The organism is Spirochaetota bacterium (assembly GCA_034190085.1).
Lineage (GTDB): Bacteria > Spirochaetota > UBA4802 > UBA4802 > JAFGDQ01 > JAXHTS01.
Genome location: JAXHTS010000049.1, coordinates 1 through 57,671 on the forward strand (window position 1 = coordinate 1; position 57,671 = coordinate 57,671).

Annotated in this window: 43 protein-coding genes, 1 tRNA gene and 1 pseudogene (1 of these 45 running past the window's edge); 25 read left to right on the forward strand and 20 right to left on the reverse strand. The window is 37.5% G+C overall.

Features of this window, described 5'->3' with window-relative positions; all coding sequences use genetic code 11:
* Positions 1–27: 27 nt before the first annotated feature.
* The gene (locus SVZ03_08710; GenBank protein MDY6934286.1) at positions 28–330 is read right to left on the reverse strand and encodes a transposase; all 303 of its coding nucleotides are present in this window, start codon (positions 328–330) and stop codon (positions 28–30) included.
* A 112-nt stretch (positions 331–442) separates the two neighbouring features.
* Between SVZ03_08710 and SVZ03_08715 the strand changes: the two genes are divergently transcribed.
* Entirely contained in the window at positions 443–604 is a 162-nt protein-coding gene (locus SVZ03_08715; GenBank protein ID MDY6934287.1) for a hypothetical protein, read from the forward strand.
* A gap of 592 nt (positions 605–1,196) precedes the next feature.
* Positions 1,197–2,594 carry a sialidase family protein gene (locus tag SVZ03_08720; GenBank protein MDY6934288.1) on the forward strand — a complete coding sequence of 466 codons (1,398 nt, stop codon included), beginning with the start codon at positions 1,197–1,199 and terminating at the stop codon, positions 2,592–2,594.
* A 274-nt stretch (positions 2,595–2,868) separates the two neighbouring features.
* On the opposite strand, the gene SVZ03_08725 is transcribed toward SVZ03_08720, so the two are convergent.
* On the reverse strand, positions 2,869–6,384 hold the full coding sequence (locus tag SVZ03_08725; GenBank protein MDY6934289.1) for an Ig-like domain-containing protein: 3,516 nt from the start codon (positions 6,382–6,384) through the stop codon (positions 2,869–2,871).
* Between the two features lie 804 nt (positions 6,385–7,188).
* Here SVZ03_08725 and SVZ03_08730 point away from each other — a divergent pair.
* Entirely contained in the window at positions 7,189–9,207 is a 2,019-nt protein-coding gene (locus SVZ03_08730) for a cyclic nucleotide-binding domain-containing protein (protein MDY6934290.1), read from the forward strand.
* 193 nt (positions 9,208–9,400) lie between these two features.
* On the opposite strand, the gene SVZ03_08735 is transcribed toward SVZ03_08730, so the two are convergent.
* Positions 9,401–11,020 (reverse strand): hypothetical protein, encoded by a 1,620-nt coding sequence (locus SVZ03_08735; GenBank protein ID MDY6934291.1) that lies wholly within the window; start codon positions 11,018–11,020, stop codon positions 9,401–9,403.
* A gap of 398 nt (positions 11,021–11,418) precedes the next feature.
* Between SVZ03_08735 and SVZ03_08740 the strand changes: the two genes are divergently transcribed.
* The 4 genes from SVZ03_08740 to SVZ03_08755 all read left to right on the forward strand — a co-directional run bounded on the left by SVZ03_08740 (position 11,419) and on the right by SVZ03_08755 (position 16,961).
* The gene (locus SVZ03_08740; protein ID MDY6934292.1) at positions 11,419–13,428 is read left to right on the forward strand and encodes an FAD-dependent oxidoreductase; all 2,010 of its coding nucleotides are present in this window, start codon (positions 11,419–11,421) and stop codon (positions 13,426–13,428) included.
* 395 nt (positions 13,429–13,823) lie between these two features.
* Complete coding sequence (locus SVZ03_08745; protein ID MDY6934293.1) at positions 13,824–14,963, forward strand: acyl-CoA dehydrogenase family protein; 1,140 nt, start codon at positions 13,824–13,826, stop codon at positions 14,961–14,963.
* A gap of 15 nt (positions 14,964–14,978) precedes the next feature.
* Entirely contained in the window at positions 14,979–15,779 is an 801-nt protein-coding gene (locus tag SVZ03_08750; GenBank protein ID MDY6934294.1) for an electron transfer flavoprotein subunit beta/FixA family protein, read from the forward strand.
* A gap of 9 nt (positions 15,780–15,788) precedes the next feature.
* Entirely contained in the window at positions 15,789–16,961 is a 1,173-nt protein-coding gene (locus SVZ03_08755) for an electron transfer flavoprotein subunit alpha (protein ID MDY6934295.1), read from the forward strand.
* 195 nt (positions 16,962–17,156) lie between these two features.
* Here the strand turns inward: SVZ03_08755 and SVZ03_08760 are convergent, their stop codons facing one another.
* The gene (locus SVZ03_08760; protein MDY6934296.1) at positions 17,157–17,798 is read right to left on the reverse strand and encodes a histidine phosphatase family protein; all 642 of its coding nucleotides are present in this window, start codon (positions 17,796–17,798) and stop codon (positions 17,157–17,159) included.
* Between the two features lie 286 nt (positions 17,799–18,084).
* Between SVZ03_08760 and SVZ03_08765 the strand changes: the two genes are divergently transcribed.
* A complete protein-coding gene (locus SVZ03_08765) occupies positions 18,085–18,312 on the forward strand; it encodes a hypothetical protein (GenBank protein MDY6934297.1) in 228 nt (75 codons plus the stop codon).
* 477 nt (positions 18,313–18,789) lie between these two features.
* Here the strand turns inward: SVZ03_08765 and SVZ03_08770 are convergent, their stop codons facing one another.
* Positions 18,790–19,782: a sulfite exporter TauE/SafE family protein gene (locus tag SVZ03_08770; GenBank protein MDY6934298.1), complete on the reverse strand. Its 993-nt coding sequence runs from the start codon at positions 19,780–19,782 to the stop codon at positions 18,790–18,792.
* Positions 19,783–20,277: 495 nt separating this feature from the next.
* Here SVZ03_08770 and SVZ03_08775 point away from each other — a divergent pair, with 495 nt between their 5' ends.
* On the forward strand, positions 20,278–24,006 hold the full coding sequence (locus tag SVZ03_08775; protein MDY6934299.1) for an Ig-like domain-containing protein: 3,729 nt from the start codon (positions 20,278–20,280) through the stop codon (positions 24,004–24,006).
* Between the two features lie 208 nt (positions 24,007–24,214).
* Here the strand turns inward: SVZ03_08775 and SVZ03_08780 are convergent, their stop codons facing one another.
* Together SVZ03_08780 and SVZ03_08785 are read right to left on the reverse strand one after the other, a co-directional pair.
* Complete coding sequence (locus SVZ03_08780; protein ID MDY6934300.1) at positions 24,215–25,066, reverse strand: DnaJ domain-containing protein; 852 nt, start codon at positions 25,064–25,066, stop codon at positions 24,215–24,217.
* 88 nt (positions 25,067–25,154) lie between these two features.
* Positions 25,155–25,832 (reverse strand): tetratricopeptide repeat protein, encoded by a 678-nt coding sequence (locus SVZ03_08785; protein MDY6934301.1) that lies wholly within the window; start codon positions 25,830–25,832, stop codon positions 25,155–25,157.
* Between the two features lie 583 nt (positions 25,833–26,415).
* On the opposite strand from SVZ03_08785, the gene SVZ03_08790 reads away from it, so the two are divergent.
* Both SVZ03_08790 and pabB read left to right on the forward strand, forming a co-directional pair.
* Positions 26,416–27,174: a Mut7-C RNAse domain-containing protein gene (locus SVZ03_08790; protein MDY6934302.1), complete on the forward strand. Its 759-nt coding sequence runs from the start codon at positions 26,416–26,418 to the stop codon at positions 27,172–27,174.
* A gap of 350 nt (positions 27,175–27,524) precedes the next feature.
* The gene (gene pabB, locus SVZ03_08795; protein ID MDY6934303.1) at positions 27,525–29,336 is read left to right on the forward strand and encodes an aminodeoxychorismate synthase component I; all 1,812 of its coding nucleotides are present in this window, start codon (positions 27,525–27,527) and stop codon (positions 29,334–29,336) included.
* On the opposite strand, the gene SVZ03_08800 is transcribed toward pabB, so the two are convergent.
* The 3 genes from SVZ03_08800 to SVZ03_08810 all read right to left on the reverse strand — a co-directional run bounded on the left by SVZ03_08800 (position 29,326) and on the right by SVZ03_08810 (position 32,661).
* Complete coding sequence (locus SVZ03_08800) at positions 29,326–31,425, reverse strand: methyl-accepting chemotaxis protein (protein ID MDY6934304.1); 2,100 nt, start codon at positions 31,423–31,425, stop codon at positions 29,326–29,328. The genes pabB and SVZ03_08800 overlap by 11 nt on opposite strands.
* Before the next feature lie 205 nt (positions 31,426–31,630).
* A complete protein-coding gene (locus SVZ03_08805) occupies positions 31,631–31,993 on the reverse strand; it encodes a cytochrome c3 family protein (GenBank protein MDY6934305.1) in 363 nt (120 codons plus the stop codon).
* Positions 31,994–32,298: 305 nt separating this feature from the next.
* Positions 32,299–32,661: a YkgJ family cysteine cluster protein gene (locus SVZ03_08810; GenBank protein MDY6934306.1), complete on the reverse strand. Its 363-nt coding sequence runs from the start codon at positions 32,659–32,661 to the stop codon at positions 32,299–32,301.
* 411 nt (positions 32,662–33,072) lie between these two features.
* Between SVZ03_08810 and SVZ03_08815 the strand changes: the two genes are divergently transcribed.
* From SVZ03_08815 to SVZ03_08830, 4 genes are all read left to right on the forward strand, one after another.
* Positions 33,073–34,137, forward strand: a complete 1,065-nt coding sequence (locus SVZ03_08815) for a glutamine amidotransferase family protein (protein ID MDY6934307.1) — start codon at positions 33,073–33,075, stop codon at positions 34,135–34,137.
* 8 nt (positions 34,138–34,145) lie between these two features.
* Positions 34,146–35,660, forward strand: coding sequence for a glutamate synthase-related protein (locus SVZ03_08820; GenBank protein MDY6934308.1), 1,515 nt, complete (start codon positions 34,146–34,148; stop codon positions 35,658–35,660).
* A gap of 13 nt (positions 35,661–35,673) precedes the next feature.
* Positions 35,674–37,842, forward strand: coding sequence for an FAD-dependent oxidoreductase (locus SVZ03_08825; GenBank protein MDY6934309.1), 2,169 nt, complete (start codon positions 35,674–35,676; stop codon positions 37,840–37,842).
* Between the two features lie 355 nt (positions 37,843–38,197).
* Positions 38,198–38,270, forward strand: a tRNA-Thr gene (locus SVZ03_08830).
* Positions 38,271–38,342: 72 nt separating this feature from the next.
* On the opposite strand, the pseudogene SVZ03_08835 reads toward SVZ03_08830, so the two are convergent.
* From SVZ03_08835 to flgG, 5 genes and pseudogenes are all read right to left on the reverse strand, one after another.
* A pseudogene (locus tag SVZ03_08835) lies at positions 38,343–38,561 on the reverse strand (rod-binding protein).
* A 280-nt stretch (positions 38,562–38,841) separates the two neighbouring features.
* Positions 38,842–39,849: a flagellar basal body P-ring protein FlgI gene (locus SVZ03_08840; GenBank protein ID MDY6934310.1), complete on the reverse strand. Its 1,008-nt coding sequence runs from the start codon at positions 39,847–39,849 to the stop codon at positions 38,842–38,844.
* A 5-nt stretch (positions 39,850–39,854) separates the two neighbouring features.
* Positions 39,855–40,496, reverse strand: coding sequence for a flagellar basal body L-ring protein FlgH (locus SVZ03_08845; protein ID MDY6934311.1), 642 nt, complete (start codon positions 40,494–40,496; stop codon positions 39,855–39,857).
* On the reverse strand, positions 40,493–41,026 hold the full coding sequence (locus tag SVZ03_08850; protein ID MDY6934312.1) for a flagella basal body P-ring formation protein FlgA: 534 nt from the start codon (positions 41,024–41,026) through the stop codon (positions 40,493–40,495). The genes SVZ03_08845 and SVZ03_08850 overlap by 4 nt, the downstream gene beginning before the upstream one ends.
* Positions 41,027–41,062: 36 nt before the next feature.
* Positions 41,063–41,857, reverse strand: a complete 795-nt coding sequence (gene flgG, locus SVZ03_08855; GenBank protein MDY6934313.1) for a flagellar basal-body rod protein FlgG — start codon at positions 41,855–41,857, stop codon at positions 41,063–41,065.
* Between the two features lie 669 nt (positions 41,858–42,526).
* Here flgG and SVZ03_08860 point away from each other — a divergent pair.
* Together SVZ03_08860 and SVZ03_08865 are read left to right on the forward strand one after the other, a co-directional pair.
* On the forward strand, positions 42,527–42,877 hold the full coding sequence (locus tag SVZ03_08860; GenBank protein ID MDY6934314.1) for a hypothetical protein: 351 nt from the start codon (positions 42,527–42,529) through the stop codon (positions 42,875–42,877).
* A gap of 486 nt (positions 42,878–43,363) precedes the next feature.
* A complete protein-coding gene (locus tag SVZ03_08865; protein MDY6934315.1) occupies positions 43,364–44,530 on the forward strand; it encodes a hypothetical protein in 1,167 nt (388 codons plus the stop codon).
* A gap of 115 nt (positions 44,531–44,645) precedes the next feature.
* Here SVZ03_08865 and SVZ03_08870 read toward each other — a convergent pair whose 3' ends face one another.
* On the reverse strand, positions 44,646–45,584 hold the full coding sequence (locus tag SVZ03_08870; protein ID MDY6934316.1) for an aldo/keto reductase: 939 nt from the start codon (positions 45,582–45,584) through the stop codon (positions 44,646–44,648).
* A gap of 376 nt (positions 45,585–45,960) precedes the next feature.
* Here SVZ03_08870 and umuD point away from each other — a divergent pair, with 376 nt between their 5' ends.
* The 5 genes from umuD to tsaD all read left to right on the forward strand — a co-directional run bounded on the left by umuD (position 45,961) and on the right by tsaD (position 50,434).
* Positions 45,961–46,407, forward strand: coding sequence for a translesion error-prone DNA polymerase V autoproteolytic subunit (gene umuD, locus SVZ03_08875; GenBank protein MDY6934317.1), 447 nt, complete (start codon positions 45,961–45,963; stop codon positions 46,405–46,407).
* Positions 46,408–46,414: 7 nt separating this feature from the next.
* Positions 46,415–47,698 (forward strand): Y-family DNA polymerase, encoded by a 1,284-nt coding sequence (locus tag SVZ03_08880; GenBank protein MDY6934318.1) that lies wholly within the window; start codon positions 46,415–46,417, stop codon positions 47,696–47,698.
* A gap of 105 nt (positions 47,699–47,803) precedes the next feature.
* The gene (locus tag SVZ03_08885) at positions 47,804–48,067 is read left to right on the forward strand and encodes a hypothetical protein (GenBank protein ID MDY6934319.1); all 264 of its coding nucleotides are present in this window, start codon (positions 47,804–47,806) and stop codon (positions 48,065–48,067) included.
* Positions 48,068–48,075: 8 nt separating this feature from the next.
* Positions 48,076–49,443, forward strand: a complete 1,368-nt coding sequence (locus SVZ03_08890) for a S41 family peptidase (GenBank protein ID MDY6934320.1) — start codon at positions 48,076–48,078, stop codon at positions 49,441–49,443.
* Positions 49,433–50,434 carry a tRNA (adenosine(37)-N6)-threonylcarbamoyltransferase complex transferase subunit TsaD gene (gene tsaD / locus SVZ03_08895; GenBank protein MDY6934321.1) on the forward strand — a complete coding sequence of 334 codons (1,002 nt, stop codon included), beginning with the start codon at positions 49,433–49,435 and terminating at the stop codon, positions 50,432–50,434. Before SVZ03_08890 ends, tsaD begins: the two co-directional genes overlap by 11 nt.
* Positions 50,435–50,558: 124 nt before the next feature.
* On the opposite strand, the gene SVZ03_08900 is transcribed toward tsaD, so the two are convergent.
* Positions 50,559–52,598: a TonB-dependent receptor gene (locus tag SVZ03_08900; protein MDY6934322.1), complete on the reverse strand. Its 2,040-nt coding sequence runs from the start codon at positions 52,596–52,598 to the stop codon at positions 50,559–50,561.
* Positions 52,585–53,289, reverse strand: coding sequence for a YIP1 family protein (locus SVZ03_08905; protein ID MDY6934323.1), 705 nt, complete (start codon positions 53,287–53,289; stop codon positions 52,585–52,587). The genes SVZ03_08900 and SVZ03_08905 overlap by 14 nt, the downstream gene beginning before the upstream one ends.
* Before the next feature lie 730 nt (positions 53,290–54,019).
* On the opposite strand from SVZ03_08905, the gene SVZ03_08910 reads away from it, so the two are divergent.
* Genes SVZ03_08910 through SVZ03_08920 form a run of 3 tightly spaced genes read left to right on the forward strand, consistent with a single transcriptional unit; the run spans position 54,020 to position 56,494 of the window.
* Positions 54,020–54,718, forward strand: coding sequence for a YggS family pyridoxal phosphate-dependent enzyme (locus SVZ03_08910; GenBank protein MDY6934324.1), 699 nt, complete (start codon positions 54,020–54,022; stop codon positions 54,716–54,718).
* A complete protein-coding gene (proC, locus tag SVZ03_08915) occupies positions 54,711–55,517 on the forward strand; it encodes a pyrroline-5-carboxylate reductase (GenBank protein MDY6934325.1) in 807 nt (268 codons plus the stop codon). The genes SVZ03_08910 and proC overlap by 8 nt, the downstream gene beginning before the upstream one ends.
* Complete coding sequence (locus SVZ03_08920; protein MDY6934326.1) at positions 55,514–56,494, forward strand: M23 family metallopeptidase; 981 nt, start codon at positions 55,514–55,516, stop codon at positions 56,492–56,494. The genes proC and SVZ03_08920 overlap by 4 nt, the downstream gene beginning before the upstream one ends.
* Here the strand turns inward: SVZ03_08920 and SVZ03_08925 are convergent.
* Both SVZ03_08925 and SVZ03_08930 read right to left on the reverse strand, forming a co-directional pair.
* Positions 56,484–57,233 (reverse strand): NTP transferase domain-containing protein, encoded by a 750-nt coding sequence (locus SVZ03_08925; protein ID MDY6934327.1) that lies wholly within the window; start codon positions 57,231–57,233, stop codon positions 56,484–56,486. The two genes, SVZ03_08920 and SVZ03_08925, sit on opposite strands and share 11 nt — an antisense overlap.
* Positions 57,230–57,671, reverse strand: the 3' portion of a protein-coding gene (locus tag SVZ03_08930) for an HAD hydrolase-like protein (protein MDY6934328.1). The gene runs 191 nt beyond the window's last position; only the last 442 of its 633 coding nucleotides appear in the window; its start codon lies off the right edge, out of view — the gene reads right to left on this strand; the stop codon is at positions 57,230–57,232. Before SVZ03_08930 ends, SVZ03_08925 begins: the two co-directional genes overlap by 4 nt.

Consider the following 57,671-nt stretch of genomic DNA (forward strand, 5'->3'; position numbering starts at 1 on the left):
TCACCGGAAACTTGCCGCTATGTTTTCTCATGAATTTGTACCTCGCTTCTCGGTCTTTGAGAAAATGGCCACTGCTTTTTTTAATATATCACGCTCCAGTTTTACATCTGCTAATTCCTTCTTCAGCCTATATAATTCCTCATCCCGAGGAATACCTCTACCAGGAAATGCTTTCCCATTATTATCCCTTAATTCTCTTCTCCATCTTGATAAAAGATCAGGCCTTATCCCTAAATCTTTAGATATCTCACTAATTGTTTTACCGCTTCTCTCCAGTAACTCTACTGAATCGATCTTAAATTGTTTGTCAAATTTTCTTCTTGATTTCATTGACTCCTCCGTTAAGCTTATTATCGTTTCTTTTGCTTAACTTCATGTCCTCTTTTTCGGGCAAGGCCAGCTCTTGCAAAAGAGTTAAAACATTAGTAAGAGCCTTACTTATATGAACAAAATAAAAATATGTGTAAATATCAATACATCAATAGGAATTAGTCAACCAAAACTTGACAAAGCAATTAAAGAGATTCGTGAAGCATTGCTCGAAATAGGTCAAAAATTATTCCAGGCGTTAATAGCTGAACTAAATAAAACCGTAGTTGAATAGATGAGATCGAAAACGATCATGATATACTGCAAGAGACGCAAAACCAAGAACGGATTCACGAAACGCAGATTTCGCAAACGGGTGTTTGTACCCGATTAGCAGACTGTTTTCTCATAGTATTGCGTGAGATGACTTGATTGACCTTTTGTAAATGTCAGATATTATTTAAACTATTAAAGCGAAGGCTTCTTCTTGCCCATATTTTACAGCGTCACATGAGACGCTGTAAATGTGGAATGTTAACTGTATAGTCTAAATATATACTTTTACAGGAAGCCTTATTTAATTGTTGATTATTCTTAAGAATATGATATCGTTACTCTTATAAATGAGTGTTTTTTGCATGGCTATTTTCAAAAAGGTGATCGGACTAATAGATTATATGTTAATGGAAAATTATGAGATAGCAGTGCAGCAAACCTTTTATGAGAAGGTAACAAATAAATTCAGGTGAAGTAAATAGACCTAGCACTCGTTTAAACGTTAGACGTAGATTTATTTATAATATCTGATCTTATGTCTGTTACAAGTATTTAAAAAATAATTTTTGTTGCATATAGGTTGTTATGAATAAGAACTCTACTCTAAAACTGTGGACGCTTCTTTTCACATTTTTTTTGTTAGTTCCGGATGCCAATCCAATAATAATAACGAAATAATCCCACCAGTTGATACAATAAAACCGATACTTAGTTCTGGAACTATCAAAGTCTCAACAATATCTGAAACCAATGTAAAATTGGAATGGGTCCCTGCTGCAGATGATCAAGCAACAGTTTTGCAATATTTAGCTTATTATTCCTATGCGAACAATATCAATTCAGTAACAGAAATTGAGCAGAATGGTATTCCTGTTGGAGAGTTTGAATCAGATATTACCAGCAAATCTATCAATATCTCTTTGGAGAGAACCTATTATTACAATGTGATAGTTAAAGATTCAGCAGGAAACAAAGCGTCCTATAATATGTCGGCTGATCAATGGACTACTTTCAAAGATTCTATAAGACTGGAAGTTGCTAATTTTGAAGAATACCACACACCTCAAAGACAGCAGTTAGCTATAATGGGATGGGAAGATGGGGTGCATATCAGCCGCGATGGTCTTCATCTTTATTGTACTTATATACCACTCGATTTTTTATCGGTAATATTAGCTGATCCGCCACTTATGCCGGAGGAGTTTGCTCCCTATAGGAGGGGTCCGTCATTTGGAATGGACTTTCAAACGAATCCACTTAGTGACTATGAATGGATACATTCCGACATTTTATACACAAATCGAGGTTCAACATCAGAACCATTTGAAAAATGGACATTATCAAATATGGCAAGGGCCTTTTACTCCGAGGAGGCTCCTTTTGCTCTATTCGATGGTAGTGGGATTGAAATAATGACCTTCACTTCAAATGACACACCAGATCCTTATAAGCAGGATATCAGAATAATCGAAGACACTGAATATAATCCGACAGGACTTGGCAGCAGCATCTCAGATTATGTGAATAGTGTAGCCTCTCATGAAGATAATCCTCACATCGAAAGGCTAAACTCATCGAACCTTGTTCTTTTTTTTGACAGCGAAGATAGACCAGGTGGTTACGGTTATCATGACATCTGGTATTCAACAAGCAGTGATAACGGTGATACATGGGCAGTGCCCGAAAATCTATCGTCTTTAAATACCGATGTGACAGATCATCAGCCTCATCTCTATAAGGATAATGCAGGGGATTGGTATCTCTATTTTAGCTTTTACCATACCGATGGAAAACTTGCGATATTCCGCGCAAAATTAATGGATAATAATAATTGGGACAGCTTTGGTCCAAGAGATTTAGTTATCAGCTCTGGCAACGCCGCTGGAATCGGTGATCCAACATTGACCAGCAATGGTGATATTTCCTTTGTAGTGGTATATGACAATCCTGAAGGCTCCTCAACGAATCGTTATGATGCAGATCCCTGGATACTTTTGAAAAAAATGTAAGCCTAATGTTAAATGTTAGAATAGTTTTATAATAGAGTTGTTGCAACACTCTCATTTTGTCCTTTGATAATAATTTTATAATTCACAAGCTACAAGAAATGTTTGATCTAAAAAATCATCACGTTTTATTCATGAAACATCCTACACTCTCCTCAAGTGTTTCATTCCGGCAAAAGCATTTTCAATTTTGACTCTAGTACGGCATATTCTTCGATTCTTCTCCTTCTGTTTCATAGTTAAATCTTTGTCCTTAGGCTTATTATTTGGTACATAATTATAAATTACCATTATTATCAACTTTGAGTATTAATATATCTTGGATTGTTGTACTACTGCTTTGGTCTACAGATCCACATACAATATACCCGCCTTCTATAGTCTGCTGAACTGATCGACCAAATGCACTACATTCTGGAATGCTATAGGTCGTTTGCCAATTCTGACTGCCATCGTCATTGAGTTTCAGCATCAAATACTCAAATTCTCCACTCAATGTTGAGTTTGTCTCTCCAACAGTTATATATCCTCCATCTGATGTCTGTTGAATCGAGTATGCTTTATCATAATTACTGTCTCCATAGATTCCTGTCCATTCATCAATCCCATCTCCATCAAGTTTTATTATCCAAACATCAAAATTAACGGCAGTAAAAGAATTTGTTCTTCCTGCAACGATGTATCCGTTATCAGGGGAGGTTTGTGCTATTGATTCAGCAAAGTCATTTGCATTACCACCATACACCTGACTCCATTGTTGAATGCCGATATCATTAAGTTTTATTATATAGAATTCAGCACCTCCACCTCCACTAGCCATAAAAGAAAAGGTATATCCAGCAACGATATATCCTTCATCAGAGGTCTGTTGAATTGAATTTGCATAATCACTGGTGTTGCCGCCATAGGTCTCTTCCCAGTTTTGACTACCATCAGAGTTGAGTTTTATTACCCACATATCATAATAAGTGGCACTAACATCATATTTTGAACCAGATACAACAAAACCTCCGTCAGAGGTTTGCTGAACTGATTTTGCATAGTCATTGCCAGTATCACCAAATGTTGGTGACCATTCAATAATACCATTTTCATTAAGTTTGATCACCCAGGAGTCCTGTCCTCCAGCGCCATAGGATTCAGTATATCCAGCAACAATGTAACCTCCATCAGAGGTTTGCTGAATAGATTCTGCAACGTCATCAGACGCTCCTCCATAGGTATAATCCCATTCAACAATACCATAAGGATCAAGCTTAAGTACCCAAAAGTCTTTTCCTCCAGCTCCATAAGATTCCGAATATCCAGCAACAATGTATCCACCATCAGAAGTTTGTTGAATTGAGTTTGCTACATCCCCATAGGTGCCACCATATGTAAGTTGCCATTTTATTATATCCGCAAGAAAATCCTGGGCGCTTACATCATCATTATCAACAATAACTATAATTTCTACAGGTAAAAAATCATAACCAGTTTTAGATGGAATTACTTGGTATGTTCCATTCATAATATCTCTGAAGGAATACTCGCCTGATGAGTTAGTTATTGTTTCCATTGTCACAGGGCCAGTAAGGGTTATTTCAACACCCTCCAATCCCGTTCCTTCAATTGAAACAGTGCCTGAAATTGATAGGGAATTTACATCATAAATCAAGTTCAGTGTCCCTACTGGATAACCAACTAGATCCTCACAGTCTATTGTTAATGTCTTCCCGATTCCCTCTGACCATTCAGTGGTTGGGTTTATGGTTAGCGTATCATTCATATAAATTTCAGTTGACCATACACCGCTATCGCATTCAGATGTCATCGTACCCCCGATTGTAAGACTATCTGAGTCCATGGATTCACTGAAGGAAATCACAATAGCTTGTGATGTATCAATAATAAGTGAACCACTAACAGGTGACACTGTAGCAGTCGGATTTCCTCCATCCACATCATAGGTCAAGTTTATTGTGGCGACTCCATTGCCAACTAGATCCTCACAGTCTATTGTTAATGTTCTTCCTAGCCCTTTTGACCATTCAGTAGTTGGGCTTATGGTTAGCGTTTGATCAATATCTGTCCATATACCAACACCCTCAGGTGCCATCGTGCCCCCAATTGAAAGAGAATCTACATCCATCGACTCGCTAAAGGTGATTATAATCGCATCAGATAGATTTATGATAGAACCACTATCTGGAGATGCTATTGCAGTCGGTGCGCCTGCATCAACATTATAGATTAAGTTTAAGGCTGCAACAGGATATCCTACCAGATCGTCACAGGATACTGTTAATGTCCTGCCTATCCCCTCTGTCCATACCGTACTTGGGTTAATGGTTAGGATTTTGTCATTATTTGTCCATACACTATTACACTCAGATGCCATCGTACCCCCAATTGAGAGAGAACCAATGTCCATTGATTCACTAAATGTGACCTCAATAACATCCGATACATCTATAATCGAACCACTCGGTGGCGAGCTCGTCGCAGTCGGTGCGCCTGCATCTACATTATATGTCAAATTTAAGGTTGCGACAGGCCTGCCAACAAGATCATCACAGGATATCATTAATGTCCTTCCCAACGCTTCTGCCCATTCAGTATCTGGGCTTATGGTTAGCGTATCGTTTATGTGGACCACAGATGACCATACTCCACCATCACTTTCAGATACTATAGTCCCTCCAATTGAGAGGGAATCTGTGTTCATCGATTCACTGAAGGTAATCACAACAGGTTGTAATATATCTATAATTGATCCACTTAAAGGCGACTCTGTTGCAGTTGGCGCACCTGCATCTACATCATAGGTCAAATTTAAATGTGGAAGTGAATACCCAACAAGATCATCACAGTCAATTATTAGCGTCCTGCCTATTCCCTCTGTCCATTTAACATTAGGTGTAATTATAAGCCGGTCGTTATCAAATATTCCATTTGACCATGTAATTAGATAATCATCCGATGATATATCTCCACTGATCAATAGAGATTTAGTGTCCATAGATTCGCTAAAGGTAATTATTATAACCTCCGATACATCAACAATAGAGCCCGTTGCAGGAGTTTCTGTCGCGCTTGGTACGCCAGCATCTATATCATATGTCAAATTAAATTGAGTAAGTGGGAACCCAACTAGATCATCACAGTCTATTATTAGTGTTTTCCCAAGTCCCTGTGTCCATTCAGGATCAGGCGTGATCGTTAACCTATCATTAGTGGATGATCTGTTTGACCATGAGACTAAATAATCATCTGCTGACATATCTCCGCTGATTGAAAGAGAACTATTGCTCATCGATTCGCTAAAGTTAATCTCAATAGTTTGTGTTGTCCCAATTAGTAGATCTGCCGGCATCACATCAATTACAGTCGGTGAGCCTGCATCAACATTATAGGTAAGATTTAATGTTTCATTTAATGGATTTGCGGCGAGATCGGAACACCTGATGATTAAAGTCCTTCCTATCCCCTCTGACCATGCGCTATTTGGGCTTATGGTTAAGGTATCGTTCTCATAAGTCGCAGATGACCATGTTCCACCATCGCTCTCTGATGCCAAATCTCCGTCTAATTCGAGTTTGTTTATATCCGCTGATTCATTGAGTGTAATAATAATTTTTTGGTTGCAACCAATAGTTGTTCCACTCTCAGGTGAAATGGAAACAGTTGGTGGAATAGTGTCTAGTGGTGGAATAAATTGAAAGCTGCCGTTATCATCGCTACATTTTATTACACACCCAATCATAATAAAAATAACAAAATAAAACAATGGTATTTTATGGTATTTAATCATTTAAGCACTCCTTGAGACAATTTTTATTGTACTTAAACTAAAAATGAAAGCCAGAGTTAATTCCCATTGAATAGCGTGCTTTGCAAAACATTAATTGTATAGATTTTAGAGGATATATTATCCTTGCCTCAAATAAATATATACTACTCGATATTTGTTGCACAGGTTAAGGATTGTATATAGTTGGTAAAACATCAGTTCAGCAAAGATATCGTTATATCCTTTCCCGTGATGTATCAAACTAATTAAAAATTTTGTTCTATTAAACTAGGATAATAATTAATAAAATAAAATATTAACCAATTATCTTATAACAATGGTATGTCATCCCTTGAATATGTGTTTTCCCCTTTAATAGGATTTGATTTATGTATGTTATTGAATACATAATTATGCTATTAGCAATAGTATTAGTAATAGTAATAGTAATAGTAATAGTAATAGTAATAGTAATAGTAATAGTAATAGTATAATATAATATAAGAGGTGCAGCATGTAAAAATCTAAACACTTTAAAGTGTAAATGGTGTGTTTGTCAATAAAAATTTTTATATTATATAGTAACAAAAAGGATATATTTAGCAAGTAATAATTTTTGAAGTATGTGAATTGTCTAATAATCAATAGGTAAAATATATTTGCTTTTTACAGAAAAAAGATGATTATAATATATTGAAATATGTAATAATGATTATTAGATATAGTCTTTACTTTACAATTGTTTGATGTAATAATAAGAGCAAAGAGTTTAAATATATCTATGTTTCACGTAAAACACTATATTCAGTTATCAGGTAATTTTTTATGTTAATGAGCAAAATCCTTTTAGCGTTAATTCCTATACCATTATTCTATCTGATCTACCTTCGCTATTTTATTTATAAACCGGAATATGTTAAACATCTTGAATCATTCCTCTATGGTGTAGCGCTTGCTCTTCTATTAAAATTAGGTACACCATTTATATACTCACTGTTCCCCTTTACGGATTTGGCTTTGGATGGATTTCTTAAAGCAGCCTTAATTGAAAAAATCGGAGCCTTCTGTCTTATATATCTTGTACATCGGTATTATCCAAATTTTAGTATTATGGAATCTGTAGTTTCTGCTATGATGTTAGGAATCGGATTTTCATTGGTTGAGAATGTATTTTATGCAATTAATTTCGGTTCTTCTATAATAATATTGAGATTGATTGTATCAGTTCCTGTACATCTTACAACTTGCGGATTTATCGGCTATTATCTTGGTCTTAGACGATTGAGTGAGACGCCTGTATATAGAAAACAGTATATTGCTAAAGCGTTATTGATACCAATTCTCCTACATGGCATTTTTGATACGAGTCTAATCGTTGGTGGCAAAATGATCTATTTTGTCTGTCCCTTTTTGATCATCTTTGTCCTGATATTGGAGGTTATGATAGCTCGTATACATACGATTTTTCCAATGGATGTGCTGGATGCTATGAACCTCCGTTTTGAGGATTGGCTAACAATTGATAGACAACCACATTTTGAAAGATGGATACTGAATTCCATGGGTACTCAGAATACAATAAGTATCCCTTTTTTTAGATGGAAACGAGAAGCATTCACATGGGTAATGATGTTCTTCTTTATAACTGTTGCAGTAGTTATGCTATTATTTCAGGATAGTATTATGCAATTTTTGAGCTTATCGCTAAAACAAGATGAGCAATTTATTATCATGGGATTATTCCCCACTTCCATCGGTTTAATTCTGCTGCTTGTTGGAGCAATTAATCCACAATTTTTTGAGGAGAGTGTTATACGCATACCAGTTATCTCTGATGTTGTTCTTTATAATGATACAAATCATCATATGGAAGAGACCTTTGTTACCTTTGATATTACAGCCGCGAACTGTTTCCTGAGAACCTCTGAGCCACTTGGACTTGGAACTGAGTTTAATCTATTATTTGAATGCGCCTCCTTTGTATCACCAGAGGCAAGAGGCACAGTTGTCTGGGAGAACTTTACAAATGATCAGGCTCCAAAGGGCTCATTAATAAGGCTTACATGCCTCCCGAAGGGTTTTATTACTTTTTTAGCAAGATACTATATATTCAGGTTTACAAAAGGTATCGCATTCAATCTGAAGATGCCAGGATTTGAGGTGATACGCAAATTTTTTATGAGACCCATTACAACAATGCAAAATGAAAAATCATTAAAATCGAATACTATAATATATAAAGAAGAAGAAAAGGGGAATAAATTCTATTTGATTAAAAAGGGTAGAGTGCTATTCTATAAAAAAAAGAAATCTGGAGATATAATAGTAATGGATACAGCAGAGGTAGGTGAGATTTTTGGCGAAATGTCAGTGCTTGGGAATTATCCTAGGTCAGAAACCGCAGTCTGTGGAACAGATTGCCTTTTAGCAGTAGCAGAAAGGGATAATTTAGATGCCCTTATTAGGAATAATCCGGATTTTGCTCTCTCATTAATAAAAAAATTAGCGGATCGTGTAAACATGTCTGAAAAGGTTTTATCTGAAAACATATTTACTCTGGAAAGACAGAGGAGGGAGAGTCAACAGTTGTTTCATGTTGCCATGTTATTTATACTCACTGGGCTTGGTTACAACCCTGAAGGTGATAATATTAACTTAAAACTAGACCTTGCTAAAATAGCAGGGATTATTAGAAATATTGATGATGAGGTTGCTTCCGAAATTATCAACCTTGTAATGAGAAAACAGAGTAGTCTATTTGATGGAATGAATGATATTAGTGATGAAATATTTCAAGAACTTGAGATAATTTCTTCAAGATTTGATGTTGATATAAATTTTTAAATAATATGCATATCGAACCTAATACTAATATGTAGAGCACATCAGTCATGTGTCAAAATATCGACATCAATAACATCCCTTAGATGATAAAAGGCATTAGTATAGTAAAGCAATAACCCGCTTATCTTAGCGGGTTATTGCTTTACTGCCTTTATATAAAGATTGAGATTAGTCTTCAGTAATCGAGAAAATTCTACTCCTTCACTCTCTTCTTATTCCACATGAATATACTGCCGAGTGTAATGAGTACTATCAACAATATCCCAGTTATGAGACCTCTGTTCCCCTTAACAGTTGCAATAAGGTATGCCGCTAGCGCTGATCTCTCTGAATCATCTATACGTTTTAGCTTTATCTTCTTAATCTGAATGTTGGTATCATATTTATTAGGTACCCACATATCATTAGTCCATATCAGAGAAACATCAATATCCCCTCCTGTGAGATCAAGAATAGCATTGCCTTTCTTAAATTTCTTCTCATTAGCTGGGATTGAGATTGTGGCTCCAACTCCATCCGCCTCCACATCAACCTTAAAATCAGTATAATCAGGAGAAAGTTTGCCATAGTTCTTCGCAGTTAGTATTATTCTATATTTCCCTGATTTCATGTCGCTAAAGGAGAATCCGATGAGTTGGTTAGCCCAATAGGTGCGCACTGTATTTTTATCCCAGAACCATCTTCCCTCGATAAAGCTATACTGATTTGCATTTCTCACTAGACTCTTTCGTGACTTATTGTATGCCTTTGCATATTTTATCCTCACCTTTTTAATCTGAATATTAGCATCATATTTCTCCTTAACATAGTAGTCATTCGACCATAGAAGGTTCAGGTCAGTGTCGCCCTCATCCAGATATACAAACATCTTATCTCGATGATAGCGATTATCAGATGCCATGATATTCATCCCGCCAACCTGCTTGCCATTGGTTTCATTCCATACTGTTATATTAAAGTGGCTATATTTTTCGGAAAGTGGTCCTTTTATATTTTTAGCAACCATAACAATTTTATACCATCCTGCCCTTTGGTTGTCCCTGATACGCAGAAAGAGATTCTCATTGGACCAGAAGGTGTGTATACCCTTTTGATGTTTTCCATAACCAATAACAAGTCTGGATTTTTTTATTAAGCTTCTATACTTCTTTATCTCATCTTTTATTGCCGCTACATCAACTCCAGACTCCTTTTTCCGGACTTTTAGATCCTTTATTTGAGATCTATATTTTTTTATTAAAGCTATATGTTTTGTATAGGTCTCATCATCAACCAGTTTCTGTTTTGGGGATTTATACCATCTGCCTGACGATGAATCAAGTGTTACAGTAGGTTCAGCAATCTCAGGGGTTGGGGTATCTGTAGTATCATCTCCCTTTTCACTCTCATCATCTGTTTGAGCAACATCCGTGGTATCTCCTGAATCCTCGCCTTCGCCATCGTCAGTCACTTCCGTGCCTTCGCCCGAGTCCTCTTCATCAGTATCATCCTTCGTCTCATCATCACCTGATGCGCTGTCAGTGGATTCATCAGAGTCCTTAATCTCATCACCTTCGCCATCCTTCTGTTCGTCACTTATTTCAGATTCATCTGCTTCATCTTCAGTTGTGAAGAGATCTTCCTCATCCTGGTCAACCGATGAAACATCCTGTAGATCATTATTTTCAACAATTGCGTCGTCAATGGTGATGTCTTCTGAAGTATTTTCCGGTCCCCCTTTGCCAACATTAACATAATCTGAATCTTCAGAACCGCAGTATAATCCGATAAACAACACCATTGTGATAATAGAAAAAACTTTCGCAAATCTCATCTGTTGCTACCTCCTGTAACAGAAATATTTTAGGAATCATTCCCTATAACCTTAAGATTATATGGTATAATTTTCGGAAAGGCAAATAAAAATATGTATAAATGAGAATTTTTCATTTATGCTTTAAATTATTTCTTTGGTAAATAATTCATAGTCAAAACAGGTAATCGCGACTAACGATATAGTGCCTGGAGTTGTTATTTTATACACTTAGAATCTATTCCTGTTAGGAAGGGAAATGAAGATAGTATGTTGAATTTTTTACTCTACATTGTATTTAATGTATGCTGAACTCAATTTATATCTATTGATTTACAATCATTTTTGTCTTGATTTTTTAAGGTGAGTTTGTTGAGGGTATTATTGTAGATGTTACTATTAATGAATGGGGGTTTAAGATGAAATTAGACATGCTCTTTTCACCAATAAAAATAAGAAACATGGAAGTAAAGAATAGAATTGTGATGCCAGCAATGGGCACTTTTTATACTCTTGATGGAACAATAACCGAGAGATTTCAGCAGTATTACCTACGGCGTGCTAGGGGTGGCGTGGGTTTGATGATTGTCGGACCAATGGCGATGGATAAGGCAGGTGGAGGTCCCTTTATGATTGGTATTGAAGAAGATAGGTTCGTTCCTTCAATGACAAAATTTATAGAGGAATTACACCAGGTTAGCGATCTGAAGGTTGCAGCTCAGCTTTACCAAGCCGGTAGGTATGCATACTCCTTTGTTACAGGGATGCCATCATTGTCAGCTTCGGCTATACCATCAAAGCTTACAAAGGAGACTCCCCGAGAGATGACGCAGGAAGATATTAGTGATACTATCAATAATTACATAGCTTCAGCAAAAAGGGTAAAAGAATCAGGATTTGATGCAGTGGAAATATTGGCTTGTACTGGTTACCTCATCTGTCAGTTCCTATCCCCGATAACCAACAATCGTACAGATAAGTATGGCGGTTCCCTTGAAAATAGGATGCGCTTTCCACTGGAGATAATATCCGCAGTAAGAGGTGCAATTGGCAATGATTTTCCAGTGATAGCCAGGGTCGCAGGGAATGATTTTATGCCAGGATCCTTGACAAACAAGGAAGCAAGAGTTGTTTGTAAGGAATTCCAAAATGCCGGGATTGATGCAATTAATGTCACAGGCGGTTGGCATGAAACACGAGTCCCACAACTTACGAGCAATGTCCCAAGGGGAGCATTTGTCTACCTTGCTCAGGGAATAAAGGAAGCTGTATCTATACCTGTATTCGCATCCAATCGATTAGGCGATCCATTTCTAGCGGATAAAACAATCCGTCAGGGATCTGCTGATATGATCTGCTGGGGAAGACCTCTTTTGGCTGATCCTGATATCCCCAACAAATCCAGAGAAGGTCGATTTAACGAGATAATTCATTGTATAAGCTGCAATCAAGCGTGTTTTGACAATATATTCTCAGGTAAACCTGTATCATGCATGGTAAATCCATGTGTTGGTAGGGAAGGGGAGGAAGAATATAATCCCAAACCGGCTGAAAAGATTAAAAGAGTTTTAGTAATTGGTGGAGGCCCCTCTGGTATGAAGGCTGCTGTAACAGCAGCAAATAGGGGTCATAATGTACATCTTTGGGAGAGATCAACTCAATTGGGAGGACAGATTAACATCGCTTCACTACCCCTTGGGAAACGTGAGTTTGCCAATGTTGTAAAAGATTTAAGTAGTCAACTTCAGCTTTCCGGTGTTGAGACTATGTTGGAGACAGAAGCAACAGCGGAGCGGATCAAGAAAGAAAATTTTGATGTAGTAATAGTTGCAACAGGGGCAGTTCAGGTTAAACCCTCTATTCCAGGTATGGATAAGCCGCATGTCATTGGTGCCTGGGAAGCCCTGGCTGATCCGATTAGGACCAACCACCATGTTGTTGTTATTGGTGGTAATGGAACTGGGCTTGAAACAGCCCTTGAGATTGCCAAGGTAGGGACAATTGAGCCTGAAATTGTAGCTTTTCTCCTTGAGAATGAGGGTGAGGACTTGAACGCTCTTTCAGAGGCACTTACACATGGGACACGCGAGGTTACAGTCATAGAGATGCTTTCAAAAATGGGTGCAGACATTGGAAGGACATTTCGATGGTCACTTATTCAAGATTTAAGGAGACATGGGATTGCCATGATGTCCGACTCAAAGGTAATTGCAATAGAGGACGATCATGTAATGGTAGATACTGAGGAAGGACAAAAAAATATTTTAGCCAATACTGTTGTAATAGCTACTGGAGTAAAACCTCTAAACCAATTATACGATGATATCAAGGACATAGCAGAAGAAGTATATCTAATAGGAGATGCTAAATCACCGCGTAAAATCCTTGATGCTATTGTTGAAGGGTACGAGGTGGGACTGAATATTTAGTCCTTTTATGAGATTGTATATTTATGTAAAAGTGAAACATTGAAAAAAAATTAAAAAATTGCAACCTTTCAATGTTTAATTATGTCAATAAATAACGTACTGATTGTTTTTTTTTGATAAAAATATCACAATAAAGTTTTAACCAATCAATCCCCCACAATATAGATTGAGAATGCGCTCATTTCTCTTCTAAAATGTTATCTTCAATTGTGAAATTATGCTAACACACTTTTAAAGATGATACAAATGATCATATAAATGATGAATAAATACAACGTTAATATAATTATAGCTTCTTCAAGGTAGGTGGATCGTGCCTTTACTATTGATATGGTATAAATTATCGCATATGATGTATCTGCATAGCGCTTGAATTTCTTTTAGTAACAACCAATATGGATTTTGAACTTACAAAAAAGCAAAGATTGGCAAGAAAAATAGCCCGTGAATTTGCAGAAAATGAGCTTGCACCAACCGCGGAAGTCCGTGACGAAAAGATGGAATTTCCCAGGGATGCTATTAAGGAGATGGCCAAACTCGGTTTTTTAGGAATCAGTATACCTAAGGAATATGGTGGGTGTGAACTCGATAGCATAAGCTATGTGTTGATAATTGAAGAGATTGCAAAGGCCTGCGCTTCAACCGCAATTATTGTTTCTGTACATAATTCAGTGTGTGCATACCCTATATTAGTACTGGGAACGGATGAACAGAAGATGAAGTACCTTCCAGAGCTTACAAGCGGGAGGATGCTTGGAGCCTTTGCCCTTACAGAACCCAATGCTGGATCTGATGCAGCCTCAATCGAGACTACAGCGGAGTTCAAGGGTGATCACTATCTGCTTAATGGCACCAAAAACTTTATAACCAATGGAGAGTCGTCTGATATAGTTATTGTTATGGCATCAACTGATCGTTCAAAGCGAGGGAAGGGGATTACTTCCTTCATTATTGAGAAGGGCTTTAGCGGATTGAAGGTAGGGAAAAAGGAGAACAAGATTGGTCTAAGATCATCAGATACTTGTGGATTAGTCTTTGAAGACTGTATGGTGCCAGTGGAGAATGTTCTTGGTACTGTTGGAGAAGGGTTACAAACAGCGCTCAGCACATTGACCTTTGGCAGGGTTGGGGTTGCTGCACAGGCGTTAGGTGTTGCTGGATGTTCGATGAAGGAATGTATTAAGTATGCTAAATCTAGAAAGCAGTTTGGGAGACCGATTGGAGATTTTCAAGCAATCCAGTGGATGATTGCTGATATGGCTACAGAGATTGAAGCGGCAAGATATCTAATTTTTAAAGCAGCAATGCTGAAAGACCAAGGGGAATCCTTTGCATTAGAGGGACCCATGGCAAAGCTGTATGCCACAGAGGTCGCAATGCGAATCGCCACAAAAGCTATTCAGGTTCATGGCGGTTATGGATGTATAAAGGGGCATAGGGTTGAGCGTTGTTTTCGAGATGCTAAAATATTGGAAATATATGAAGGCACCTCAGAGATTCAGCGCCTGATTATAGCCAGAAATGTTATTAGATAATAGAATAGGCCATCAGTGAAGGAATTAAATATAATAGTTACGATTAAACAGGTTCAGGACGCGAGCAAGATCAAGATCGATCCTAAAACAAATTCCCTGATTAGAGAAGGTGTTCCAAGTTTTATCAATCCGGAGGACTTGAATGCTGTTGAGGCAGCGCTATGCCTCAGGGAAAAGCATGGTGCTAGGATTACTGTCTTGACAATGGGGCCTTCTCAGGCGGAGGAAGCCCTGGAAGAGGTTATAGCAATGGGAGCTGATAGAGGGATTCTCCTTACCGATAGGGCCTTCGCTGGATCAGATACACTAATTACTGCATTTGCCATATCTAGAGCAATAATGAAGATGAAGGATTTCGATCTTATCCTATGTGGACGACAGGCAATAGATGGAGATACAGCTCAGGTTGGTCCTCAAATTGCGGGTTTTCTTGATCTACCTCAGGCTACCTATGCTTCAGAAATTACACTTGATGATGATCACTTTATTGTCAAAAGAGAACTTGAAGATTGCGCTGAATTAATTAGACTAAGATATCCCGCCCTTATTACTGTCACTACAGAGATTAATCGACCAAGATATCCAGCATTAAATAATATAGGAATTGCCTGTGATGGCAGCAGAATCAGTCAATGGTCAATTGCAGATCTACAAATACCGCAGTCCATGCTAGGTTTGAACGCATCTCCTACCATTGTTAGGGATATATTTGAGCCAGACAGGAATAAAAAATGCGAATTTATCTCAGGTAATGAAACAGAGATGGTAAACGATCTTTTAGATAAATTAAGAGAGTTGAATTTTATTCAAAACTGAGGGAATGGTATGATTGTTTTTAAAACTGAAAAATGCAAGGGGTGTATGCAATGTGTTAATGCATGTCTTTTTGAAGGCATAAAAGTTGATAATAGGTTTCCTGTTTTAACAGATCGCTGTACAGGATGTGAGGCCTGTATAAATTTTTGTGATGAGGATGCTATTGTAATAACAGGGGAGAAGACTAAGAGAAAACATGATATTGATTCATATAGTGGTATTTGGGTGATTGCCGAACAGAGGGATGGAAATATTCACAATGTGACTCTCGAATTATTAGGTAAGGCTCAAGAACTTGCAAAAACCCGTAAATCAGAGGTATCGGCTGTCATAATTGGCAATGAGTTAAATGGTGCTGTGGATAAATTAATAGAGCATGGGGCTGATAGGGTCTATATTTCCAATGCGCCCTTTCTCGCTCACTACAGGACAACCCCATATGTGCGAGTAATTTCTGATCTTATAAAAAAACATAAGCCTGAGGTTGTGCTATTAGGAGCCACCTCAATTGGTCGTGATCTGGCTCCAAGACTTGCGAGCAATGTTAGAACGGGTCTTACTGCAGACTGTACCGGATTGAAAATATCTTCAGATGGTAGGCTTTTTCAGACCAAACCAGCTTTTGGCGGAAACATAATGGCTACAATTGTCACACCCGAGCATCGTCCACAGATGTCAACTGTCCGACCTGGTGTGATGCGTTCAGCCATCTTAGCGGGAAGAAGGGGAGAGGTAGTAAATGTAGAAGCTAAAAGGCATACAACAGATGATTTCGTAAGAATTATTCATACTATACGGAAAAAAAAGGGCAAGGTTGATCTCGAAAAGGCTAAGATAATTGTATCAGGGGGTCGCGGACTGGAAGCACCCTCTAATTTTTCAATGCTGAATGAATTAGCGAATATCCTTTCAGGTGAGGTCGGGGCATCAAGGGGAGCCATAGAAGAGGGTTGGGTGCCAGAATCTTATCAGATTGGTCAGACTGGGAAGACCGTTCGCCCAAAATTGTATATTGCATGTGGAATCTCAGGTGCTATCCAGCATCTTGCTGGTATGGAAAACTCTGATTTTATAATTGCAATCAACAAAGACCCCAATGCTCCAATTTTCAAGACTGCAGATCTCGCCCTTGTGGGGGACATCAAACGCATAATTCCAGAGCTTATTTCACGGCTTAGTTGAGATCTGTTACCATTAAATGGATTAACTTATTATATCCAATGAGAATGATAGTATTATTTCTAAATGATTTAATTTTGCTTTCTACATAAATATCAAATTAAAATGAAAATTACGAATAGTGATGTGTTCAATTGTCTTCAATTCATCATATTATACAAAGCCTTGGTAATAAAATCATGATTCAATTAATAATTTTCAAAAATCATCATGCAACAGATCAACCCCTTCCTTTCTTAGATGGGAGGTATTGTTGATAGCCCTTATGGTAAAGCCATTTGAGGTATATTCGATTTCATTAATACAGCAATTCCCTTGAATTATAAAAGGGAATCTTTCAAGACTAAGACCCAAAGCCCCAATAATTAGTAATTTGGTAATTACACGATGAGAGAATAGAGCCACTCTCATCCCATTATGTTGATTGCATATCTCTTCCATTGCGTCAAAGGCCCTATGGAATACTTCTTGTATAGTGGTTCCACCCGGAGGTCGAGCAATATGCGACTGGAGGTTCCATGTGGCATATTCTTCAGACCACTCTTGTGCCACCTCATCAGCTTCTTTACCCGTCCATTTCCCATAATCCATATCAAGTAAACCATTATGAGATAATGCATCAATCTCATGTGGCCTAAGTACAATTTCTGCGGTTTCAACAGCTCGGGTAAGTGGGCTAGTGTAAGCGGCATCAATTGCATATGACCTCATCGCTTCGGCTGTTAGTCTCGCTTGATGACGACCATTATCATTCAAAGGTATATCGTACAAACCCCTAAAGATCTTGTCGCGGTTCCATTTAGTCTCGCCATGTCGAATAAGAATTATTGAAGTCGACAAATAGATATCTCCTCAGTATATTATACTATATATTTTACATGAATGGTGTCATAGCGCTATAAAATATTGATCTGAAAAATATTACCCTGATGACTGGTTTCTAATCGATAAGCCTGCATCTATGTTATAACGTAACTTATAAAACAACAAATCAGTACAATAGTAAAAGACTTTTTTTGGTGAGATTGTAGGTTTTCTTGATTTATAGAAAAATGCTTCGCATTTTTATTGACTTTATCTAAAACTTCGTGTTGTTTGATTTAACATTAATTTGGGAAAAAATAGAATGCCTTTTCTACAAAAAGCATCAATAGTCATACTATTATATATAATAACTTTTTTTTCAATATTTCAATACCAGATTATTTTAGCCGAGTATAAACCTGCTGAAAAGGATCTAAACAACGAAATTCGTCAACTTAATGAAAAATTAAAAGCCAATAATGAGGAGATTAACAAGCTCAATGATATACTTGAGGATTACAAAAAAATAATTGATATAAAAATAATATAGTCGTAGATTCTGAAGAACTTTCGAATAACCAGCTTGATGATCATTTAGTATCTGATATAAATTCGATCCAGCAAATGGAAATCAAACTTTTTTATATTATGGGAAAAATTCATGGATATGTTGTTTTTGTTAATAAAAAAAATGATCATGCTGTTATAAATAACGCAAAACTTAAGTTAACCTTTTACAGTAAAATATTCATATCCGGGAGGAAGACTTTATTCATTAGTATTACAAAGGAATATTTTAAAAAGTTATTTATAGAAAGAGGTGATAATATTATAGCATTTCCTATTAATAGCATCAATTATCGAAAAGTCCTAGCATACCGAAAATCATTTACGAAAGGTACTTCGATCCAAGTTAAGGCTGAGTGTTCCCAACTCAGGGCAAGTACACTTCTTTACATATATTAGCACATATCAAGATTTGCAACTATGACACAAAAGGGATTCAAGACAGGTTCATGAATTATATTTATAAGGTTGTTTCTTTATCATTATTCGTGGTAGTATTGAAGCCGTCCTTTTTATGGTAGAGGTTTTTGATTGATGATATCTTTTTGAAGATGAGTGAAATAGGTATTATTTTTCCAAAAACTGTATAGAAGAGTATTCCAAAAATAAATATTAATACTGTAAATAATAACAGCTCTTTTTGAGGTTTAATAATAATTAAGGCGAAAATAAATTGGACTAACAGAATTATATATAAGAATCGTGCAATAAACAAACGTTTTAATATGTTGATAACATAAGCTCCAATTGGCGCACCAATAACAACCACAGGAATGCATACTAACCAATAATTAAACTCCTCTATCCCAAAATCTCTGATTATAAGTAAATGAATTAGGAATCCCATAATGGAATTGGTCGCCATTATAATAACACTTGTAGGCGTGGCTATCTTTTCCGAGAGTCTGAAGCGCAGGGTGACATATGAGAAGGTAACAATATCAATACCACTACCGAGTATTGATGTTAATATACCTCCAAAGGTGCTGGTTAAGATTAAGTAATATTTTTCTTTGCGATCCAATTTCGGTAGGCTATTCACTACTTTGCTCTTTTTTATATGGTTTAGATAAAAAAGAACAAATGCGAAACTCAACCAAAAAGAGAAAAAAAGCATTTTCATATAAGAAGGGAAGACGTAGGGAGCAATTAGCAATGTCCCGATTATAATACCGCCAAATCCACCAGCGCTTCCAAGAATTAGATAATTTTTCTCAATTGGAATATTTCTCTTTAAGATAATATAGGAGGCGGTTGTCATGCCAATACTCTGAATTGCTAAACTGAAATTTCTGGCCACCTCAGGTGATATGTTATATATGAGTGTCATTACAGGAAAAGCGACTGCCCCGCCACCCTCTGAGCTTGCTCCAGCGATAAAAGAACCCAATATCATTGTTACTGACATAAACCAACCAGAATCGAATAAATGCCACTGGTCAGCGTAAAACATATATGATAACCATATAATTATAATAGTAATAATTAAACGCATGATAATTTATATTATATTACATTCTTTATGTAGTTGCAAGGTTTCTTTATTATTGCACTGTGCCAATTATTTTGATTCCAGTTGTATTGGCACAATGAGGAAATCTGGGAATTTATTAAAAATTTACTATATACCTTTACACAAACCAATTATACAAAAAAGTGCAGATAATATTGCTTTATCTATAAGAAATGTGTATCTTATAAGAAAGATATCGGTTACTCATATAGTAAGGTAAACTAATATTCTTTCTTCAAAAAATAATAGTTATTGTATTTTTTATTTGCAAAAAAATGATAAATATACAATCTCAGCTAAGTTGTATCATTTTACATACATATTTTTGATATTTCACTGATACATTCTATAAGACTAAAATGACCAATTTTATAATGTTTGATCATTTTGTAACAATCTTGTTAAGTGTATGGTAATAGATAAGGAGGCGCCATTATGAAAAGATATAGTAGAATAATTATAACCATTTCCATTGCTTGTTCATTCGCTTTGGTTCTCAGTTGCAGTGATGACAGCGGGAGCAGTCATCCTTACTTCCCTGGGGATGTCACAGCTCCAACATCAACAGTAAATCCACCTAGTGGAGCGACAATAAACAATATACAAAAAATTGTCCTAACCTTTAGTGAGTCTATGGATACAGGCACACTCGTGCTTGGCGGATCGATGCAATCTGAGAGTGATGGTGGATCATGGCTGAATGTGACTAACGAAAACGATACACTAACAATTAGCCCGGATACAAGCTGGTCAGAGGTTGTCGGGGCAACCCTGACCATAGACTGTGACGATTTGGGCGGTAACAGCATAGACACAATTAGCTTATCCTATGACGTGGATGCGACTGCGTCTACAATTACAATTGTATCGCCGGATAATGATTCAATTATTAGGACTAGCCAAAAGATAGTGATAACCTTTAGTGAAATTATGGATACAGGCACACTCGTGCTTGGCGGATCAATGGAATCTGAGGGTGATGGCGGTGTGTGGACTGACGCTGATTCCATCTTAACAATAAGTCCAAATCCCACATGGACGGATGGGAGCGGAAGAACGTTGACAATAGATTGTGATGATCTTGTAGGGAACAGCGTTGCTACAATTAGCTTAACCTATAACGTTGATGCGGCTGTGCCAACAGTTATAAGTGTATCCCCAACTAGCGACTTAATTATTCTCACCAGTCAGACGATAGTGATTACCTTCAGTGAGTCTATGGACACAGGCACGCTCGTGCTTGGTGGATCAATGGAATCTGAGGGTGATGGCGGATCATGGTCAAACGATACCTTCGATAATGATACGCTTACTATAAGCCCAGGAAGTGAATGGACTGTAGGAGAAGGTAGAACTCTAACAATAGTTTGTCGAGACCTTGTCGGCAACCAGCTTTCTACCCTTAGCTTAAGCTATCAAGTGCTGGATGTGGAGGGTATAATCTATGTTAGTGATGCTAATGGAGACGACGGTTATCCCGGCAGCATTGCTCAACCCAAGAAGACCATACAGGCTGGCATTGATGAGGCAGACGCTCTGTACAGCATTGCCGCGGTTATGGTTGCGAAAGGCACCTATAGCAAAGATTACTATAACGATGGAGCGCCCGTTGTTACTTTGATAGAGGGAGTGTCAATATATGGAGGTTATTCCAATGACTTTACTGAAAGGGATACTGATCTTCATAAGACAATTCTGGAGGATACAAGCGCTGCCGGCGGTATATCTAATATCCCCAATAGAGCTGTATATGGAGATGGGAGCATATCTAATGCCACGGTAGTTGACGGATTTACCATAAATGGCGGGGGGGGAAATCACTCATCTGCTGTATTCAATAATAATGGCGCTTCGCCTACAATTACAAACAATAGAATAAATGGTGGAGTGATTAATAACACATCTGCCATAATAAATAATAATGGCGCTTCTCCAATTATTACAAACAATATAATAGATGGCGGAAGCGGTAATTATAGTTTTGGTATTAGAAATTTTAACTCTTCCTCGCCAGTTATATATTACAATGCTTTGATCACTGGTGGAATTGGAAATACATCTCACGGTATAAACAATACTTCCTCGTCACCAGAGATCTTGAACAACACAATCGAAGGTGGTGACGGCGTTGGTGGATATTCCTACGGTATATATAATCAATCATCCTCTTCGCCTACTATTCGGAACAATATGATTGACGGAGGGAACGGAAGTGTCCTTGCTTTCGGCATACGAAATCTATCATCATCACCAACGATACAGAATAATACAATATATGGCGGAAACTCAACCAATTCATTCGGCATTGAAAATTCCTCCCTATCTTCCCCTGATATACAAAATAATACCATAGATGGAGGAGATGGAGGTACTTCTATTGGCATCAATATTGAATCTTTAGCATCAGATCATCCTTCACCAAGGATTGAGAATAACATCATCTTTACATCAGGGGGGTCAAATAGACGTGGTATTAATGAGCAGGATGCAGATGCAGATCCCGCAACCCTTCGTAACAATGACATCTTCGATTGCCCAACTGCGCTCTATTATGATGAACATACAACTGCTGTGAATGATCTTGATAGTACTATAGTCTCTACTGATGAGGGAAGTGGGACATTGGGCTCCTGGAGTAATGTCAGTGTTGATCCAGAATTTGCAGACAGGGCAGGGGGTGACCTGCATTTAACCGCATCATCACCTGTTTCTGTGACAGCGGGAGGTTTAGATCTGTCTGGAGAGTTCGTCACTGACAAGGATGGAAATAATAGGACTGCCCCCTGGTCAATCGGCGCATACGAGTATGGGGCAACCATATATGTAAGTCAAAGCCTTGGCAATGATGCTTATCCAGGAACCATGGCTCAACCGAAAAAGACGATACAGGCGGGAATTGATGAAGCGTACACTCTATACAGCATTGCCGCGGTTGTGGTTGCGGAAGGTACCTATAGCAAAGATTACAACGATGAAGGAACGCCCGTTGTAACTCTGCAGGAGGGGGTGTCAATATATGGAGGTTATTCCAATGACTTTACTGAAAGGGATATTGCTCTTTATGAGACTATCATTGAGGATACTAGCATAAGCGGCGGTCCAGAATATAACAATCCTAACAGAGCAGTATTTGGAGATGCAGGCATATCGAATGGTACTGTTGTTGATGGTTTTACCATAATCGGTGGTAGCGGAGATTACACATCAGCCATATTCAATGATGCTGGTTCTTCACCAACTATTCGAAATAATAATATAACAGGAGGCACTGGCAGCATCCGTTCTTATGGTATTTGCAATGATTATGGCAATTCCTCAACAGTGATTCAAAATAATATAATACATGGCGGTGAAGGTGGAGACATTTCTGAGGGTATTGCTAATTTCGGATCCACGTCGACAATCAATGACAATACAATTGATGGCGGAAACGGGAACGAATCCAGGGGAATATCCATGAATTTCTCTTCATTAATGTCAATTGAGCGCAACATAATAAAGGGAGGGGATGGATCCAACTACTCTAAAGGTGTTTCAATTAGTGACTCATCCTCTATTATCTTACGGAATAATGTCATTGAAGGCGGCAGTATTGGGAATAATTCATATGGTGTTGATATCGGTTACAATAGCACAGCGACTATGCAGAACAATACAATAAATGCAGGCAGCGGAAGCGCAATGGCATATGGCATCCGTATTGGTTCCAATACTACACCGACGATAGAGAATAACATAATCCTATCATCCGTAAGTTCAAACGGATATGGAATATTTGAAATTACCCCCGGCTCTGATCCAGCCTCCCTACGCAACAACAATATTTTCGATTGTCCAACAGCGCTGTATCATGATCATGATACAGCATTGAATATGAAAGGTGTAGATGGCGGGAACTTTACAGAGAACGAGAATGGCACTGGCACGGCACTTGCAACACCTACAGGAAGCGGAAATATTTCAGAGGATATTTCGGATTACTTAGATGCTGAATACAGGTTTGATGATATTATTGGCCCACTTCATCTATCAGACTTTGATTTTGATACTAACGGTCTTGATGGAGACGCCCTTGGATGGGGTTTTGGTGCAGACAGAGACGGAGCAAGCAGGACAGGCAATGGTGCTATTGGATGGTCAATCGGCGCATACGAATATGACTGATGCAGAATAAGGGTCTATAAAGCAGAAGCAACTAATTTCGCCATAGACTTGTTTTTTTAATCGATATTTAGTCAGCTATTCCACGTTTAAATCATTGTCATCCGGGTTTTTCCTGGTTATCTGAATATTTCTTATCGGTATCCCAGATGCCTGCTGAATACTCGTCAGCGATGGTTGTAAGTTTATTTCTTTACTGCAAATGCAGACTTCATTGAGAAAAAAATAAATCTATGTATTCTTTCAATGATGTCGCATATTCAAGTTTGATTTTCGTCTCCAAAGCCCAAGTTGAGGTGGGATATATTTTTAGTGTGTTTATAAAATAATATTCAGCTTCTGAAATCAACAGGGTTGCATAATCCCTTTTGAAGTAACCGCGATTATGTCTATCATAAAAAATTTCTTTGTGGGAGTAATGGAGAGCATCATCTCCATTTTTATACATCCTGTATGCTTCTACATCAATGATGTTATCATAGGAGTCCAGAATATTCAGACATTCTGAGGATTTATAGAAATTGAATATCATTCTGCCAAATATATCAAAGTGTTCAATAAATTCCTCATCATTAGTTTGCTTTGCGAGATTCATTAAAGTATGATAACATTTCCTTAGAGAGAAAGCGACATTATTAAACTGCGCCCTGTTAGATATCTGTTCCCGCTGAACCAGATTGTCAAGACCATATTGAAAATATCGATATAGAGCTTCTTTGGCCGATTCTCTTATTTTTACAAACTGCTCTGTCAATATCTCAAACTTGACATCATCTTCAATTTCAGGTTCTTCCTTTTGGGTCTCCTTGAAACCCTTCTCAGTCTCTTTGTCATCATAGTATTTATTCCCATTTACATTTGCGTCCCCAAATCGTTGGCTTAGAATTGTTGTATAGGCGATATTTAGGTCACACATGACTCTTGTCGCCCATTGAACCCTGTCTGGATTTTTATCAGGATGATACTTATGCGCAAGCCGTTTAAAGGCGCTAGTGATCTCTTCATTTGGTGCGCATTCAGGAAGCTCAAGGAGTTTATAACAATCGCATATTTCCATTGACATATATCAAATCTTTAGATGAGTAAATCCAAATGTGAAATAACTCTTATTAGCTTGTTGATAAGCTTATTCAATTGATGCATATAAAAGCCTATTTAATAATATCTTTTTCCAGTTTCTCAATGTTTTTTCTGGTAAGCTGGCTCTTCCTATCTTCATTCATCTCCTCATAAAGGATCAATGATCTCTTATACCATTCCAATGCTTTCGGGAAATCGCCTTTCATCCCATAAATATATGCAATGTTGCCATATTGATCTGCGATTCCCACTTTGTGCCCTATCTCTTCAATAATTGCCAGCGCTTCCTCATATATCTCTAAGGCTTCGTCATAGTCTCCCTTATCTCTAAGGGCAGATCCAATGTTGCCTAACTGATCCACTACATCCTTTGTATCTCCTTTTGATTTAAAGAAGTCCAGTGTAATTTGAAAACAATCAATAGCTTCATCAAGCCTTTTCTGTCGAGCATATATCAATCCCATGTTATTCATAACCATAGCATAGGCTTGTTTATTATCTAAATCCTTCAGTATCAAAAGTAGGGATTTATAATATTCGATTGCCTTATTGGAATTGTTTGTGATTAAATGTACGCTTGCAAGTCGTTCCAACATCACAGCCTGGTTTTGCTTGTCATTCAACGATGAATATATCTTGAGAGCCTCAGCAAAGGATTGAATAGCAAGATCGTGCTTGCCGTCATTCAGGTATGATTCACCTTTTTCGCTTAATAGCCTTGCCTTCCCTTCATCATTTTCATGAGTCAATTTAACACACCTCCACATTTTAATCTTGATAGAAAAATATTTTATTATTGATACTAAATATTATTTGTATTGAAATATATTATTATCATAATGATGTATAAATGACCAATTTAATCTCAGGAATTACTATGTTGGCATTTCGAGAGACATAAAGAATAATGTTTCAACTCCTCTTTATATTTTGAAGCAATGAGTAAGTGAGTCATGATTTTTTATTATGATACAATCTATCAATAGGTTTCATGAGAAAGAACTATCGAATTTAGATTATCAATAAATAAGACTCTTCATTTTTTGAAAATACATTAATTCAAGCTGTAAGATAACCATGGAAGGATTAGCTTATTAAAATGATTTGCATTTGTGCATAAATACTCAACTCTGTTGAGTTTTTAATATAATTACAGATGATTAAAAAATTGTCAATTAAAAGATTACTTTCAATATTCACTATCTGTGGGACTATTAGCCCTATCATGTTAGTTAAAAGTAAGAAAGTGTAGCAATATTGTTAGGAACATTGTTGTCATAATCTCACTTTCTGAAATTATAGCATAGATTTATGCTTAGGAGTGTGTATTACATGTATAGGGTTGTTATTAGATTTTACGAAGAGTTAAACGATCTCATCTCGAAGGAGAAGAGAAAATCTGATATTGAGTTTTCTTTTTCTGGAAGACGGTCGATCAAGGACTTAATAGAATCATTTGGGGTTCCTCATGTTGAGGTTGATCTTATACTCGTGAATCAGGCATCAGTCGATTTCTCATACATCGTGAGGGATGGGGATAGAATAAGCGTGTATCCTGTATTCGAGACATTCCCAATTGATGGTGTTACTCGCCTTCGTGCATCGCCCTTGAGGAATTTGAGATTTGTTTTTGACGTACACTTGAGAAAGCTGGCAAGAAGGATGAGGCTTTTAGGGTTTGATGTCTACTATGAGGATGGCATAGAAGACTCTGAGCTTGTGCGAATATCATACCAGGAAAAAAGAATTCTGCTTACAAGGGACAGACAGCTATTGATGCGAAGGAGTGTTTCAAGGGGGCTTTATATCCGAAATACAGATCCTAATAGACAGATGCTTGAGATCGTAAATCGTCTTCATCTTAGGAGTCTGTGCAAACCTTTTACGAGGTGTATTGAGTGTAATGGAGAGATAAGGGATTTATTGCTTGATGGAGATGATTTCAAGGAGAGGATGCATAGGATTCCTGAGGGTGTCCTTCTCTGGTGTATAGAATTTAGTCAATGCGCATCCTGTGATAGGATATATTGGAAGGGCAGTCATTATGAGAAACTAAGAGCAATCGTAGATAGTATAATAAACGCTGAGTAGGTCTATTTGAAGATGGATAAAAAATGTTTGTAAGTCTCGGATAAATATTGCGCCGCTCACTTATCGGGAGAAGACTATGGCATTTGTTTGGAAGTTAAGGAAATTGATCCCGCAATTTTTTTTTAGCTTGACCTTGTCCCTGATTTCCTTCGTTTATCATGATAAGTATATTAATTTTCAAATTATTTATCTCAAGAGCAAGGCAATATTCACACCAATGCTGATGAGAAGATCGCTCAATTCAGGTTGAAGGTTATAGATGATGGCTTATCCACAGAATTGATGTGACAGAAATATTGTGATAATATTATTATATATTTATTAGATATGATTCTACCTTAGGTTATTATATGGATGTTAGAAATAATTACTTTTTCTGGCTAGAAACAGACAAGATTGATGATGAAAACTACCGTTCCTTCTATTTTAATAATCCGGTAAAAATTATTAAACTCGTTAATGCTGAAAGGCTGGAAGAATTTTTTTCTGAACTTGAGACTTTGACCAAGAAATACTATGTGGTGGGGTTTTTTAGTTATGAACTGGGATATCTATTAGAAGAAGCGTTTAGCGATAGGGTTCAGTCCTCCTTCCCTTATGCGCTCTTTTGCGCATATGAAGAGCCTGCAATCTATGATCATAAAGAAGAAAGATTTATCTCTGGCAATTTTGAAGAACCACATATCAATCCTGAATACGAGATCGCAAATCTTCAATTAAGCATCTCTGAAAAAGAGTATATTGAGAATATTAGAACAATTAAAAATTATATTCGTAATGGAGACATATACCAAGCGAATTATACAATCAGGTATAATTTTGATTTTACTGGTTCCCCATACAGCTTGTACCTAGACCTTAAAAAGAAGCAGAGGGCTGCGTACAATGTGTTTAGCAGATTTGATGATTATTATCTTCTCTCAATCACTCCCGAATTATTTTTTCACAAGCTAGGGAACAAGATCATAGTCAAACCAATGAAGGGAACCTATACTAGGGGGCGTAATCTTTATGAGGATAGGGTAAACAGTCAATTTTTGCGCAATGATAAAAAAAATATGAGCGAAAATATTATGATTGTTGATTTGCTTAGAAATGATATTGGGAAGATATCCGAACATGGCTCTGTCAAGGTTAATAGATTATATGAGATTGAAAAATATAACACACTATTTCAGATGACCTCAACTATAGAAAGCATCCTTGAAAAGAATATTTCAATATATGAATTAATAAAGAGTATTTTCCCTTCCGGCTCAGTTACAGGAGCCCCGAAGATCAGGAGCATGGAAATAATTGATGAGTTAGAGGAGCGAGATAGGAAAATCTATACTGGTTCTATTGGTTTTTTTGAACCATCGGGTAATGCAATGTTTAATGTGGCAATAAGAACAATTCTGATTCATGAAGACAGGGGAGAGATGGGAATTGGCGGTGGGATTGTCTACGATTCAACGCCTGAAGATGAATTTATGGAGTGTAAATTAAAGTCTCAATTTTTGTTAAAAGATCCTGAAAAGGATTTTTCCATAATTGAGTCAATCCTATTCGACAAGAGATTCAGGCATCTTGATCTGCACCTGAATAGGATGAAGGATTCTGCAGAATATTTTGATTACAAGTTTAATGAAAAAGAATTTCTACTAGGTTTGAATGATATATCTGAAACTCTAACAGATGGCAGATATAAAGTGAGGATTCTTCTCGAAAAATCCGGAGGGATGCAGATCAATACATCAAGGGTAGATAATATTGAAAGGAATTATAAAATTTCTATCTCAGAATATCACACTGAGAGTAATAATATATTTTTCTTTCATAAAACCACTAACAGACACATCTATGAAAGGGAGCTAATAAAAGCAAGAGAAAGGGGTTGCTTTGATGTGATTTTTCTAAATGAAAAAGATGAAATAACCGAAGGATCTATTACAAACATATATATTAAAAGAGATGGAATTGTGTTCACTCCACCAATAGATTGTGGATTATTAAATGGAACAATACGTCAGCATATTCTTAAAAAGGATCGTATAAAAGAAAAGATAATCACTCTTAAGGAATTAATAAGCGCGGATGCTGTCTATATCTCCAACTCAATTATTGGATTTAAGAGAGCGATGCTATGCCATGATCATAATAGCAGGGCTATTAGGTCTTAAAAAAATTAACCTTAATCTTTAGGGTTTCGGCCATTTTGGACATCTCTTCAGAACTGCTAGCCATCTCTTCACTTCCTGAAGCGTTGGACTGAGTGAGTTCACTCATGTTTAAAATAGATTTAACTATCTCATTGACTGCGACCTTCTGCTCACTGGTCGAATTTTTTATCTCATCTGATCTGATTTTTACATCATCCATTTCCTTGTTTACTATCTCATTGGTCTTAAGCTGTTTCTGCATTGAATCAAATATCTTAATCATCATCTCGCCTATAAAATTAACCCCCTCAATTATCGACCTTATCCCCTTGACCGTATCGTTCACATTTGACATTCCCATACTTATTTCTCTCTCATTTACCTTAATCAAGGACTCGATATCCTTAATACTCCCATCAGTCTGATCAGCCAATTTAGATATCTCATCAGCTACCACAGCAAAACCTCGTCCAGCCTCGCCTGCCCTAGCAGCTTCAATAGCTGCATTGAGCGATAATAGATTTATCTGCTCTGAAATGTTGCTTATTATATTTACAATGTTGGTGATCTCTACCGAACTATCATTAATTTTTATCATGCTATTATTCATTTGATTTAGAGATTCCGACCCTGAGTTTACCTGTTTTAATATATCCTCTGACATCCCTGATGCCTCTTTTACTGTATCTCCCATTTCTTTTATCACCCTAGAAAACTCATTCATCCTTGAAATCAAAGAGGTTAGGCTAGTATACTGCTCTTCAGCAGCATCAGCCACATTGCTGACTACTGCTGAAACCTCTTCCACTGTGGCTGTTATATCCTCTGCAAAGGCGGCATGGTATTGAGCATTATCGGAAAACACCGAGGTTGTTTGAGATATCTGCTCTGTTGAGACAGCTAATTGGTCCGATACATCCTTCACATTCGTTATCACCTCTTTTATCTTTGAAATGAATTTGTTAAAGTTAAAGGCTACATTGCCCAATTCATCCCTTGACATGACCTCAACCTGTTGTGTTAGATCGCCCTCACCATCAGAAATATCTTTTATTCGGTTATTCAACAACTTTACCGGCTTTACAATTATAGTGGACAAATACAATGACAATAAAATTGCAACAATAGAAAACACAATCGAAATAAGAAGCAATAATCCCAACATCCTGTGAACTTGTGCAAATGCGGCATTCTTATCCGCTTCAATCAGAAATATCCACTCGAAATAGCTGTACCACTTCCATAAACCAATCACTTCAACACCGTGTTGATTGAAATACATCCCATATCCCGAGTGACTTGTGTCCAAGCATTTCTCAACACTATATACTAATTTGCCTGTTGCCGGATCAACAAGTCGATAATTTATAGTTCCATTATCCTCAATCATTTTGTGTTCATAATCCCTTGATGAGCATATAACATTCCCTCTCTTATTAACAAGATAAGCAGAACCCTTCTCGCCTAAATCAATCATGCTGATGGAATCATCTAATATGTCTAGATTTGTATAAGTGATCACATACCCCGTAATACTTCCCCTTTCATAAGGGAGCTCATATACAGGAAAACTTATCGGTTGACTTATCTTTTTTCTACCATCAGAATATTCAATATATGCATTCCCAATATGCACATCATCGGTATCTATTACTTCCTTAAATATCTTTTCCTTAGATATGCTACCTCTTTGACCATCTGTATAATAACAGATGTTTCCATTCTTATCTATGATTCCGATTTTAATATATACTTCCTGTTCATACTGTACTCTATCAATATATTTTTTAAGATCTCTTAACTCATCAAGGCTTAATTCTTCATCCCTATGCATTTGCTTAACTGAATCGATTACAATGAATGATTGAGCAATCTTTTCAATGTTTTCTACTCTCCTCTCCATCCAATGTTCAATGAATTCAAACTGCTTTATTGCAAGTTCCTCATAATTATGTATTATAGAATTAAGAATGGTTTTCCTTGTTGAAAAATAGGTTGTTGATAAAAATACAATTACAAGAGTTAGACATCCTCCAATTAAAGTAATTCTTATTTTACTAGACATCTTTAAATTTTTTAGAATAAATATTTTTTTTATCATTTCTTTCATAACAATCTCCAACCAGTAGACCAATCTTATATTATATATCTGTTAATACCTTTTTGGAGAAAACCTATAATCTTAATATTCTATTGATATTACCCTGTATATTCTAAATATAGTATTAATAACTCCTTTAGTGCTGCGATTCTTTGTTCGTTGTATAGAATTCCAATTTTCTGTGTTGTGATGAAAACAATAATTCATATTATATCTAATTATTTATATTATTAAATTTGACTCCCATCTTGTGGCACCTGCCACAGGCCTTTGGCCCAGATGTCCTTCTGTGGCAATCATGACACTGCTGATGAAAAGCTCCTTTAATATTTATAATATTACCCTTGTCTCTATGCAAATGACATTTGGAGCATTTTTGATTCTTCGCCTTATGATGACAATCAATACATTTCGCTTCATAATCCTCTGAATGGGCCTTATGATTAAATAATATTTGAGGTTTTCTATGCCCTGTTTTTGGTAGGATAATGTTATCATCCACTGAAAACAAGGGGGAGTGTGAAAACAAAGCAATAAAAAAGTATATTAAAATAATAATAAAAGTCCTGTTATTCATAAATCATACCCTGTTAGTTTTAATATCTCTGTCCTGAGGTCTATTTGGTTTAGGCTCACAAATATTATTATTTATTAAAAAATTATCTATTGTATTAAGTATTATAAGACTAAATATGTAATAGGTCAATGAAAATTGCATATTCACTATAGTAGTATAGGTAAGTGAGAGTAAAGGGATGACACAATTTTCTAATGTAGCGAGGATATGTATTATTATAATTGTATTAGGAAAATATAATTATGAGTTTTAATAAATAATTTCCTTGTTATTAGAGTTATGGAGGCAACTTGAAATTGTGAAGCCTAATCAGGATCATTATATCCGCATTTCTCATAGGGACTTAATGGTTCGTCTCTAACAAGATATTCTTCATCATCATAATAAGGAAAATCACGACACATTTTTGGCCTTATCTCATATATTGAACAGGCAGGAATTCCATTTTCAGTATGGGTAAAATGCTTGCAATAATAGTGATAGGGCAAATCCTCTGAAGGATTTTCATGCTTGAATGTCAGCATGGGATATATTAGGTATATTTCTGAGAACTTAGGATCAATTGAGGACATGTTTCTCCAGTTTTTATAGGCCCTCTGTAACAATTCAGGAGGCTCTGCTAATCTGACATCCTGGCAACAGTATCCTCTTCTCTTACATTCACCCATCGAATACCTCATCTAATACAATATAGTTGCTTTACATGTTGTCTTCCAACATCTGCTTGCATATCTTTAACACAATATGATATACTTAAAGCAAGTGAAAAGATGGATTTGGCTTTTACTATTCTCACTAAATAAAGGCTAAAAAAAGATTCAACCTTTGCAATCATTTTTTATATGATTGAATATTGATTTTCTCTGGATTAGTTTCGATATTAGATATCACAGTTCTATTCTCTAATATATTGATCAGAAGGAGTAAGTCATAGCTATACTACAGTATGATTTTAAAGAAATTTTACTTATATGTAACATAATAATGATATTTAGAATTGAACTAAAATATAATTTAAGAGATTTTGGACTTCTATCTTTAAAAAGCATCGCTAAGTGTGCAAGTTCAAGGAGTTTAATATGTGTGGAATCGTGGGCATAGTAAATACTGACAGGAAATTGATTGATGGATCTTATATTAGGGAGGCTATCAGAATCCAAAGGGATAGGGGTAATGGTCTTGGAGGTGGGTTTGCTGCCTATGGAATATATCCAAGAAACAGCGATGACTATGCATTTCATATAATGTACGAGGGTGGAAGGAATAGCCCGATTATTTCAGAGGTTGAAGATTATTTGCAGATGAGAACAGTATATCAATCTGAAGAGATTCCAGTATATCCTAATGAAAGAATCTCGAAGGGGCCATATTTTAAAAGATATTTTTTAAGCTCACTTGAAGGACAGATTGTTCCTGATCAGTCTGACGAGGATTTTATCATAGAAACAGTTATGAGCATAAACAAGAAGGAAGGAGCCTTTGTCGTTTCTTCAGGTAAAAACATGGGCGTTTTTAAGGGTGTGGGATTCCCTGAGGATATTGCAGATTATTTCAGAATTGAAGACTATACTGGATATATGTGGGTTGCTCATAACAGGTTCCCTACCAATACACCAGGATGGTGGGGAGGTTCTCATCCCTTTACCATATTGGATAAGGCTGTGGTTCATAATGGAGAGATTACAAGCTATGGTACTAATGTTCGCTACCTTGAGATGTATGGGTACTATTGTTTACTACAGACTGACACAGAAGTAATAAGCTATATCTATGATAAGCTTACAAGGCGGGATGGCCTTTCAAAAGAGGATGCATGTTTTGCAATGGCGCCGTCGCTTTGGGAAGAGATTGACAGGAATAATGATGAGAAGAAGAGGACACTGAGGCAGGCATACGGCCCTGCCATTGTTAACGGCCCCTTTGGAATTGTTTTAACGCATGAAGGAGGAGCAATTGTGCTTAATGATAGGAATAAGCTCAGACCTGTTGTTTGCGCCAGGACTGAAGATACATGGTATGCCTCATCAGAGGAATGCAGTATAAGATTATTATCATCTGAAGTTGATGAGATTTGGTCGCCAAAGGGAGGGGAACCAGTGATTATAGATATTTCCACTGATGATCAAGAGATGGGGGCGGCATAATGGGGAATATGAATAATAATTGGAAGATAATTCCTCCTTTCCATCCGGAGTTTGATCTTGAGAGATGTGACTATGAAAATGGATGTAGAATATGCGCTCATGAGTGTTCCTTTGGTGAGATATCACTAAAACCTGTTAAAGGGGATGATGGAGTGGTTAGATTGAGGCCTTGGGCGAATTTAAGCTCCTGTGGAGCATGTCAGAGATGTGTTAAGATGTGCCCTCATAATGCAATTTTTATTAGGAATCACCCTATGCACACAAGTCACGGCTATTGGACAATCGAGTATGTGAATAATCTCTGGAAGCAGTCCGGTTCAAAGGGTGGGGTTCTACTCGTGGGGAACGGCGCTACAGGACCTCAACGCAGATATTTCGATCACCTAATGTTTGATGCCTGTCAGGTTACAAATCCATCAATAGATCCCTTAAGAGAACCGATGGAGATTAGGACTTACCTTGGAAAAAAGCCGGAGTTTTATGGCGATGAGGTGGGGCCCTTGCTAAAGCTTGAGGTGCCAATAATGTTTGGTGCTATGAGCTTTGGAGCGCTTAATTTAAGGGTTCATGAAGCAGAGGCAAGGGCGTCTAAATCAGTCGGCACATATTGGAATACTGGTGAGGGTGGTTTTCACAAGGAATTGAGGATATATGGTAGAAACACAATCGTTCAGGTGGCATCCGGCAGATTTGGAGTAAGTGAGGATTATCTGAAATCCGCTGCGGCTGTGGAGATTAAGATTGGGCAGGGTGCAAAGCCTGGTATTGGGGGACATCTTCCGGGTGAGAAGGTGTCAGAACCAATATCCGAAACCAGAATGATCCCAGTAGGTAGCGACGCCCTCTCTCCTGCCCCGCATCACGATATATATTCAATTGAGGATTTAAGACAGCTAATCTATGCAATTAAAGAGGCGACAGAATATAGGGTTCCGGTTTCTGTTAAAATATCAGCAGTGCATAATGTTGCGCCTATTGCCAGCGGCATTGCAAGGGCTGGGGCTGACATTATTACAATTGATGGATTCAGGGGTGGAACTGGCGCCACCCCTTTGCAGATCAGGCAGAGCACAGGCATTCCCATTGAGCTTGCTGTGTCAGCCGCAGACGAGAGACTTAGAAAGGAGGGGATACGGCAGGGTGTAAGTATTGTTGCGGCCGGTGGAATCCAATGCTCATCGGATGTTTTAAAGTTAATCTGCTTGGGTGCTGATGCGGTTTACATCGGAACTGCTATGCTCTTAGCTTTGGGATGCGGTGTCTGTCAGAGATGCTTTAGCGGTAAATGCGCTTATGGGATTACAACGAACAAGCCAGGCCTTGCGGAGAGGATAAATGTATGTGAAGCCACTGAAGCTCTTGAAAATTTGCTGCATGCCTGGGAGGAGGAGATTAAGGAACTGATGGGATCTATGGGAATAAGCGCAATTGAGGCGTTGCGTGGGAACAGGGATCGGCTGAGGGGAGTAGCTTTGAATGATGAAGAGTTGAGAATCCTTGGTGTAAAACATGCAGGAGCTTAAGGAGTTATACCTGATGAAGGAAATAGATGCAAAGGGAATATATTATAGGATGCTGAACAGACAGATTAGGGAATCACTGTCACGAGGAGAGACAGAGATAATCCTAAAGAATGTGCTTGGCCAGAGATACATTGGCGGTGGCCTAAATGCAGATGCAAGGCTTTTTGTATATGGCACTCCTGGACAGGATATGGCGGCTTTTATGAATGGCCCTAAAATAGTAGTAGATGGAAATGCCCAAGACGGTATTGCAAACACCATGAATTCCGGCAAGATCATAGTGCATGGGAAGGCTGGGGAGATACCCGGACATTCCATGAGGGGGGGGAAGGTTTTCATTAAGGGAGACGTAGAGTATAGGGCTGGAATTCATATGAAGGAATATATGAATCAGATACCATGGCTTGTAGTCGGAGGAACGGCAAAGGATTATTGCGGCGAGTATATGGCTGGAGGCAGGATAGTCGTCTTAAATCTGAATAATAATCCAGGATCGCCTGTTGGTTATAGCGTTGGAACAGGTATGCATGGTGGAGCAATCTATGTTCGGGGAAATGTTGAAAAATATCAACTCGGTGTTGGAGCGATCTTTGCTGATGTAGAAAAATCTGATATTGAATTTTTAAAAGCAGTAACCGAGGAATTTTCAATGGATATTGAGATGGAAGTTAATAGTATCTCCTTTAATGATTTTATCAAGATTACGAGGAAGGGACATCGTCCATTCGGAAGTCTGTATACACCAGCAATGAATATCAAATCTCAGAATCCAAAACATTTAAATCTTACACCACCCTGCACCTATAACTGTCCCTCGAACATTCCTACACCAGTGTTTTTTAATTTGATAAAAGATGGCAATATCAAGGAAGCGCAGCTCTTGATGGATGAATTCACTCCCTTTAGAATGTCTGTATGCGGAGCGGTTTGCCCAGCCCTATGCATGGATTTCTGCAGCAGGGGAGATATCGATAATTCTGTGGAGATACAGACATTAGCACAGGAGTACTATCCTAACTTTAATCCTGAACTTCCTAAGGAAAAGCGGAAGGAGATTATCTCAATAATTGGCGCAGGCCCGGCGGGCTTATCAGCGGCGTGGCAACTCTCACGACGCGGTTATAATGTTAAGGTATATGATGCTGCGGATGATCTTGGCGGGAAGGTGAGAAAGGCTATTCCAAGGGAAAGACTATCAGATGACACTCTAGATAAGGATATAAACAGGATAAGAACACTGCCGATACAGTTTTATCTGAATAGTCGCATTGATAGAGATGAGTTTGAGGTGATTTACAGTAAGAGCGCTATGATGATTGTTGCGACAGGAGCCCATATCCCGAAAAGGATCAAATATCCAGGAAGTGAGAGGATAATCTCAGGTTTAACCTTTCTTGAGGATATCAACAACGGAAGGCCCATGGACCTAGATGGGAAAGATGTCGTGATTGTTGGGGCTGGCAATGTAGGGATGGATATTGCCTGTGAATCATGGAGGTTAGGCGCTAGAAGGGTAATAGCAATCGATATTCAAGAGCCACTTGCCTTTGGTAAAGAACTGGAGATGGCTGAGTCTCTGGGAACTGAAATTCTCTGGCCAAAAATGATTGAAAAGCTCGATGAGGGTAGGGTATATTTTACCGATAAAACTGAATTGAAGGCTGATGTTCTTTTTTTCAGCATAGGCGAGGTGCCTGACACATTTTTTCTGCCGGATTCTGTTATGTTGGATGAAAGAGGATATGTTGTAACATCAAAGAAATCATTCAAAAGCAGCGATGCAAAGATATATGTATGCGGTGATATCCGCAAACCTGGCTTAATAACAGATGCAGTTGGTTCAGGAAGGCTTGCAGCGATGGAAGCTCATGCCGCTATACATGGAGAGAGCTTTATATATCCGGAGATGAGTCTCGTTCCAAAGAGAAGGATTAATAAAGGCTATTTCGGACAGGAGATAGAGAATATTGATAAATGCCTAAGCTGCGGTACATGTATATTCTGTGATAAATGCATTGAGGTTTGTCCTCAGGATGCCCTCTCACGCAATGGTGAGATATTCACTGTAGATTCAGTCATCTGCACTGGATGTTACACCTGTGTGCATGTATGTCCCCGTGGAGCAATACAGTATGAGGATGTGGAAGAGTTTGCAGTGGATGATGTTGATATTGGATATTAAGAACCTGTCTCACAGGGATTGCTTCACGTCATACAACAATTCTGCAACTACTATAAAGTTGAATAGTAATTCATGATATTATCTTATCTTATAGAGAAATTTTGAGAAAGGCATATATTAAAAGGAAAGGCGAGGAGACACTCCTTCCCTAAACAGACATTATCCTGTTTATTGTCAGCTTTCATCAAGTATGCTGTTATCATAAATCGATCATCCGTTTATATCAACGCAACCATAATGCACCCTATGCAAATATTTAATCAAAGTAAATAAATTTTTTAATATTTTAATAAGCAAGTTCAGAAAATTATTGCAAAAATAATCAATAATATACAACATATAATACAAAATATATGCCTGCTTAGCTCAATCGGAAGAGCACTTCACTCGTAATGAAGAGGTTATCGGTTCGATTCCGATAGCAGGCTTATCAATAGGTTACAAATAAAGATATTTTTTGCTTTTATAATATGGTTATTGAGTGGGAAGAAGGCGGTCTGTTATTTCTTGCTCAATTCTTCATAGAGCATCTTTGCCAGGCCAAGATTGGTGTTTTTTGAAAGTACTAATGCATACTCATCATATAGCATATCCTCAAATATCTCTTCAGCGAATCCGCCGTTTATCAGTTCGCTCTTATGGATTGTGTTTCTCATCTCTTTCAGCATTCTAGCGACGAATATTGATTCCATCTGAACACAGACGTCCATGAGCCTCTTGTCTTCAGTTTTCTTTTTATTATTGTCAATATTGCCCGATTCCGGCTTATTGCTAATATGATTTTGTAGGATATTCTGGAAGCTGGTGTCCTCTTGGGAATACCCTTTTAGTTTAGTCGCGTCTGCTCTACTCTGCTTCAAGCGTTGGATATCATAAATTGATTTTATCTGCATCATATTCATACCATCCTGTAATCTAATTTCAGATCAAGTTCTACTAAATGATTCTCTTAATGAATCAGGAACATAGAAGACTCATCAAGGGTGAGCAAAAGGCCGGCTATCGAATTATCAGATCTGCATGAAGTGCTCCGGCATCCTTAAGGGCCTTTAGAATAGAAATGATCTCACTGGTGTTGACACCAATATAATTCAATGAATCCATTAGATCCTTCACTGTTGAGGATTCCTTTAATAGAGCTGAATTTCCCTTGGAATTCTCTCCCTCTACATTTACTGTAAGACCATCCTTGCTGACCACAACCTCTGAGATCTTCACATCTTCCCCCATTACGATTGTTCCATCCTTTTCATTCACCACCACCCTCGCTCGTGCAATTGGTGTTATCTCAATATTCTCAACAGTAGAAACCAACTCAACAATATTAACATCCCTTGGCAGATTGATCCTTATCCTGCCTCCTTTGGTTGTTGCTGGTTTAGATTCTGGGTATTTTTTACTCACCGATTTTATAATTCTATCAGCTACGGTAAAGTCCCACTCCTTTAAGACTAAAGAGATGCTGTTATCAGTTATTATCTCAGGCTCGATCTCTCTCTCAACAACACCCCCATTTATGATTTGCGCTACTGTACGTATGCCCTTCCCCCTCTTTTTCGCGTCAATAATAGACAATGCACCTTGCGCAACAACATAGATAATATCATCAGCGCCCTTTAATGGAGATTGAATAAGTATGCCACCTTCGAGAGATTTGGCGTCACCTATTGATGATACAGTAATATCTATTCTATCACCGACCCTTATAAAAGGGGGGAGTTTGGCAGTGATCAATACTGCCGCAACATTCTTGGATGTAAAATTTTCTCCTTCCTCAAGCCCTAAGTTGTTAAGTATATTTTTCAATGACGATCTGATTAAAGTTGATTTTGAGTCGCCCGTTCCCTGAAGGCCAACTACTAATCCAAATCCGAAAACCTGATTAGCTCTCAATCCATCTATAAATGCTATATCCCTAATCTTCACACTTATTTCTGAATACGCTAGGGTGGATAAGAAGACGGTTGTGATTAAACATAGAGATATAGCATTGATTTTTACCTTCATGATTTTTACCTACTTAACTCGTTTAACATCCTTTCAAGGTAATCCACAATAATCTTCTGCTTCTCTCCCTCAGTTAGGCCTATATCTGCGCTCTCTCCCTCCTCAGGCCCCGGTCTTTCTACTTTTATGCCCGCTCCTGTAGTATAGCTACTAATATTAAGTTGAAAATTTGCAATACTCCTTGATTTTACGCTTCTGCCAATCACAAAGGCCGGATCAATTACGCCCGATATTCCGAATCTATTGGTTATTCCTCTAAAAGAATATTCCCTAATGCCTGCTATCTGATATTTCCCATCCTCAAGTCTTCCTGTAATTCTTGAGGCTATGGGTATTCTCATGTTGCTCATGCCTGAAAATTTTGTATTATCATTTCTCTCAATTTTTTTATCAGAGGATACCTTTGGAAGAAATCCAGTAATATTTTCATCTGGAAGAGAGGTGATGCTAAAGGAATTTTGATTGTTTAAAGCAACAGTGAATGTCAATTTTGATATATCATCTATTTCAACTACTATAATATCGCCTATCCTCAGATCATCAGCTGAGGAGTATATATTTTTATCTCTCCAAAGGCTCTTCGAGATTAGCGATGTGGATAAGAATAGGGATGCTCCAATAATAGCTATCAACTTATATAATTTCATTGAGTAACCTCAACCAGCCTTCCCTTTGTTAACCTTCCTCTAACAACCTTTGAGCCCTTGAGTTTAACTTTTATCTCATCACCTATCTTGCCATCATTTACTGCCATTCCTGACGATCCAATAGTGATCCCATTCCCTTTTACAATAAGATTTACTCTATCGCCCTTCGTTACAATATAATCTCTCCATTCCCTTTCATATTTTTTTTGCTTATCACTATCGTCATCTTTGGTTAATATTCTTACAGCATTTCCAAAGATAATAATATCTTCCTTTATATTTCTATTCAGCAAATTTCTCAACTCCATCCTGTCGAGATAGCCATCCATATATAGTTCTCTAAATATCTCTATATCTTCTATTTTCTTATGGATCGTTGAATTATAATCGATCATTCCCACATCTTTGAGGGTAATATCTATTCCATCGATCTCAACTATTGGAAATAGAAATATTTTAATCTCAGCAAATACTATTCCCTGAATTAACAAAAGGAAAAGCAATACTCTATAAAATGTCTTTATAAGCATTGACCTTCCATATTCTTCATTGTTGCTACAATAAAATTATCTCTTCAGTCCTATTGCTGTTGCAAGCATGGAATCGGATGTCTGAATAGCCTTAGAATTTACTTCATAAGCCCTTTGAGCAACAATCATATTCACCATCTCCTCAACAACCTTAACATTTGACATCTCGAGAAATCCCTGATGAGTCTTTGCCATCCCATTCATCCCTGGTTGTCCTGGTATTTCCTCTCCTGAGGCAGGAGTGGTTTTATATAGATTATCACCAATGCTCCTCAAACCCGCTGGATTCACAAACCTGCATAGGTCCAAAAGCCCAACCTCAATGGGGTCCTCTTCACCAACCACCTTGACCGTTACTCTGCCATCCTGACTGATGGAGAGGCTATTCATAATAAAGCTATCAGGCAATACAATGGGCGGCTCTAATAGATAACCATTGGATGTGACAATCTGACGATTTGAATCAATCTTGAAAGAACCATCCCTTGTATATGCAAAGCTGCCATCATATAGCTGTATCTTAAAAAAACCCTCACCCTCAAGCGCTATATCCAATTTGTTCTCCGTTGATTGAAGGCTGCCCTGAGAGAACATCTTTTGGGTTGCCGCTGTCTTTACACCATGTCCAACCTGTATGCCTGTGGGAACCTCTGTGACCTCTGTCGCTGGAGTGCCTGCCATTAGAAGCGTCTGATAAATTAGATCCTCAAATTCTGCCCTCATTTTTTTAAATCCGGTGGTGTTCACATTGGAAAGATTGTTTGATATTGTATCTATGTTGAATTGTTGGCCCACCATTCCAGAAGCTGCAGTCCACAATGATCTCATCATATCTCATACCCCTCTAATATAAAAATGATAGCCCTAATATATTACTGAATGGATGTTCAGGGCTTTGTATTATCGATAATTAAATGACTAAAGTATAAGTCCACGCATTCATTTATAGTAAATTTATGTTAATTCAGTTTAAGTACTTTCATGATTAGGATAATTTTGAGAGAAATTCGTTTTCATTTAATTAAAAATAATGGCTTCTTTATTATCCACTTTCAAGTTAATAATCGGGAATTATCAACTGAGGCTTGAATAAAAACCTTTTGGCGCCTATTGAAATGTATGGGCGCACTTTAATTTTTAGGGCAAATAAATCAGACAGGGTGATAGGATTTAAAGGGATATAAATCCAGTTAATCTAATTTTTAAAGATTAATGCTAATATAGTTATAAAAGTTAATAAATACAGGATAAAATTTCGATTTACAGGACATCAAAGAAAAATCCCTGTAATATTGTTATCCTATTCAAAATTTTTCTTTTCTTTCCTGCTTGAGTAAAGTGTCCTAAAAATAAATTTGCGCCCTGAAATGTATATCTCTATAAATATCTTTTTTTGTTTGACAAGACCATTTCATTTTATATAGTTTTACGATCAGAAATTCATGAAAATATTCTTTAAAAAAACATATAATCATTTAAGAAAGTTTACTCATGAAGGGGATGAAAATAAAAAACAGACGACGCGGTCCTGATATTCTTATTAAATGGATCAATTATATAGCTGTATCCTGTTGGATATTTATATTTACTATATTTATAATAGTATCTATTGCTAAACCTCCGGTAGAAGGCTTCTTCGATCGGCAATATGGTATTCAGGTAAACAACACATGGGATAGGACACTGCTTGAATATGCCTTCTATCTTATGTTTCCCCTGTTGATAATCTGCGGTATTGGTTTGTTAATCAATTCTACTCGACATAAGCGAAAAACTGATACATACAATAAAACCCTAATCGTATGTTTTGTCCTATCCATATTAGGTATTACCTACTTTTTATTTACATAACCTATTAAACATTAATTCTTCAATCTTAATCTATTGGTTTAGAATGTCTGTTTTCTCTCCTTTTATTTTATTAAACTAGCTCAATATCATATCCTTAATGAAAATATATTTTATGCATGGAATTGTTAGAATACTCTTTGAATACTGGGCAATGACACTGTTAGGATCATCCTTAGGGGATATCAATTTTGTTTCTATTTACTTTTTTTTACATTGACAAAATACTCTTGATTTATACTTTACATTCTATAAATTTGGTTATCAATATTCAAATAGTGTGATATTTGAATAGGGTTCTATTCTACATATCCTAAATAATTAATAATTTGATAACATTGCTCCTTTCAAGCGAAGATTAGGATGAATAATAACTATCTTTCATTCTGTTCCTTAAGTCCTACCTCCCTTATGGAAGAAAATGTATTTTTCTTTCGAGTTTTCACTCTAATTAGGTTACAAGAAATTACAGCGTTGGAGAATATATAAATGAATACAAAAAGGGCTATAACATCAATAATCATTTTTATGTGTATCTTTTCATGTAAAACAACAGAAAAAGAAGAAAAGCCAAAAGCGCCAGAGAAGGTTAAAGATGGACTTGGTAAAATATTCTGGGAAGACGGATCAATTAGGGGTGAAGGTAATTTTATCAATTATCAAAAGAACGGCAAATGGATATTATACTATAAAGGCATAGGGAAGAAACAGGCTGAGGGTAAACATATAAATGATCAACAAGAGGGGAAGTGGATTTTCTTCCATAAAAACGGCACTAAGAGCATTGAGGGTGAATTTAAAAATGGACAGAAGATTGGTGAATGGCAAGCTTATTATAATACTGGACAACTGTTATGGAAAGCAAATTATATATTAAGGACTATTGAAGGTATGAAAGTCGGTGCTATTGAAGGTATGAAAATATCATACTATAAATCTGGTAAGGTATGGAAAGAGGAGGAATTTCGTAGAGCCGTTAAGAGGGGAAGGTCACAGGAGTACTATGAAAATGGGAAGCCAAAGGAGATAGCATGGTTCAAAAATGATAAATATAATGGCAAAGTGAATAAGTGGTGGGGGAATGGCAATCCAAGCGAAAATGGTTTTTATGTTAATGATAAAAGAACTGGAGAATGGAAATTCTTTTTTGAGAATGGCAGAAAAAAAATGACTGGCAGATATGCTAAAGGGAAAATGGAAGGCATATGGAAAATCTACTCACCAGAAGGAGGATTGGAATCAACCGGAAACTTTGAAGGGGGCAAACAGGTTGGAGTTTGGACCTATTATAATAAAAAGCGTCAAATAACCAAAAAATTGACTATAAACGGCGGGATGATTACAGGCAAGTGCTGGATCTATGAAAATAATAAGCTTACTGGGGAGGGTGAGATGACGGGGCTTGCAAAAAAGCCCAAGAAGAATGGACAATGGAAGGAATTCTATCCAAATGGTAAGGTTAAATATGTGGGTAATTTCCAGCTTGGGAAAAAGAATGGTACTTTTAAGGAATATTATTCTAATGGCAAACTGATGTCAGAGGGTAGTTATATGCTAAATAAGAAGAATGGGAAATGGACATTCTATAATAAGAATGGATCTATTGATACTGAAAAATCTGGTAACTATATGATGGATAAGAAAACTAAGTTTTAGCCAAATAATGCACAGTGTTTTATCCTGTAATTGTTCAGTGAGTAAGCCTTAGGGAGTATTGAATTTTACAACAGGAGCGGATTAAGTTATACCCAGCTAAGGACCTTAATAAGGGTTACTGATAAACACTTTTTGATAGGGTGTTGAGTATATCCATATCCTTTTCTGATAGGGTGAACTCAGTCCCCTTCATATTTTCCAGAACCTGTTTTCTGTTTCTGGCGCCAACGATTGTGGATGCTACACCTTCTTGAGATAGAAGCCATGATATTGCAAGATTGGATGGTTTAATACCCTTTTCTTCAGCCATCTCATCCATTTTATCCACTAGAGCCTTGACCCCATCCCAGTATTTTTTTTGGAAATATTTATAAAAGAATGAGCGCGCATCTGTTATGCCGAATTTCGGCAATTCTTTGTATTTCCCTGTGAGCATGCCGCCGCCAATGGATCCGTAGGTTATAATGCCAATATTATTATCTATACAGATTCCTTTAATATTCTCCTCAATGCTGCGCTCCAATAAGGAATATTGAGATTGTAGTGTCGTAATGGTGGCGTACTTCAAGGATTCCTCTATCTCCTTATCACTGAAATTAGATATTCCTATATACCGAATTTTTCCCTCATCTTGATGCTTCAATAGAGCCTTCATGGTATCCTCAATTGGGATATTTGGATCGGGCCAATGGCATTGATAAAGATCGATATAATCAGTCTGTAATCTTTTTAGTGATTGCGCAAGCTCATATTCTATAAAATCAGGGGATAGGTTTTTTTTATATTTATCGTCTATATTTAGGCCACATTTTGTGGCAATTATTACTTCCTCTCTCTTATTCTTTATAATTTTTCCTATCAACGATTCAGCATGGCCGTCGCCATAAGCTGGGGCAGTGTCTATGGTATTTATCCCATTATCGAGAGCTGACTCAATTGCATTAATAGCATCATTTTCATCATACTTGCCCCAATTGCTGCCGCCTATTGCCCAGGTGCCTAGGATAATCCTTGATATATTTAAGTCGCTGTTCCCAAGTTTCATATATTTCATAATTTAAACGTCCCGTATACAAAGTTGAATATCTTCCCTGTGTCTTTGAGAGGGATAGATTCATCATTATTTTATCCTTAATCCTCACAATGCTTCTCTACATTTTATCCAATGCTGAAAATATACCTAAGAATCAATATAGTCAAGATAAATCTTATGACATATATTTATTCTGATAGAAATTTCGAGTTGTAACTATATTCAATAACCTTGATTGTTTAAGTAGGTTTTAATATTTTCAAAGGGGCGCTAAACATTAGTTGACATAAGAGATTCGAGGGATACAATAATGTGTAATAGGCCTTGTCAGCGTATTGGCAGGGGGGAGGGCTGATCGCACTCCCATGCACTCCATATGATGAGGGAATTTATGAACATGCCAAAGCTGAAAGATGTTTACATTGAAGGAATATACCGTGCGGAAGCGAGGAACTCTCTCACTCTTCCGCTCTTTGTGACCAGCATATCCGCAGGGTTCCCCTCGCCTGCGGATGATTATATTGACAAGAGGCTCGATCTTAATGAGTTTCTCATTCGACATCCTGCTGCCACCTTCTTTGTGCGAGTCTCTGGGGATTCCATGATAGATGCAGGCATTCATCCCGATGATATTCTTATTGTGGATAGGGCGGTAGAGGCGGTCAATAACAAGATTGTGATTGCCGTGCTCAATGGGGAACTTACAGTGAAACGTTTGCGAATAGAGGGGGAGGCCGTCTACCTGTACCCCGAAAATGATGAATACAGTCCCATCGAGATAACCCCACAGATGCAGTTCGAGGTATGGGGCGTGGTTATTCATGTAATTCATTCTATAAAGTAGGATAGGCATGAGAGAAATTTTTGCGCTGGTGGATTGCAACAATTTTTATGTTTCTTGCGAAGGGGTATTCAATCCACAGCTATGGGGTAGGCCGGTAATTGTGCTCTCCAACAATGATGGCAATGTTATTTCCAGATCCAATGAGGCAAAGGAATTGGGCATAGCCATGGGGGCTCCCCTCTTCGAGTGCGCCAAATTGGTAAGAAAACATGATGTGAAGCTTTTCTCTTCTAATTATGCTCTATATGGGAACATGTCGTATCGGGTAATGCAAACCCTGGCGCAGTGCGTCCCAGATATGGAGATATATTCGATTGATGAAGCCTTTCTCTCCTTTACAGGGATGAGCCATCTTGATACTGTTGCCTATGGGCATCATATTAAGGATATAACAAAACAGTGGACCGGCATTCCTGTTTCCATAGGGATAGGCCCATCAAAGACACTTGCCAAACTCGCAAGCCTCCTCGCTAAAAGGCATCCTCAACACAGAGGCGTGTTTGATATTACCGAGCATCCCGATTATGAGAGGTTGTTGGATTCAGTGGATGTGAAGGACGTGTGGGGAATTGGAAGCCAGTACGAGAAGATGCTTAAAAGGAATGGCGTCAATACAGCCTTTCAGCTTGCTCAGTCCCCTGATGCGTGGGTGAGAAAACGAATGACAATCATGGGACTACGTACGGTTTGCGAGCTACGTGGCGTCTCTTGCATCCCTTTGGAGCAAATGCCGGACCCGAAGAAGGGGATCTTTAGTTCCAGGTCTTTTGGGCGTCCAGTGGAAAAACTGGGGGAATTAAAGGAGGCGCTTGCGGCCTATACTGCACGGGCTGCTGAGAAGTTGCGGCTGCAAGATTCGGTAGCTTCTTATATCAATGTGTTTATCGCCACAAATCGTTTTAAGCAAGAGCCACAATATTCCAATTCAATCACCTATCGCCTTCCTGTCCCAACATCATATACGCCTGAGTTGATTCGCTATGCGCATAACAGCCTTGACAGAATTTTCCGTAGTGGATATCGCTACAAAAAAACAGGCATAATGCTCATGGAGATCATCCCCAAGGAAGATGCCCAACTCAATCTATTTATGCCTTCCGGAGACACAGAGCGGGAAAGGGCTATCATGAAGACAATCGATTATATAAATGCACGCTGGGGACGCAACACTGTGCGTTATGCAGCGGAGGGTAGCGGAAAGCCTTGGCAGATGAGAAGGTCCTATCTATCGAAGGGCTATACAACCAGGTGGCAGGACATCCCCCTTGTTAAGGCATCATACCCATTTTGACAATAGTTACATACATGTAATTTATTGAGATTTTGATGTGCTAAAATATATTGACACCTTAAAGCAAATTATATATATTACTTCTATAATCAAATGGGATTTGATATGAAAAACATTACGCTAATTGTCCTTTTTTTTCTGATTCTGGGGTGCACAAGTAAGAAAATTACTGAAAGAGAGTTTGGCACTATTTTTGGTGAATATATCCAGAGGGAATTTGTAGAGAGCTTTGATGAAAAGCAATCAGTCTCTCAGAGAGAAAAGATTCTTATGGATGTATTGTCCAAGCATAAGATTGACTTTGAAATGTTTAAAGAATATATGCGTAAAAAGCATGAGGATAAATATAAGAAGATTTTTTTGGAGTAACAGATTAGATGAAAAAAAAGATAAAAGAGAGAAGGCTGCATCTTCTATTTCTGTTTTTTTTATTAGGTTTTTTCCTTGGAATAAACCGCTCCTTTCTATCATCGAGTGGAGAGCCTGCCCATAAATACCTGGATTATTTCCATCAGGTCTACCAGATAATAAAGACTGACTTTGTTGAGACTCCGAAGACCGAAGAGCTGTTTTATGGGGCTATTGAGGGAATTGTAAGATCCTTGAATGATCCCTATTCTAGGTTTCTTGGTGAAGAGGATTATTACGAATTGAGGGAGGAGACTACTGGTAAATTTGTAGGTGTTGGGATAGAGATTACGGTTAAAGAGGGTGAGATTGTTGTAATCTCGCCCATTGAGGACACTCCAGCTATGAGAGCCGGTATACAAACCGGTGACATAATCGTTAAAGTAGATGATATTCAAATCAAAAACAAAAAACTCTCGGAAATCGTAAAGATGATAAAGGGATTACCTCATACAAAGGTTAAACTATTTGTGAGGCGGGAGGGATTTGCTGAACTTCTCGAATTTAATATTGAGAGGGTCCCCATAAAGATTGAAACCGTAAACTATGACATTCTTAAGGATTTGAATATTGGGTATCTTAAGATAAAGGTCTTTAGCTCGAATACACCCAGAGATGTAGAGAAGGCTTTAGATTATTTTAATAAAAAGGGTATAGAAAGGGTTATTATCGATCTTCGGTGGAATCCTGGCGGTCTCTTAGATAAGGCTATCAGCATATCTGATATGTTTCTCGATAAGGGAAGAATTATTGTCTCAACCAAAGGGAGAGAAGGGGTAGGGAACATAAATGAATTCAAATCCCTAAATAAACCCTTATATAATGGCAAACTTGTTGTGCTGGTGAATGAGGGAAGCGCCTCTGCTTCTGAGATATTTTCCGGAGCCATAAGGGATAACAATCGCGGAAAACTAGTTGGCGAAAAAACGTTTGGAAAAGGTTCAGTTCAGAAGGTCTTTGGTCTTGATGAAGATATCGGAATTACACTTACAATTGCTAAGTACTATACTCCCTCAGGAGTTTCAATACATGGGAAGGGATTGAAGCCTGATTATCGAATTTCGAGGAAGAATATATATGAAGCAGACAAAGAGAATATTAGCGTTATTATTAAAGAGGGATTGACTGAAAAATTTGTAGCATCAAATGGGATTTACTCTGATGAGAATGTGAAGAGGTTTAAGGATTTTTTAGATAGCAAAGGCCTTTCAATCTCATTGCATAGCGCGGGTTTTATTTTAAAGAGAGAGATCAGTAAGTATTCAAAGCGTCCCATCTATGATATGGAATACGATAATCAATTAAAACAGGCAATTGCGATAATTAATGAGCGATAAATCCGATATTATCGGACTTGGGCTGGAAAGCTCCTGCGATGAGACTTCTGCCTCGGTTGTCAAAAACGGGGAAGAAATACTCTCAAACATAACATTCAGCCAGATTGACATTCACCAGGAATATTCCGGTGTAGTCCCGGAGATTGCTTCCAGGGCTCATATAGAGGTGATCAATGGGCTCATTAGCAAGGCCCTTGATCGGGCAGGTGTAGGGTTTAGGTCGCTTGACTATGTGGCAGCTACAAACAGGCCTGGTTTAGTAGGATCTCTCTTAATAGCCCTGCAGTCTGCAAAGGCCATCTCATATTCACTAAATATTCCACTAATTTGTATAAACCATCTTGAGGCTCATCTCTATGCCCCCTTTTTGGAAGCACAAATGCTATTTTTTCCATATATTGGGTTGGTCGTTTCTGGTGGCAATACTGTTCTTTACCATGTTCAGGGGATAGGAAGATTAGAAATAATAGGCAAAACCGTTGACGATGCTGTTGGAGAGGCCTTTGACAAGGTTGCAAAATTTTTAGAATTAGGCTATCCCGGTGGACCAATAATTGAGAAGATGGCAAAACTCGCAACAGAGAGGAGGATGATATTCCCTAAAATACTTGCAGATAATAATGACGATTTCAGATTCTCTTATAGCGGGATAAAGACAGCGGTGATAAACTATGTTAAAAAAAATCCGGATATGGATACTAGAGAGATAGCATATAGCTTCCAGGAGAGAAGCCTTGAGATTCTTATAAGAAGAGTCCTTGCGGCGGCAAGGCTCTATAAAATCAAAGATATCGTTGTCACTGGAGGGGTTGCTTCAAACGGTAGACTCAGGGAGATGCTCATGGAAGGCATGAGGGATGATGAAAGGTTATTGATTCCATCCCCAATATTATGCACGGATAATGCTGCAATGGTAGGCGGACTCGGTTTTCAGTATTATAGAAAAAATATCTTCAGTGATCTTTCCATTGATGTTGCCCCAAGAGCGTAATCATTTTAATTACCTCCATCTTTGAAAACATCTTAAATTCCCTCTCAGCCCTTGCAAGAATGATAATCAAACACTATGAAGGAATTATGAGAGTATTATATTTAATTTGGTTTGTGATTTCAGACTAGAATGAATAAGCAAGAAAGAAATAGTAATTTCTTCCGATTTCCGGCACCCTTATGCCGGTTCTAAAAGGATCCCTCTGATAAGAGAGATGTTCATAGTACTGTCTGTCAAAGATATTCTGAATTCCGGCAAATAGATTAAACATTCTATACTTCATCCCAATCTTTATGTTGAATATACTCCAACCAGGGGTCTTCTCTTCATTGAGATCAGAATCTATACGATCCTGGTCATCGGATATTAGGCTCTCAATCTCTGTAAAATAATCATCCATTTCCCAGCGCAGGGCTATTCTGCTCGTTATTGGTGGAGTTTCGAATAAGGGTTTTTCATAAGTGTCATCACGACCAAGGGAATAGGATAAACCCCATTGAAGGTCGAGATGAAAGGGAAGATATATTGTTGAACTCAATTCGCCCCCATATAGTGTTGCATCGATATTTCTATAGCTTTTAGCATTCTTATTCACTCCAGTAATATTGAAAATGGTAATATAATCCTTCACATCACTATAGAAGACTACTGCCTTACAAAAAAATAAATCTTCAATAAATTTAATTCCAAAATCGACCTCCCTATTCTTTACATTATCAAGCTTCGGATTTCCAACCCAATTAGGATTGGTCATTGGTTTTTCTAAGGCAAAATATCTTTCAACCGGATCAGGAACCCTGGTCGCATGTCCCAATCCAGAGAAAAGCTCGATCCTTTTGGTCATTTTGTAGGTTACCTGTATATTGCCATCCCCATAGGAATCAGTCTCTTCTCGGCTGGCGTTTTCATGATATTGAGTGTAAAGGGGGGTTCGATCATTGTGAGCCTCGGATTTAGTTTGGTTAAATCTTGCGCCGATGATTAATGCTATTTTTCTTATAGGCTGAGTATATTCAATAAAGGTTCCAACGTTGCTTATATCAACATTAGGAATTGAATTCTGAGTTCCGGTGGGCAATGTTGTTTCCGTATTCCAATTCCGCATATAGTAGTCAATTCCGATAGTCATAGTTCCTGTGTACAGTTGTAGTTCAAAGCCAATCTTCCCTCCATAGGTCTCTGTCTCAGCCTTAGTCTTCATCATATAACCTGATGGCCAGCTTACAGAGGAGACCCTTCTGCTATCAGTCATATCATGTTCCACTTCATTAAAGTAAAATTGGGCCTCAACCTTCCTTATCCATTCACATAATTCTGATATTTGATAGGTAAGATTCAATCTATCCGTATCATCAAAAACGGCATCCATAAGAAGATAGGGATAGATAATGTCATTGGCCTCCTGGCGAGAATAGCTAATCGCTATCCTCTGATTATATGGTAAATTAAATCCAAATTTGATCCAATAGGTCATAATTGAATAGGCCTTATCGTCCTCCTCTTCATCCCTATATCTATTTGTTGAAGATAACGGATATTGCTGCGTAATTCGTTTGCCATCCCCGTCCCTATAGGGGAGTGAATATTTGTAGGAATATCCAAGAAGGGCATCCATTTCTTCATTACCATAGGAGGCCTTTGCTGAAGTGGATATGTTTTTATAGGATCCTATAAATGTATTAATGCCGCCATTCAATCCCTTTTCTGGCTTTATTGTTCTAATATCAATGATACCACCGAGGCCACCAGGATTTTTTACGTCAAAGGGTCCCTTTTGAACAGATATCTCTTCAACCTCTGCAAAATCGACATGAAATGAGGATGGATCCATGCGATTTGGGCAGGCTCCATGAATCATCATCCCATCGATGAGTACTGTGAGGTTGTCCTTCTGGAATCCCCTAATGGTAATGTCATTGGCTATAGTACCTTTTCTAATAGCACTAACCCCTTCTACAGATTTTAGGGCCTCCCCCACATCCCTGGCCGACGTTTCTCTGACTTCCTTGATATCGATACGATCCTCTGGGTTGATCTCCCTCTCTCCACTCACAATTATCTCTTCAAGGGTTATGGGATCTGCAAATGATTGTATCTGCAATATTAGAAGTATTGTATATAAGTAGACAATGACAGTTCGCAAAGGCATTTTACTCTTTTTCATTTGATTCCTCTAAAAGCTTTTCAGACATTTTTCTATATTCTTCAATCGCCTTCCTCTGCTCATTTGGCAATTCCCTCATGATTTTTTCAGATTCTTCAATTACATCATCAGTAACATTCGTAACCGCTCTATAACAGACCAAAGAACCCAGAATAGATATTGTTGGAATAATTGCAAGTATTATTGATACAATCTTTGCTATATCTTCCTTACAACTGAGGGCATGCACGAGTGAATTAAATAGTAACCAAATCCCATAGAGCACTATTACGATGGAAATAATAGAGCCAAAGGTAATATTGATCCCATATGTAAACCATAGTATTGCATTTATTGGGAAGAGAAGAGAAAGGGAAGCAGCAACCCTCAGGTTAGCCTCATAACTTGTGTCTCCACTACATATTGCAGAGATCAGAAGAAGTATAAGAGCCCCTATGAATAGTCCGATTAGTGCATATAGGGGAGCAATAATGATATTGCTAATACTGCTAGTCGCACCGACTACCTTTAAACCTAATACGCTCCAGAACAGGCTTATCAATCCAGCAATTATACCATATGCTGCAGCCTTTATGATAGGATCAATATAACCGCCTTCCTTTGCCATGGATGAGAAGTACGCTTTTGGAGATAGTAAAGTACTCTTAGAATCATCAATTAATTTTTGAAAATTGAATCCACCCTCTTTCATACCTAACCTCCATCAATTAAAGTTTAATTCAATTATTGGCAAAACATGCTTAAACGTATCCATCCTTTTGTCAAGAATTATTGCCTTGATCTCCAATCAAAGCTCCTAATTGATATGGATTGTAAATAGATACTCTTCACATCAGTAGGTGAGGTAAGTCCATTCCCTTGTATGAAACGTTTTATAATTTCTCCCGTTCAGATATCATACCTAATATCAAGCAGGTTTAATATACTAATAATAATGGAATAAGTTATGTAAACAAAATATTTACAAATGTTCAATGAATTTTCCTAAACAAAAAAAAGAATATTGACTTACAAAGTTCAATGGGTTATCATTGATGAATTTTCAATCTAAGCCATTCACATTTTTTTATTAAAATAATTGAAACAATACCCTTTCATATGCCGAAATATTATATTGAGAAGGGATGGCATATTATTAATTGAGTAAGGATTGATTTATTGACCTTTGATAATGCAACATTTTTATTTTTCATTGACAACAGAAACAATATGTCGCATTATCCTACAATTGCTATTCTATATTTAGAAGACTTTTATAGGCCTAATGCTATTATCTATCGTAAATAGATACCAGTGAGTTATAGACCTCAAGAAGAAAGAGTATATTATTGCTGAACTGAAGTTGTATAAGCTATTGTGAACCGACGAATGCTTGTGTTGCAATGAATGCTGTATGACAAAAAAGAATCTAATGAATAATAATGGGTATCCTTGATAACTATAACAATTTAAAGGAAGAGATTAAGAAAGTAGCTATTGATGTTGGAAGGGATCCTGAAGAGATTGAGGTAGTAGCGATAAGTAAGACATTCCCAACTAAGATTGTACAGGAAGCTATTGATGCTGGTATAGGGCTCTTTGGCGAAAACAAGGTTCAGGAGGCAAAGGGTAAAATTCAAGAACTTAAGGGAGATTTTCAATTCCATATGGTAGGTCATCTCCAATCGAATAAGGCGAAGGATGCTGTCAGTCTCTTTGATCTCATTCATTCAATAGATAAATTAAATACAGCCCTTAGAATTGATAAGGAAGCGGAAAAGATAGGTAAAAAACAAAAGATTCTCTTACAGGTAAACACCTCCGGAGAAGATACTAAAAGCGGAGTCCAACCAGGCATGGTGCTGGATATTTGTAATGATATTACAGAATTATTCAATATTCAACTCTGTGGATTGATGACAATTGGTCCCATGACAAGGAATAATGATATGATTCGTGATTCCTTCAGAATGTTAAAACAATTATTGAATGATGTTAATGAGAGCATTGGGTTGAATATCGATGTCCTATCCATGGGGATGTCATCAGACTATAAAATTGCGATTGAGGAAGGCTCTACAATGCTAAGGGTTGGAACCGCAATCTTTGGAGAGAGGAATAGGGCAGGTCATCATGCTTAGGGATAAGTCAATCGGTTGCATTGGTGCTGGGAATATGGGTAGTGCTATAATAGCACATCTTTCCAAGAATATTGACAGGAATAATATTTCTATTTTTGATATCGATGAAGAAAAAATAGAATATGTGAAAAAGAATTATAATATTGTTACTCACTATACCCTTCAAGGATTAACGGACAGAAGTGACATCATTATTATTGCGGTTAAGCCTGATATTTTGCCTTCAGTAGTAAAAGAGATAAAGGGTCAACTTGCAAAGAAGATAATTGTTTCCATCGCAGCTGGAATAGCCATAAGCACAATAGAGGATATCCTCAAAACTCCGCATAAAATTGTTCGTGTGATGCCAAACATGCCTGCCATGATTGGCAGTGGGATGTCTGTAATCTCTCCGAATATAAATGTGGAAGAAGAATCATTGAATATGGTACTTGAGATATTCTCATATCTTGGGAAGGTGATGATCTTATCTGAAGAATATATGGATGCGGTTACAGCGCTTTCTGGATGTGGTCCAGCTTATGGATTTATGTTAATTCAGGCTATGACTGACAGCGGGGTAAGGATGGGTATCCCTCGGGACAAGGCGCTTATCCTTTCAGCGCAGACGATCCTCGGTGCGGCAGAAATGCTGATCAGAACTGGAGAAGACCCTGTAGTATTAAGGGGAAGGGTAACATCTCCCGGCGGAGCTACCATTGAAGCGGTTCATATGCTTGAAAGGCTTGCATTTTCCGGAATTGTCATGGATGCAATTGAGGCAGCAAAAACAAGATCAAAGGAGCTTGGATTAAAGTGATAATACGCGGTTTTCCAATAACAAATTATCAAGCAAGAGAAATGAAGAAATACCTTTTAGGCCTCCTTCTTATGATTGTTGCAGTTTTTCTTATTGGAAATATCATTGCAGCGATCTTCATAGAGAGAATCAAGGTTAATGCTGAAAGCTACATAATTAAGGATGGATTCCCATTTTTTAAGTCTGAAGGTGAATATTTGCACCTTATAAGATCTTATCCTTATGATTTGGGGTTGGGGACAAATTTAAATATACACAGGATGAGGAGGGGAGAATCCTACTGGAATGTTGCAATGAGGAATAATATTTCAATAGATACATTAATTGCGGCAAATCCTTTTTTAACATCATTGCTTGCTAAGGAGGGTATTGAAATTGTTGTTCCACAAGAAGAGGGCGTGCTCATGGCATTAGATAACTTTTATGATGTATGGCGAATGTCGAAGAAGTTAGGCTATAAAGATAAAATCAGAGGGGAATATTTTCCTTCTATATTCAGGCTTTTTTCTCTTGATGATATTAGGTTAGTTTTCTTTAAGGCTGTAAAGCCTGAAGTAGTAAATAATCACCTTGAAGGATTATATAAAATAAGAAAGATATTTCAGTCTCCAATTAAAGGGTATTATACATCATTATATGGAACCAGGATTGATCCTTTTCTGCATGGAAAGCATTTTCATAATGGAATAGACATAAGGGCAAGGACAAGAACTCCTATACATCCTGCGAGGAAGGGGATCGTCACCCTGTCAAAGTGGTTAGATGGATATGGAAAAACTGTAATCATTCAACATCGAGATGGTTATGCAACAGTCTATGGTCACTGTCATACTCTGAAAGTAAAAAAGGGTGATTGGGTAGAGCAAAGCAATATTATAGGTTTGGTGGGATCTACTGGAAGATCAACGGGCCCCCATCTTCACTTTACAATAATGAGGCATGGGAGGATAATAGATCCACTTAGATTTATCTGGTAGATTTTATGAGTTGTTTATTTGTTAATATATCCTTCTCTGTTCTTATGAGATCATCTTCTGTGTCAACTTCATGCCATTGGAAACCAGAAAGGTCACATATTTGAGGAGCTGTCTTCTCATCTTCTGCTAAAGTTTGTAAAATATCTTCAACAACAGCCCCATCGCCGCGTCTCTTGAGTGTTTCTTGTATAGCATTTCGATAAGCTTCTTCCATTGAGATATCAACATAGGTCATCCCGATATATCCACAATTATAATCATTAAGCCCTTTCCTTATTTGATCAATTGAAATAGAGCCATTGCATTTTTTTAGTTTCACTTTCATATCGTCATCAGTTAATTCCCTATCAAAATCACACATCGCTGTGATATGCTTGAAGGATTCCTTCATTTTTTTGAACATCGCCCGTGGGTATATATGATCAACGTTAGTTATTAGAAAGGAATCCCCTGAGAATTCCTTTAATCCTCTAATTAAAGAAAATATATTTCCTTTATGAAAGTTTTTGTTTTCTATAGCTTTTACATTTTTTAAATTCCTATTATCAACATGCTCTTTCAACTCCTTGAAATAATAGCCGCCAACAACAATCGCCTCATCAATTATGTTTAATTCTAGAAAATCCAAGATATGATCGATCAATTTTTTGCCATTAACAGAAACCATCCCCTTAGTTCTTCTATGAGTGATCTTGCCCATTCTCTTGCCGACACCGGCTGCTAATATAATTGCTCTCATAGGTTTAAAAGCTCCGTAATTTTTTTTATTGTAATAATAGTTCGATCTAACTTTAGAAAATCTTTAGGATTAAAGATATTGCATAAGCCAATAAAGCTTATTCCATTATATATTGCTTTTTCAGCATCCTTTAAAGAATCCCCAATAAATATAAGTTCCTCTTTATTAATATTATACTTATTGATTACATAATCAAAGTGATCTCTGCCCTTCTCAAAACCTTCCATAAAACCCAAGACTATATCAAACTTAAGACCTTCTCTCTCAATTAATTGATTTATTAGATGTTGGTAGTTGTTTGAAGAAATACCGGCTATATATCCTCTTTCTCTTAATGTTGTAATAGTTTTTCTAACATCATCTGAAAAACTAATATTAAAAAAAACACCCTTTTTAGTCTCTTCAAAGATTGCAGCCTTTTCAGAATTTGTCGGGCAA

Bases quoted from the DNA above. Each gene is read 5' to 3' on its own strand.
- SVZ03_08905 (MDY6934323.1), bottom strand. From the start codon at position 53,289: ATGAAAGAGGGTGGATTCAATTTTCAAAAATTAATTGATGATTCTAAG.
- SVZ03_08865 (MDY6934315.1), top strand. From the start codon at position 43,364: ATGAATACAAAAAGGGCTATAACATCAATAATCATTTTTATGTGTATC.
- SVZ03_08870 (MDY6934316.1), bottom strand. From the start codon at position 45,584: ATGAAATATATGAAACTTGGGAACAGCGACTTAAATATATCAAGGATT.
- SVZ03_08810 (MDY6934306.1), bottom strand. From the start codon at position 32,661: ATGGGTGAATGTAAGAGAAGAGGATACTGTTGCCAGGATGTCAGATTA.
- SVZ03_08740 (MDY6934292.1), top strand. From the start codon at position 11,419: ATGAAATTAGACATGCTCTTTTCACCAATAAAAATAAGAAACATGGAA.
- SVZ03_08815 (MDY6934307.1), top strand. From the start codon at position 33,073: ATGTGTGGAATCGTGGGCATAGTAAATACTGACAGGAAATTGATTGAT.
- SVZ03_08790 (MDY6934302.1), top strand. From the start codon at position 26,416: ATGTATAGGGTTGTTATTAGATTTTACGAAGAGTTAAACGATCTCATC.
- pabB (MDY6934303.1), top strand. From the start codon at position 27,525: ATGGATGTTAGAAATAATTACTTTTTCTGGCTAGAAACAGACAAGATT.
- tsaD (MDY6934321.1), top strand. From the start codon at position 49,433: ATGAGCGATAAATCCGATATTATCGGACTTGGGCTGGAAAGCTCCTGC.
- SVZ03_08715 (MDY6934287.1), top strand. From the start codon at position 443: ATGAACAAAATAAAAATATGTGTAAATATCAATACATCAATAGGAATT.
- SVZ03_08910 (MDY6934324.1), top strand. From the start codon at position 54,020: ATGGGTATCCTTGATAACTATAACAATTTAAAGGAAGAGATTAAGAAA.
- SVZ03_08820 (MDY6934308.1), top strand. From the start codon at position 34,146: ATGAATAATAATTGGAAGATAATTCCTCCTTTCCATCCGGAGTTTGAT.
- SVZ03_08730 (MDY6934290.1), top strand. From the start codon at position 7,189: ATGTTAATGAGCAAAATCCTTTTAGCGTTAATTCCTATACCATTATTC.
- umuD (MDY6934317.1), top strand. From the start codon at position 45,961: ATGCCAAAGCTGAAAGATGTTTACATTGAAGGAATATACCGTGCGGAA.
- SVZ03_08885 (MDY6934319.1), top strand. From the start codon at position 47,804: ATGAAAAACATTACGCTAATTGTCCTTTTTTTTCTGATTCTGGGGTGC.
- SVZ03_08845 (MDY6934311.1), bottom strand. From the start codon at position 40,496: ATGAAATTATATAAGTTGATAGCTATTATTGGAGCATCCCTATTCTTA.
- SVZ03_08780 (MDY6934300.1), bottom strand. From the start codon at position 25,066: ATGTCAATGGAAATATGCGATTGTTATAAACTCCTTGAGCTTCCTGAA.
- SVZ03_08725 (MDY6934289.1), bottom strand. From the start codon at position 6,384: ATGATTAAATACCATAAAATACCATTGTTTTATTTTGTTATTTTTATT.
- SVZ03_08840 (MDY6934310.1), bottom strand. From the start codon at position 39,849: ATGAAGGTAAAAATCAATGCTATATCTCTATGTTTAATCACAACCGTC.
- SVZ03_08860 (MDY6934314.1), top strand. From the start codon at position 42,527: ATGAAAATAAAAAACAGACGACGCGGTCCTGATATTCTTATTAAATGG.
- SVZ03_08805 (MDY6934305.1), bottom strand. From the start codon at position 31,993: ATGAATAACAGGACTTTTATTATTATTTTAATATACTTTTTTATTGCT.
- SVZ03_08775 (MDY6934299.1), top strand. From the start codon at position 20,278: ATGAAAAGATATAGTAGAATAATTATAACCATTTCCATTGCTTGTTCA.
- proC (MDY6934325.1), top strand. From the start codon at position 54,711: ATGCTTAGGGATAAGTCAATCGGTTGCATTGGTGCTGGGAATATGGGT.
- SVZ03_08880 (MDY6934318.1), top strand. From the start codon at position 46,415: ATGAGAGAAATTTTTGCGCTGGTGGATTGCAACAATTTTTATGTTTCT.
- SVZ03_08770 (MDY6934298.1), bottom strand. From the start codon at position 19,782: ATGTTTTACGCTGACCAGTGGCATTTATTCGATTCTGGTTGGTTTATG.
- SVZ03_08900 (MDY6934322.1), bottom strand. From the start codon at position 52,598: ATGAAAAAGAGTAAAATGCCTTTGCGAACTGTCATTGTCTACTTATAT.
- SVZ03_08925 (MDY6934327.1), bottom strand. From the start codon at position 57,233: ATGAGAGCAATTATATTAGCAGCCGGTGTCGGCAAGAGAATGGGCAAG.
- SVZ03_08710 (MDY6934286.1), bottom strand. From the start codon at position 330: ATGAAATCAAGAAGAAAATTTGACAAACAATTTAAGATCGATTCAGTA.
- SVZ03_08735 (MDY6934291.1), bottom strand. From the start codon at position 11,020: ATGAGATTTGCGAAAGTTTTTTCTATTATCACAATGGTGTTGTTTATC.
- SVZ03_08765 (MDY6934297.1), top strand. From the start codon at position 18,085: ATGCCTTTTCTACAAAAAGCATCAATAGTCATACTATTATATATAATA.
- SVZ03_08890 (MDY6934320.1), top strand. From the start codon at position 48,076: ATGAAAAAAAAGATAAAAGAGAGAAGGCTGCATCTTCTATTTCTGTTT.
- SVZ03_08745 (MDY6934293.1), top strand. From the start codon at position 13,824: ATGGATTTTGAACTTACAAAAAAGCAAAGATTGGCAAGAAAAATAGCC.
- flgG (MDY6934313.1), bottom strand. From the start codon at position 41,857: ATGATGAGATCATTGTGGACTGCAGCTTCTGGAATGGTGGGCCAACAA.
- SVZ03_08800 (MDY6934304.1), bottom strand. From the start codon at position 31,425: ATGAAAGAAATGATAAAAAAAATATTTATTCTAAAAAATTTAAAGATG.
- SVZ03_08755 (MDY6934295.1), top strand. From the start codon at position 15,789: ATGATTGTTTTTAAAACTGAAAAATGCAAGGGGTGTATGCAATGTGTT.
- SVZ03_08825 (MDY6934309.1), top strand. From the start codon at position 35,674: ATGAAGGAAATAGATGCAAAGGGAATATATTATAGGATGCTGAACAGA.
- SVZ03_08850 (MDY6934312.1), bottom strand. From the start codon at position 41,026: ATGCTTATAAAGACATTTTATAGAGTATTGCTTTTCCTTTTGTTAATT.